The sequence below is a fragment of the Massilia sp. genome (assembly GCF_031995545.1).
Lineage (GTDB): Bacteria > Pseudomonadota > Gammaproteobacteria > Burkholderiales > Burkholderiaceae_D > Telluria.
This window is the reverse complement of record NZ_DAMAGA010000015.1, coordinates 1-54,548: the sequence shown is the minus strand read 5'-3', so window position 1 is coordinate 54,548 and position 54,548 is coordinate 1. Positions and strand designations below refer to the sequence as shown.

Annotated in this window: 64 protein-coding genes (1 of these 64 running past the window's edge); 27 read left to right on the top strand and 37 right to left on the bottom strand. The window is 62.9% G+C overall.

Annotated elements, in window-relative coordinates:
* The 17 genes from RTQ83_RS12945 to RTQ83_RS12865 form a co-directional block, all read right to left on the bottom strand.
* On the bottom strand, window positions 1-577 hold the 5' portion of the coding sequence (locus tag RTQ83_RS12945; RefSeq protein ID WP_312515025.1) for a phage tail tube protein. Its footprint begins 386 nt before the window's first position; 577 of the gene's 963 nt are visible here — the first part of the coding sequence; the start codon lies at window positions 575-577; the stop codon falls past the left edge of the window.
* Between the two features lie 3 nt (window positions 578-580).
* Window positions 581-733 carry a hypothetical protein gene (locus tag RTQ83_RS12940; protein WP_312515023.1) on the bottom strand — a complete coding sequence of 51 codons (153 nt, stop codon included), beginning with the start codon at window positions 731-733 and terminating at the stop codon, window positions 581-583.
* Window positions 730-1,173, bottom strand: a complete 444-nt coding sequence (locus RTQ83_RS12935) for a hypothetical protein (RefSeq protein ID WP_312515021.1) — start codon at window positions 1,171-1,173, stop codon at window positions 730-732. Before RTQ83_RS12935 ends, RTQ83_RS12940 begins: the two co-directional genes overlap by 4 nt.
* Window positions 1,173-1,469 carry a hypothetical protein gene (locus RTQ83_RS12930; protein ID WP_312515019.1) on the bottom strand — a complete coding sequence of 99 codons (297 nt, stop codon included), beginning with the start codon at window positions 1,467-1,469 and terminating at the stop codon, window positions 1,173-1,175. Before RTQ83_RS12930 ends, RTQ83_RS12935 begins: the two co-directional genes overlap by 1 nt.
* A 9-nt stretch (window positions 1,470-1,478) precedes the next feature.
* The gene (locus tag RTQ83_RS12925) at window positions 1,479-1,811 is read right to left on the bottom strand and encodes a DUF2190 family protein (RefSeq protein WP_290417517.1); all 333 of its coding nucleotides are present in this window, start codon (window positions 1,809-1,811) and stop codon (window positions 1,479-1,481) included.
* 39 nt (window positions 1,812-1,850) lie between these two features.
* Window positions 1,851-3,926 (bottom strand): prohead protease/major capsid protein fusion protein, encoded by a 2,076-nt coding sequence (locus RTQ83_RS12920; RefSeq protein ID WP_312515016.1) that lies wholly within the window; start codon window positions 3,924-3,926, stop codon window positions 1,851-1,853.
* 63 nt (window positions 3,927-3,989) lie between these two features.
* A complete protein-coding gene (locus RTQ83_RS12915; RefSeq protein WP_312515014.1) occupies window positions 3,990-4,148 on the bottom strand; it encodes a hypothetical protein in 159 nt (52 codons plus the stop codon).
* Window positions 4,148-7,210: a sialate O-acetylesterase gene (locus RTQ83_RS12910; protein WP_312515012.1), complete on the bottom strand. Its 3,063-nt coding sequence runs from the start codon at window positions 7,208-7,210 to the stop codon at window positions 4,148-4,150. Before RTQ83_RS12910 ends, RTQ83_RS12915 begins: the two co-directional genes overlap by 1 nt.
* The gene (locus RTQ83_RS12905; RefSeq protein ID WP_312515010.1) at window positions 7,210-8,691 is read right to left on the bottom strand and encodes a phage portal protein; all 1,482 of its coding nucleotides are present in this window, start codon (window positions 8,689-8,691) and stop codon (window positions 7,210-7,212) included. The genes RTQ83_RS12910 and RTQ83_RS12905 overlap by 1 nt, the downstream gene beginning before the upstream one ends.
* Complete coding sequence (locus tag RTQ83_RS12900) at window positions 8,691-8,903, bottom strand: phage head-tail joining protein (RefSeq protein WP_312515008.1); 213 nt, start codon at window positions 8,901-8,903, stop codon at window positions 8,691-8,693. The genes RTQ83_RS12905 and RTQ83_RS12900 overlap by 1 nt, the downstream gene beginning before the upstream one ends.
* A gap of 47 nt (window positions 8,904-8,950) precedes the next feature.
* Window positions 8,951-9,244 carry a Mor transcription activator family protein gene (locus tag RTQ83_RS12895; RefSeq protein ID WP_312515006.1) on the bottom strand — a complete coding sequence of 98 codons (294 nt, stop codon included), beginning with the start codon at window positions 9,242-9,244 and terminating at the stop codon, window positions 8,951-8,953.
* Complete coding sequence (locus tag RTQ83_RS12890; protein ID WP_312515004.1) at window positions 9,241-11,238, bottom strand: phage terminase large subunit family protein; 1,998 nt, start codon at window positions 11,236-11,238, stop codon at window positions 9,241-9,243. The genes RTQ83_RS12895 and RTQ83_RS12890 overlap by 4 nt, the downstream gene beginning before the upstream one ends.
* Window positions 11,235-11,804: a hypothetical protein gene (locus tag RTQ83_RS12885; protein ID WP_312515002.1), complete on the bottom strand. Its 570-nt coding sequence runs from the start codon at window positions 11,802-11,804 to the stop codon at window positions 11,235-11,237. The genes RTQ83_RS12890 and RTQ83_RS12885 overlap by 4 nt, the downstream gene beginning before the upstream one ends.
* A 134-nt stretch (window positions 11,805-11,938) precedes the next feature.
* Entirely contained in the window at window positions 11,939-12,685 is a 747-nt protein-coding gene (locus RTQ83_RS12880) for a hypothetical protein (RefSeq protein ID WP_312515000.1), read from the bottom strand.
* A 250-nt stretch (window positions 12,686-12,935) separates the two neighbouring features.
* Entirely contained in the window at window positions 12,936-15,686 is a 2,751-nt protein-coding gene (locus RTQ83_RS12875) for a DUF5906 domain-containing protein (protein WP_312514998.1), read from the bottom strand.
* On the bottom strand, window positions 15,673-15,837 hold the full coding sequence (locus RTQ83_RS12870) for a hypothetical protein (RefSeq protein ID WP_312514996.1): 165 nt from the start codon (window positions 15,835-15,837) through the stop codon (window positions 15,673-15,675). Before RTQ83_RS12870 ends, RTQ83_RS12875 begins: the two co-directional genes overlap by 14 nt.
* On the bottom strand, window positions 15,827-16,372 hold the full coding sequence (locus RTQ83_RS12865; RefSeq protein ID WP_312514994.1) for a YmfL family putative regulatory protein: 546 nt from the start codon (window positions 16,370-16,372) through the stop codon (window positions 15,827-15,829). Before RTQ83_RS12865 ends, RTQ83_RS12870 begins: the two co-directional genes overlap by 11 nt.
* A gap of 378 nt (window positions 16,373-16,750) precedes the next feature.
* Between RTQ83_RS12865 and RTQ83_RS12860 the strand changes: the two genes are divergently transcribed.
* The 17 genes from RTQ83_RS12860 to RTQ83_RS12780 all read left to right on the top strand — a co-directional run bounded on the left by RTQ83_RS12860 (window position 16,751) and on the right by RTQ83_RS12780 (window position 25,344).
* Entirely contained in the window at window positions 16,751-17,539 is a 789-nt protein-coding gene (locus RTQ83_RS12860) for an XRE family transcriptional regulator (protein ID WP_312514992.1), read from the top strand.
* Window positions 17,540-17,558: 19 nt separating this feature from the next.
* Window positions 17,559-18,080 carry a hypothetical protein gene (locus RTQ83_RS12855; RefSeq protein WP_312514990.1) on the top strand — a complete coding sequence of 174 codons (522 nt, stop codon included), beginning with the start codon at window positions 17,559-17,561 and terminating at the stop codon, window positions 18,078-18,080.
* Window positions 18,077-18,364, top strand: a complete 288-nt coding sequence (locus tag RTQ83_RS12850) for a hypothetical protein (RefSeq protein ID WP_312514988.1) — start codon at window positions 18,077-18,079, stop codon at window positions 18,362-18,364. The genes RTQ83_RS12855 and RTQ83_RS12850 overlap by 4 nt, the downstream gene beginning before the upstream one ends.
* Window positions 18,361-18,621 (top strand): hypothetical protein, encoded by a 261-nt coding sequence (locus RTQ83_RS12845; RefSeq protein ID WP_312514986.1) that lies wholly within the window; start codon window positions 18,361-18,363, stop codon window positions 18,619-18,621. The genes RTQ83_RS12850 and RTQ83_RS12845 overlap by 4 nt, the downstream gene beginning before the upstream one ends.
* Complete coding sequence (locus RTQ83_RS12840; protein WP_312514985.1) at window positions 18,618-18,851, top strand: hypothetical protein; 234 nt, start codon at window positions 18,618-18,620, stop codon at window positions 18,849-18,851. Before RTQ83_RS12845 ends, RTQ83_RS12840 begins: the two co-directional genes overlap by 4 nt.
* A 102-nt stretch (window positions 18,852-18,953) precedes the next feature.
* On the top strand, window positions 18,954-19,142 hold the full coding sequence (locus RTQ83_RS12835) for a hypothetical protein (protein WP_312514983.1): 189 nt from the start codon (window positions 18,954-18,956) through the stop codon (window positions 19,140-19,142).
* Between the two features lie 9 nt (window positions 19,143-19,151).
* On the top strand, window positions 19,152-19,541 hold the full coding sequence (locus RTQ83_RS12830; RefSeq protein WP_312514981.1) for a hypothetical protein: 390 nt from the start codon (window positions 19,152-19,154) through the stop codon (window positions 19,539-19,541).
* Window positions 19,542-19,590: 49 nt separating this feature from the next.
* A complete protein-coding gene (locus RTQ83_RS12825) occupies window positions 19,591-20,454 on the top strand; it encodes a ParB/RepB/Spo0J family partition protein (protein WP_312514979.1) in 864 nt (287 codons plus the stop codon).
* Between the two features lie 10 nt (window positions 20,455-20,464).
* On the top strand, window positions 20,465-20,662 hold the full coding sequence (locus tag RTQ83_RS12820; RefSeq protein WP_312514977.1) for a hypothetical protein: 198 nt from the start codon (window positions 20,465-20,467) through the stop codon (window positions 20,660-20,662).
* Window positions 20,659-21,003 carry a hypothetical protein gene (locus tag RTQ83_RS12815; protein ID WP_312514975.1) on the top strand — a complete coding sequence of 115 codons (345 nt, stop codon included), beginning with the start codon at window positions 20,659-20,661 and terminating at the stop codon, window positions 21,001-21,003. Before RTQ83_RS12820 ends, RTQ83_RS12815 begins: the two co-directional genes overlap by 4 nt.
* 2 nt (window positions 21,004-21,005) lie before the next feature.
* On the top strand, window positions 21,006-21,884 hold the full coding sequence (locus RTQ83_RS12810; RefSeq protein ID WP_312514973.1) for a DUF2303 family protein: 879 nt from the start codon (window positions 21,006-21,008) through the stop codon (window positions 21,882-21,884).
* Window positions 21,885-21,898: 14 nt separating this feature from the next.
* Window positions 21,899-22,306: a hypothetical protein gene (locus RTQ83_RS12805; RefSeq protein WP_312514971.1), complete on the top strand. Its 408-nt coding sequence runs from the start codon at window positions 21,899-21,901 to the stop codon at window positions 22,304-22,306.
* Between the two features lie 6 nt (window positions 22,307-22,312).
* A complete protein-coding gene (locus tag RTQ83_RS12800; protein WP_312514969.1) occupies window positions 22,313-24,073 on the top strand; it encodes a DNA cytosine methyltransferase in 1,761 nt (586 codons plus the stop codon).
* Complete coding sequence (locus tag RTQ83_RS12795; protein WP_312514967.1) at window positions 24,070-24,264, top strand: hypothetical protein; 195 nt, start codon at window positions 24,070-24,072, stop codon at window positions 24,262-24,264. The genes RTQ83_RS12800 and RTQ83_RS12795 overlap by 4 nt, the downstream gene beginning before the upstream one ends.
* Window positions 24,261-24,518, top strand: a complete 258-nt coding sequence (locus RTQ83_RS12790) for a hypothetical protein (protein WP_312514965.1) — start codon at window positions 24,261-24,263, stop codon at window positions 24,516-24,518. The genes RTQ83_RS12795 and RTQ83_RS12790 overlap by 4 nt, the downstream gene beginning before the upstream one ends.
* Window positions 24,515-25,126, top strand: coding sequence for a hypothetical protein (locus RTQ83_RS12785; protein ID WP_312514964.1), 612 nt, complete (start codon window positions 24,515-24,517; stop codon window positions 25,124-25,126). Before RTQ83_RS12790 ends, RTQ83_RS12785 begins: the two co-directional genes overlap by 4 nt.
* A complete protein-coding gene (locus RTQ83_RS12780; RefSeq protein WP_312514962.1) occupies window positions 25,123-25,344 on the top strand; it encodes an AlpA family phage regulatory protein in 222 nt (73 codons plus the stop codon). The genes RTQ83_RS12785 and RTQ83_RS12780 overlap by 4 nt, the downstream gene beginning before the upstream one ends.
* Before the next feature lie 12 nt (window positions 25,345-25,356).
* Here the strand turns inward: RTQ83_RS12780 and RTQ83_RS12775 are convergent, their stop codons facing one another.
* Both RTQ83_RS12775 and RTQ83_RS12770 read right to left on the bottom strand, forming a co-directional pair.
* Window positions 25,357-26,274, bottom strand: coding sequence for a hypothetical protein (locus RTQ83_RS12775; protein ID WP_312514960.1), 918 nt, complete (start codon window positions 26,272-26,274; stop codon window positions 25,357-25,359).
* Window positions 26,271-27,578 (bottom strand): integrase family protein, encoded by a 1,308-nt coding sequence (locus RTQ83_RS12770; protein ID WP_312514958.1) that lies wholly within the window; start codon window positions 27,576-27,578, stop codon window positions 26,271-26,273. Before RTQ83_RS12770 ends, RTQ83_RS12775 begins: the two co-directional genes overlap by 4 nt.
* Before the next feature lie 203 nt (window positions 27,579-27,781).
* Here RTQ83_RS12770 and mutS point away from each other — a divergent pair, with 203 nt between their 5' ends.
* Together mutS and RTQ83_RS12760 are read left to right on the top strand one after the other, a co-directional pair.
* Window positions 27,782-30,436, top strand: coding sequence for a DNA mismatch repair protein MutS (gene mutS, locus RTQ83_RS12765; protein ID WP_409456108.1), 2,655 nt, complete (start codon window positions 27,782-27,784; stop codon window positions 30,434-30,436).
* A complete protein-coding gene (locus RTQ83_RS12760; protein ID WP_312514953.1) occupies window positions 30,436-31,401 on the top strand; it encodes a hypothetical protein in 966 nt (321 codons plus the stop codon). Before mutS ends, RTQ83_RS12760 begins: the two co-directional genes overlap by 1 nt.
* 84 nt (window positions 31,402-31,485) lie before the next feature.
* Here RTQ83_RS12760 and RTQ83_RS12755 read toward each other — a convergent pair whose 3' ends face one another.
* Window positions 31,486-32,019 carry a peptidylprolyl isomerase gene (locus RTQ83_RS12755; protein WP_312514951.1) on the bottom strand — a complete coding sequence of 178 codons (534 nt, stop codon included), beginning with the start codon at window positions 32,017-32,019 and terminating at the stop codon, window positions 31,486-31,488.
* Window positions 32,020-32,097: 78 nt separating this feature from the next.
* Here RTQ83_RS12755 and RTQ83_RS12750 point away from each other — a divergent pair, with 78 nt between their 5' ends.
* The 3 genes from RTQ83_RS12750 (at window position 32,098) to RTQ83_RS12740 (ending at window position 34,286) form a co-directional block, all read left to right on the top strand.
* Window positions 32,098-33,219, top strand: a complete 1,122-nt coding sequence (locus RTQ83_RS12750) for a cupin domain-containing protein (protein ID WP_312514949.1) — start codon at window positions 32,098-32,100, stop codon at window positions 33,217-33,219.
* A 17-nt stretch (window positions 33,220-33,236) separates the two neighbouring features.
* Window positions 33,237-33,716, top strand: a complete 480-nt coding sequence (locus tag RTQ83_RS12745; protein WP_312514946.1) for a hypothetical protein — start codon at window positions 33,237-33,239, stop codon at window positions 33,714-33,716.
* Between the two features lie 291 nt (window positions 33,717-34,007).
* Window positions 34,008-34,286: a hypothetical protein gene (locus RTQ83_RS12740; protein ID WP_290420729.1), complete on the top strand. Its 279-nt coding sequence runs from the start codon at window positions 34,008-34,010 to the stop codon at window positions 34,284-34,286.
* A 178-nt stretch (window positions 34,287-34,464) separates the two neighbouring features.
* On the opposite strand, the gene bamC is transcribed toward RTQ83_RS12740, so the two are convergent.
* The 12 genes from bamC to RTQ83_RS12680 form a co-directional block, all read right to left on the bottom strand.
* Window positions 34,465-35,640 (bottom strand): outer membrane protein assembly factor BamC, encoded by a 1,176-nt coding sequence (bamC, locus tag RTQ83_RS12735; protein ID WP_312514941.1) that lies wholly within the window; start codon window positions 35,638-35,640, stop codon window positions 34,465-34,467.
* A 40-nt stretch (window positions 35,641-35,680) separates the two neighbouring features.
* On the bottom strand, window positions 35,681-36,565 hold the full coding sequence (dapA, locus tag RTQ83_RS12730) for a 4-hydroxy-tetrahydrodipicolinate synthase (RefSeq protein WP_312514939.1): 885 nt from the start codon (window positions 36,563-36,565) through the stop codon (window positions 35,681-35,683).
* Between the two features lie 54 nt (window positions 36,566-36,619).
* Window positions 36,620-37,213: a class I SAM-dependent methyltransferase gene (locus RTQ83_RS12725; protein ID WP_312514937.1), complete on the bottom strand. Its 594-nt coding sequence runs from the start codon at window positions 37,211-37,213 to the stop codon at window positions 36,620-36,622.
* Between the two features lie 7 nt (window positions 37,214-37,220).
* Window positions 37,221-37,874: a site-2 protease family protein gene (locus RTQ83_RS12720; RefSeq protein ID WP_312514935.1), complete on the bottom strand. Its 654-nt coding sequence runs from the start codon at window positions 37,872-37,874 to the stop codon at window positions 37,221-37,223.
* Between the two features lie 180 nt (window positions 37,875-38,054).
* Complete coding sequence (locus RTQ83_RS12715) at window positions 38,055-38,678, bottom strand: L-threonylcarbamoyladenylate synthase (RefSeq protein WP_312514933.1); 624 nt, start codon at window positions 38,676-38,678, stop codon at window positions 38,055-38,057.
* Between the two features lie 15 nt (window positions 38,679-38,693).
* Entirely contained in the window at window positions 38,694-39,569 is an 876-nt protein-coding gene (gene htpX / locus RTQ83_RS12710; RefSeq protein WP_312514931.1) for a protease HtpX, read from the bottom strand.
* Window positions 39,570-39,662: 93 nt separating this feature from the next.
* Window positions 39,663-40,802 (bottom strand): PHB depolymerase family esterase, encoded by a 1,140-nt coding sequence (locus RTQ83_RS12705; protein WP_312514929.1) that lies wholly within the window; start codon window positions 40,800-40,802, stop codon window positions 39,663-39,665.
* Between the two features lie 11 nt (window positions 40,803-40,813).
* A complete protein-coding gene (locus tag RTQ83_RS12700; protein ID WP_312514927.1) occupies window positions 40,814-41,230 on the bottom strand; it encodes a CopG family transcriptional regulator in 417 nt (138 codons plus the stop codon).
* A 182-nt stretch (window positions 41,231-41,412) separates the two neighbouring features.
* On the bottom strand, window positions 41,413-42,246 hold the full coding sequence (locus tag RTQ83_RS12695; protein WP_312514925.1) for a 3',5'-nucleoside bisphosphate phosphatase: 834 nt from the start codon (window positions 42,244-42,246) through the stop codon (window positions 41,413-41,415).
* A gap of 103 nt (window positions 42,247-42,349) precedes the next feature.
* Complete coding sequence (locus RTQ83_RS12690) at window positions 42,350-42,892, bottom strand: FlgO family outer membrane protein (RefSeq protein ID WP_312514923.1); 543 nt, start codon at window positions 42,890-42,892, stop codon at window positions 42,350-42,352.
* Window positions 42,893-42,899: 7 nt separating this feature from the next.
* The gene (locus tag RTQ83_RS12685; protein WP_312514921.1) at window positions 42,900-43,577 is read right to left on the bottom strand and encodes a hypothetical protein; all 678 of its coding nucleotides are present in this window, start codon (window positions 43,575-43,577) and stop codon (window positions 42,900-42,902) included.
* A gap of 135 nt (window positions 43,578-43,712) precedes the next feature.
* Window positions 43,713-44,594, bottom strand: a complete 882-nt coding sequence (locus RTQ83_RS12680; RefSeq protein ID WP_312514919.1) for an alpha/beta hydrolase — start codon at window positions 44,592-44,594, stop codon at window positions 43,713-43,715.
* 183 nt (window positions 44,595-44,777) lie between these two features.
* Between RTQ83_RS12680 and RTQ83_RS12675 the strand changes: the two genes are divergently transcribed.
* From RTQ83_RS12675 to RTQ83_RS12660, 4 genes are all read left to right on the top strand, one after another.
* Window positions 44,778-45,302, top strand: coding sequence for a gamma carbonic anhydrase family protein (locus tag RTQ83_RS12675; protein WP_312514917.1), 525 nt, complete (start codon window positions 44,778-44,780; stop codon window positions 45,300-45,302).
* 4 nt (window positions 45,303-45,306) lie between these two features.
* Entirely contained in the window at window positions 45,307-46,284 is a 978-nt protein-coding gene (gene hslO, locus RTQ83_RS12670; protein ID WP_312514915.1) for an Hsp33 family molecular chaperone HslO, read from the top strand.
* 300 nt (window positions 46,285-46,584) lie between these two features.
* A complete protein-coding gene (locus RTQ83_RS12665) occupies window positions 46,585-47,670 on the top strand; it encodes an OmpA family protein (protein WP_312514913.1) in 1,086 nt (361 codons plus the stop codon).
* Between the two features lie 182 nt (window positions 47,671-47,852).
* A complete protein-coding gene (locus RTQ83_RS12660) occupies window positions 47,853-48,359 on the top strand; it encodes a Dps family protein (RefSeq protein ID WP_290420872.1) in 507 nt (168 codons plus the stop codon).
* A gap of 130 nt (window positions 48,360-48,489) precedes the next feature.
* Here RTQ83_RS12660 and RTQ83_RS12655 read toward each other — a convergent pair whose 3' ends face one another.
* From RTQ83_RS12655 to RTQ83_RS12635, 5 genes are all read right to left on the bottom strand, one after another.
* Window positions 48,490-48,774, bottom strand: a complete 285-nt coding sequence (locus tag RTQ83_RS12655) for a hypothetical protein (protein ID WP_312514909.1) — start codon at window positions 48,772-48,774, stop codon at window positions 48,490-48,492.
* Between the two features lie 25 nt (window positions 48,775-48,799).
* Entirely contained in the window at window positions 48,800-49,144 is a 345-nt protein-coding gene (ftsB, locus tag RTQ83_RS12650; protein ID WP_312514907.1) for a cell division protein FtsB, read from the bottom strand.
* Window positions 49,145-49,225: 81 nt separating this feature from the next.
* Window positions 49,226-50,512, bottom strand: coding sequence for a phosphopyruvate hydratase (gene eno / locus RTQ83_RS12645; RefSeq protein ID WP_312514905.1), 1,287 nt, complete (start codon window positions 50,510-50,512; stop codon window positions 49,226-49,228).
* A 97-nt stretch (window positions 50,513-50,609) separates the two neighbouring features.
* Window positions 50,610-51,464: a 3-deoxy-8-phosphooctulonate synthase gene (gene kdsA / locus RTQ83_RS12640; RefSeq protein WP_109346818.1), complete on the bottom strand. Its 855-nt coding sequence runs from the start codon at window positions 51,462-51,464 to the stop codon at window positions 50,610-50,612.
* Window positions 51,461-53,152 (bottom strand): CTP synthase, encoded by a 1,692-nt coding sequence (locus RTQ83_RS12635; RefSeq protein WP_312514899.1) that lies wholly within the window; start codon window positions 53,150-53,152, stop codon window positions 51,461-51,463. Before RTQ83_RS12635 ends, kdsA begins: the two co-directional genes overlap by 4 nt.
* A gap of 264 nt (window positions 53,153-53,416) precedes the next feature.
* Here RTQ83_RS12635 and RTQ83_RS12630 point away from each other — a divergent pair.
* Window positions 53,417-54,548, top strand: a 1,132-nt coding sequence (locus tag RTQ83_RS12630; RefSeq protein WP_312514897.1) for an MCP four helix bundle domain-containing protein, incomplete at its 3' end; no start/stop codon positions are given.

The following is a 54,548-nucleotide window of genomic DNA, read 5'->3' as shown; positions in this document are numbered from 1 at the left end:
CGCCCAGCGTGATGTCGATCACGTTGGCCTTGGTCATCGCGACCGGTTTCTTCCAGGCGGTGAACGTGCCCGTCGGGTTCGGCGTCGCGACGATACCGCCGTCCAGGCCGGTCCATTCGAAGCGAAGCATCGGACGCTCGCCGACCTTGGCCGACAGCGTGCAGTTGCCCATCGAGGCCAGCAGCTTGTGCACCAGGCCGTCGTCGTAGTAGTACTGGGTGAGGGTCTTCAGGCCGGACGAGACCGGGGTGTATTCGACACGCGCCGGCGTGGTCAGCAGGCCTTCGGCCACGGCGCAACCCTGCAGCAGCGCGCCCCAGGCCGGAGGCGTAGCCGCTGCGCCCGATCCGGCCAGCTCGACGGAATAGGACAGCTTGACGCTGGCAGGGCCGACCAGCTGCTCGCTGCCGCCAAAGGAGCCGCGAATCAGCGCACGGTCGATCGACTGGGCGTCCAGCGGCGTGACCGTGGCGTCCGACACCAGTACGGCATTGGCCGCGCCGGTAGGTGCCGCGTCGGTGCCGACGGTCGTTTCGACCTTAGCGGTCACGATGGTGTTTTTGATACGACGAGGCATCGCTTACTCCTGGGTTTGTTTGTCGGCCGCTTCCGGCTTCGGGTTGTTGTCGATCCAATCCCAGATGTCTTCGTCGAAGATCCAGGAGCCGCCACCTGGTGGTGGCGGGATGTCGCGAGCTTCGGTCAGCTCACCAATGTTTTTTTCGATGTTCATGATCCGTTCAGGTTGTTGCCGTACGTGCGGTGGGAAGCGTCGTAGACGATTCGAACCCAGCCGGTCCGACCGCCGTCCACTGCGGTCTCGACCTGGATGCCGGCGACATTCAGGTCAAAGACGATGCCGCCAAGCGTTGCTTGCTCTGCCAGCCGCTCGTAGACACTGGCGAGCAGCGGATCCACCGCCTGGTCACCGTTGTCGTTCGGGTCAGTACTGCGTGCATAGCACTCGACGGACAGCCGTGTCGACCAGTCGATCGGCGCGCCCTGCAGCGTCCCAGCGGCCGGCATTGCTTGCTCCCACTGGACCACAATCGCTTGTTCGTCCTGGGCCGGGATCGTCGCTTGGCGCGCGCGGTAAATTGCTTTGCACACTGGAGGCTCGGCCGCCAATGCCGCGATGACCGCGCTGACTACTTTCGAAAACGAGGTTTTCATCACACTTTCTCCAGCGTCAGCACAGTCAGGCCGGTACCATCAGGATCGGCATCACCGATCACATACGTCGTAGCGCCGATCTCGATCCGCTTACCGACCGGTTCGGCCAACACTGCGTTCGATGCAACGCTGACCGTCGGTGCCGTGGACGCCGCGCCGATACCCAGTGGCGTCTCCGCAGCAGGCTTGCGGAAGATCCCGGGCACAACTGCGCCGGCGATCACCACCTGGACATTGGCCAGGTGGTTCAGCACGTGGCTGTTGACCACCGCTTCGAGATTGGCGAAAGGCAGCACGGCGATCGCTTAGCGGATGACGCCGTCGAGCAGCACGGTAGCCGCGCTGTCGGTACCGCTCTTCGCCGCGGTCAGCGCGCCGACCAACGTGTTGTTGGTGGCGGTCTTGGTGATACGGCGGGCGGTGTTGTCCCAGTACGCCTTGTCGCCAATCGCGCCGGTGTCGGCAGCAACCGCGGACAACGCGAAGACACCGGTACGGCAGATCTCGACCGGCGCGCCCTGCAGCGCATCGTTGGTGGCAACGCCGAACAGCGCGCCGACCAGTACGCCCTGGCCGCTGATCAGGTTCGCCGGGGCGATGACGGTCACGGTCTGACCGGGCTGAATGAAGTTCTTCATGCTCTTGTTCCTTGTGATGGATGGGTGGGGACGCGCGGCTTACTTGCCAGCGCCCTTGTACAGGCCGCGGTAGTCGACCGCCTTGGCCGCGAAGTCCAGGCGGCACTTCCAGGTGACGCCATCGACTTCGAAGCCGGTCTGGCTTTCGATCACAGGGCCTTCAGCGCCGTCCAGGTAGCAGTATTCGACGGTGTCGATCTGGCTGTTGCTGCTCGCGAGGAACCACGCGGCTTCATCGATGCCGTCCAGGATCGGCTCGACGATCGGCTCGACCGCAGTGCGGCCACCAGCGCGGAATTCGTTGACGTCGGCCTGCTTGGCCGGCGTGTAGTTCGAACTGGTCAGCTGATAGGCATCCTGCTCCAAGGAAGCCGGCACAATGAGGAAGTTCGGCGCCAGGTTCAGCTCTTCTTTCGCCAGGCCTTTCTGTTTGCGCATGGCGGTGCGGCCGGCTTTCAGCGATGCCAGAGCCAGCACCGAACCAGTGCCCTTGCCGATATTGGCATGGTCGTCATGGAACAGTTCCTTGCCATCACCCATCATTGGGTTGCCGGCGAGCTGCGCATACACCAGGCGGTTTTCCAGGCGGCTGGAGCTTGCGCCGAAAGCGGTGATCATGCGATCAAACACACGGAGATCGTCGTTGATGATGGCCTGCCGGCTCAGCGAGACCATGCGGCCGAAGGTGACGAGCTTGTACGAATCGCCGCCGTCCTGCATGGTGCCGTACTTGAATTCGCCGTGTTCGTTGGTCTGCAGCAGTTCCGGTGCACCAGACATCTGGACGAGACTCATAGCCTTGAAGTCCGGAGCATTCGGTGCACGGCGTGCCCACTGCGTGTAGGTGCCGGCACTCTCTTCGTAGCCGTCGCGCATACGCTTGTTTGCGACGTTGGCGAACAGCGCGCCGAAATCGCTGGTGCCATGCATTCCGGAGCGGAAGTTCAGCATCTCCGTGGCGAGGCGCATGCGGTCCATGCCGCGGGTTTGAACGCCACGCGATTCGAGGAACTCGCGGCCAATTTCAAGAATGCTCATGCCGCGATACTGCCGCCCGTTATCCGTCAGCTTCGTACCGGCATGAACGCGATGGGCGATCGCTTCTTCCATGCCAGCCATGCGGGTCTCGTGCTCGCTGCCGACCAGCTGGATGCGCACATTCTGGTGGCCGCCGCCTGCAGCATCGCGGCGCGCCAATTCTTCCAGCACCGAGCTGCGAGCCTGGTCGATGGAGTTGCCGCTGCGGATCAGTCCGGCAGCGAGGTTGCTCACGTTGTGACGGGTGCACAGGTCGGTGATATCAGCAGCGCGGGTAGCAGCTTCCTGCGCGGCACGTGCGGCTGCATCGTCAACGGCTGGTGCGGCCGCAGCCGGGGCTGGCGCCGGCGCTGGGACCGGTGCGGCTGCCGAACGAGCGGCATCGGTAGGCGCAGGGTTCTGGGCGCCCGGCTGGGTAACAGTGGTCATGTTGTCTTCCTGGTTGGGTGAAACGGAAAGGGCGGGCGCCCGAGTAAAGAATTCGCATGGGTAGCCGTCGGCTGGCGCACTGCGGGAGCTCGCGCCAGCATCGAACGGCACGGTTACGAAACTGATTTCGTATGGCTCCCACAAGACCGCGCGGTACAAAGGCACGTTGATGCCATCGGTGCGGTCGATCGCTCGAATAATTTCGTACTTGGCGACGCGGTAGGTAAAGCTGATCGACCGGATGATTCCAGCCTTGATGTCGGAGACGATACCGGCGAGCTCGGGCCTGGAGGACAGACGCAGCGTTGCCTTGCCCTCGCCGTTCTGGATGCTGCCGCGCGTGGCGATTCCAAGAATGGCACGGACACCACCGTGGATATCGTGGTTGTCGATCACCTGGACAACGCCTGCATCAAAGCGCGACATGTCGACCGCTTCCGGCGTAACGACGAGTTCTTCGTCATACGGGGTGTCGTTGTACCAGTCGTAGCGGCGACCCATCGCGCCGGTCGTCCAGACCACGTCGATAGTGTTGTCGGCTTCGTTGAACGTGGCCGGGACCAGCTCTGCCGCACGCGAGAGCGGCGGCATGTTCCGGGGATCGGTAGCGGAGCGGGTTACGTTCGGCTGAGTAGGTGCGGTCGTCATGCACGCAACTCTACGTATTGCACTGTCTCAATTCTCGGAAAACTGAGACAGATTTTGTTCAACCTATTTTTCTTTGCTCACCGCGTAATAGCGGCCTGCTTTCAGTTCCATCTTCTTTATTTGCTCTTGCGGAGCCTGGTGAACTGCCACCGGCGTGACAGGCTCACTTTCATCGGCCACTGTCTTTTTTGGCAGACGCGGCAATTGAGTTGCGTCGATCATCAGTTATCTACCTGAGTAAAGTGAATGGTCCGGTGGAAGACTTCACCGTTTGCACAGCCAAACCTCAACCTGCAGTGATTCAAAGGATCGGCTGACGTGTCCATCCCTCCAAGTTTGATCAACGCCAGACTTCCCTGCATCTGCGGCTTGATCAGCTCCACGACCCCAACGGCCGACGCAGTTACGTCGGTGACGGTGGTCAGGCTATCTGCCAGGTCATTACCGACGTCAGCCACGTAATAGCGCTTATCCTCGGGGTCTTTCTCCAAGAACCAACGCCCATCGACCTGGCTGAACCACAGCGTGCGGTCGATCTGTTCGCCGTTCGCGAGGGTCACCCGGAACGTGCAAAAGTTCAGCGCGCCGCGCAGCTCGTCGAAGCCGCCCAGCTTCACCGGGATCAGCGATCCCTGGATGACCGGTTGCTCGATCACCTCGACGCCGGCCACGAACGGTTCCACCTTTGTGGCCGTCGTGCCCATCTCAGCAAGATCAAGGGTGATATCGGCGACGTAGTAGCGCTCGTCCTGGGGGACCTTATCGACCCACCACTTCCCGTCTCGGTAGCTGGGAGCGTCGGGCACCACATAGTTCGGCCGCGTGCCGAACGGAACAACCCGCGTACCACCCGGGAACACGACCTTGCGGCTGGCCGGGATCTTGGTGGCGTCGATGACGATCTCCACCGGCGGTTCGTTGGCCTGGGTGGTGAAGCTCGCCGGCAGCGGCGCCGAACGGTTGCCGGCGGCGTCATAGGCGCGCACACGCACTTGGTACGTCGTGCCGGCGGTCAGGTTCGAAACAGCGAACGACCGCGACAGCCCAGCATTCACGTAGCTCGCGCCACCGTTGATGCTGTACTCATAGCCGGCCACCCCCACATTGTCGGTCGCGGCCTGGAAGCCCAGCGTCGCGCCGGAGGTGGTGACGTTGGTGATGCTGATCGCACCGCTCATCACCGGCGCGGTAGTGTCTGGCGCGGCCGTGGCCTGCGTCGCCACCATCTCGGTTTCCACGGTCATCGGCAGCGGCAGCGTGCCGTTGCTGTAGACAGAGCTGGTCATGCTCGGCGCCGACCCGGACAAGTATTTCACGATCGGCTCGACGAGTGCGACACCGCACTCGATCTCGATCAGATTTGCGTTGACCTGCTGCGCCGAGATGCCGCTCAGGGTCACATAGCTGCCGTCCGGCTGCTTGTTCTGCACGGTGAAGCCGCCCGGCGCCGCCGGGTTGAAGCTAGTGCCGTCTCGCGTGGCAACCACACAGCGCACCTTGGTACCGGTGTAGGTCATCGCCGCCAGTGCCGGGCCGCGCACCATCTTCGGGTCTTCCCCGAGGTAGAAGGCGCGACCGGCCTGGTGCATCGCCATCGTGCCGCACGCGGCGTAGCCGTCGAGGCTCGCCGCCAGGTGCACATTGTCCGACGCCGTTGCGAACTGCAGCGCCTGCACCTGCACCACGCCGGGATAGTTCCCGATCCTGCTTTCAGCCTGTCGCAGCCGATCAGCTTGCACAGAATTGAGCGATGGACGCGGCGGCGAGCCGACCCAGATGATCTTGAGGTCTGGGTTGCCCGTCAGCGTGCGCAGGACTTCAATCAGCGCCTGCATGTCGGCTTCGTGCTGTGCGCTCGACGTGATCCAACCGTTGTAGGCGTCGTTCGCCCCCACGGTGATGTACGCGCCGAAAATCTTGCCCTTGACGGCCGCCACTGCGCGCGCCAAGTCTTTGCGTTGCGTGCTGTTCGGGTCCAGCCACGTGCGCAGCGTGGTGCCGGCGACGCCGTAGTTGAGCCACGCGATCGGCTTGCCAGCCACGGTCGCCAGCTCGTTCGCCATGCGGGTTGCCGCACCGGTGCTGCTCATCGCCGACCAGGCCGGCGTGGTTCCGCTCATGACCGCAGTATCCGGCGCCACGGTGAAGCCGGTACCGCTCTTATCCGTGAAAAGGTAGTCGGAGCTGGACGAGCCGCAGTTGATCCACGCGTCACCGACGAGGATCTTGGCAGTCGAATACTGGCTTTCCGCCAGCACGACGCTGCCACTCTTCGTACGAGCCTGAAAGCGGTGCGGCCCGCCGTCTGGCACTGCACGCGTGCCGCTGTATGCAGTCGCGCCAATAGTCGCCGACTGCAGTGCCACCCAGCTGCCAAGCGCACCGTCGGGAGCGATCATGCGCACCTCGACTGAGGTCGCCTGCGTGCCGCTCAGCGCGCCGGTGAATGTCACCGTAGCGTCGGTGCCTGTAGACGGCACCACCAGCAGTGGCTCGGCATTACTGACGGTGACTGCGTCGGCCACCGCCGGCGGCTCGCTGACGCCCGCCCTGTAGGCAAACGTCGGCTCCGCGCTGGTGGTCGGCGAGCCGGCCAGCGTGAACGGGAGCGCATTCGGGCCGCGGTCCGCGATGTCGGCGACATCACTAGCGCGCACGTACACCACCGGCGTGTAGCCGAGGTCGAAGATTTCCTTGCCGGCCGCGAGCTGAGCGATCTCGAACTTCGTGATCGACAGATTGGCGCGTAGCATCCGCGAAAACGAGTGGTCACTCTTGCGGTCAGTCGTGTTGTCCACGCGCGACCCGAACATGAAGCCGCTGCCGTTCAGCTCTTTCAGGATCGCAGCGTTGGTCGTCGTCGCTTCCGTGATCACGGCGCTGTCGTCGATCGGCGCAGCGGCCAAGGTCGGGCAGGTGTACAGGGTCGCCACAGGCGATTGCGCCCCGCCGCTGCGCTGAACGACGACCAGATGACGCCCGCCAGAGAACTGCGTCGTGCTTAGGAGAGCCGGAGCATTGGCGTTGGCCAGCGTGTCGGCGTAGACGGCGATGCGCCCACGCAGCGTAGTGCCGGAGACGCCATCGGCGTAGAACACGACGTTAAGCGAACCAGCCGCCGCAAAAGCGCCAGACGAGAAAAGGTACTGCGTGATGTTCCCGGTGACAACACCATCAAACCCAACGATGAAGGCCAGGATCCAGTCGCCATTCGGAAACACGAGCAGCACGTGGTCAGACGTGCTGATGGACTGGTTGCCCGCCGAGCGGTCTAACTTTTGCATCAGGATTCCTTGCTTGAACCGGAACCCTCGGCGTTGCTGCCCGTCGGCATATTGCCGCGCTGCATGAACAACATCACGTCAAGTATGCCAAGCTCACGATACAGCTTGATGTCCTCAGCGAGTTCCTCGGCCACGACCTTCGGGTCATAGCCGCGTTGCCGCAGCTTTTCGCTGAAACTGGACAGGCCGCCGCTGATCTCGGCCAGGTCGGCTTTCACATCCTGCTCTGGGTTCACGTAGTCCCATTTCGGCACACTGAACTCCACCTCCATGTCCAGGGTCTTGATCAGGCCCGCCAACCAGGCGTGCTGGACAAATGCCTGGTAGAGCGGAATGAGCAGTTTCGGAATCAGCGTGACCCACTGCATCTGGCCGACCGCGCGGCGGAAGTCGAGGATCCGCACGCGCGCGCTGCTGTAGTTGACCGCACTCATGTCGCCGGTCAGCAAGTGATATGGCACACCCATGCCCGCCGCTATCAGGTGCAAAGCGAATTTGACGTACTCGACGTAGCCAGGTGCCGCCTTCGGCTCGACGACGGTGAAGTTCATACCGTTCGGCATGCCGAAGATGTTGCCGCCCCCGAGTTCTCCCAGATCGCGGACGCCGCCGCCCGGTGCTTCTCCGCCTCCGCCCATGGCCGCCGGATTTTCCATGGCATTCATGTCACCGCTCGCCAGCACCGACAGGCGGCTTTCCAGGTTCTTGCGCGCGATCTCGGCATCCTCGTACAGCTGCAGGTCACGCACGCGCGCGATCACAGGTGCCAACCGCGAGAAGCCGCGGCCCTGGCCAGGACGAGCGGGATTGAACAGGTGGATGATCTGATTGGCCGGCACGCGCTGGCTCTGCGAGCGACCACGAGCCACAGCGATGTCGCCCGGATGTTGGTCCCACAAGTAGTAAGCGGCAACCGCACCGAGCATGTCATACTCGATGCCGTTGACAATCTGGTTGCCGTTGAGCGTGCCCGAACGAGCACTGTCAAGCCAGTCGATTTCCAGCAGTTGCAGCTGCAGCGGAACCGGCAGTCCGTCGGTACCACGGCGGGTGCGCAAGCGCACCAGCACTTCGCCGTCCTGCTCCATGGCCCAGTACGCGGCCTTGGTCAGCCCGAAGAAATCGTACCTGCCGTCGGCATCGCAGACTTTCATCCAGCGCTTGAGCAGCTTGCTGAGCTTGTCCTTCTCCGAGCCGGTCGGACGTGGGAGGATACCTTCGCCTACCGTAGCCGCGACCAGTCCATCCAGGCCAGCCCAGATGTAGGGAACGTTCTGTACCAGAGCACGCGCCTTGTTGCGCAGGGTCTTCGCGTCGGCCTGGTGGTCAGCATTGGCACTTGCACCTGCACGCCGAGGGCGCCACGGATCACGTGGGCTCGCGGCCTCGTAGGCGCGCTGCAGCTGCTGACGGGCGAAATGCCGGGCGATGCCGGCATGCGGGTTGACGTAACCGATGATGCGGTCAATGAAGTTGCGCATCAGTCGCCCCGGCTCGTGGTGAAGCCAAACCTGAAGAGGCGCGGTCCGCGATTCTGCAGACTGCCGTTGAGCACTTGGAAAGTGTGCTGTCGCGCCTCCATGAGGGCCGCTGTGCTCTGGTAGTTCACGGTGCGACCTTCAAAGGTCACCGATGTCACGCCGGAAGCGATTGCCTGGTCGAGCGCGTCGAGGTCTGATTGGGAGATAGCCATCCCCCCACGGTAGCGGGATGGCTGTCTCATTTCTCGGAAAACTGAGATTACTTCTTGCCGCCTGGGGTCTTGATGATCCGGTAGACCGATGCCCTGCTGATGTTGAGCCGGCGCGCGACCTCGGTCGCGTTGCGGCCGTCGAACAGGCGCATGACTTCCTGCATGATCCGATCGCGCTCTGCTTTTGGTCGGCGCGGGATATAGGTCTCGATTCCCGCGAACTCTCGCCTTGCCATCTGCTTGAGTTCGGCCGCCCGATTTTTCATCTCGGGAAACTCGATTGCGATGAACGCGAAGATCGAATCGATCAGATCGGGGTCGTCGAGCAACTCGGTGGTCACCACTGTCTCCCGGCTGGCCGGCGCTGTTGGGGTGCTGGGGTCGATTGCGGTTTCGGTTTCCATGGTTCTTGTGGTTGTAGTGGTGCGATCGGTGTTGCGGGTGCAATCGAATTGCTGGAGACTGCCTTGTCGTCAGCGAGGCCTTCTGTTCCGGGCGACTCGCTGAAGAGGTCCGGCGTGATGGGTGCAACGATCTCGCGCACCAGCTGCCACTGGCTGGCCGTCTTCTTGTGCAGGCCGAGGTAGTACGCAGCAGCCAGGTTGTAGACCATCAGGTCGCCGGCCTCGTTGCGGTCGTTCTTTTTCTTTTCCCAGACGCGCACTTTGCGCCCGCGCTTCCAGACCGTGACGCTGTACTCGGCAGTCAGCTGATCGTAGTACTCGTCCGGGAGCCCTTCGGGGAAGTGCGTGGCGCCAGGGCCATCGGCCAAGTGGTAGCGGCTCGCCAGGTAGTCCTTCGCCGTGTCGGTACCGATCAGCCACATCTTGGCGCCGTGCGGCATGACCTTGCCCATCCAGTTCACATCAACCAGCGTCGGCTTGACGGCGAGGATCGGCTTGTTCGAAGTCGAGGCGCCCTTGACCGCATAGATGTTCCGATGCTGGCGGGTGCGCGTGAAGTTGTACACCTCGTTGGTATGGGCGCCACCGGAGTCGATGAATACTGCACCGATGGCTAGCTCTCGCCCGCGCGCGTGGCGGTACTTCGCCTTCAGCAGAAGGTCGAGCTTGTCCCACGTGGCCTGCTCGGTTGGCGATCCCCACACCACCTGGTAATCAACGATCCAGTCTTCCATACCCTCGCCCCAGGCGACAACCTTGAGCTCGAGGCGGTCATTTTGGGTATCGACCGCACCGGTGAGCACGAGGCCGCCCATCGGCACTATGCCCACCTTGTAGCCTCCGGCACGCTCCTTCAGTTCGGAGGCCTTGGTCTGTTCCTTCTTACGCTCCCAGCAGCGCGCTAGGCGCGTGTTGTAGAACGTGATCATCAGTTCGTCGCTGCCCTCATCGAGGCGGGCGCGGGCGGCGCGGTATTCGAGTAACAGTGTTTTCCACGGCACCCAGCCATACGGCGCGAACATCCCACTGATGACGAAGCTCTCGGTCTCACCATCCCCAGGCACACCGTCCGACCACGCGCCCCGCGCGTACATGCGGCCCTTATCGGTTTCGCGCATAAATGCACCGCATTCGCAGCACGGGTAAATGGCTTCGCCTGTATCATCTTCTTGGAGGCGCTCGAACACCATCGGCTGTGCGTGACCACAATGCACGCAATCGGCCAGCGCCTCGCGCATCGTGCCCCGCTTGAACAAGCCCTCGATGATCGACCGTCCGGTGACGGTCGGCGAGCTGGGAAAGTACGATTTACGATTGCGCTCGAACGTGGTCTGACGTGCCTTCGCAAGAGCCACTGGATCACCCTCGCCGTTGACGTTGTTGTCGGCCCTGTCTACCTCGTCAAACAATACCCGGCGCGCCGGGATCTCGGACAGGTTGGCAGCAGCGCCCGCAGTCACGATGTGCAGCGATCCCCCGACGTATTCCTTTGTGTCGAGTGTATTAACCGAATCACGCGCACGCGGAGCGGCCACGCGCTCACGGACTGGCGGCACTGCCGCGATCGTCTTGCTCACACGTGCGCTGGTACGCTTCGCAAGCTTACCGGTCGGCAGGATCCAAAGGAAGTTCGCCGGCGACTGGTGCACCGAGCAGCAGAACCAGTTCAAGCCGACCTGCGTCTTGAGCATCTGCGATGCGCCCATGAGCGCGACCACCTTGCACGGGTGATTGTCCGACAGCGCGCGCATCACCTCGCGGGCGTGCGGCGTACGGTCGGTGCGGTACTTCCCCGACTCGTTCGCGCCCGACTCCTTCGGGATGATCATGTGCTGGTCGGCCCATGCGTCGACCGTCATGTTCGGGTCGGGCTGCAGGCCTCGCGCGATCGCCGGGCGCAGCACGCTTGCTGCTGGCGTCAGGCCGATCATTCCGCGTGCTCCTCCAGCTGCACGCCCAGGCGTTCGCCGAACGTGTGCGCCATGCTTTCCAGCAGCGCCCGCATCTCGCGCTCGATCACGTCCTCGCACTCCTCGGCGGTACGCAACGGCGCCACGTCGGCGGCAATCCGGCGTGCACAGTTCATCAGCCCGTCGCGCAATGCACGCGCTGCCTCGAACACGGTCGAGTCGACGTCTGACTTGAGCAGAAACTGGCCGGCCATCTCGGCCAGCTTAATCTCGGCGGCGGTGGCCTCCGCTGCCTCCCGGCGTGCGCGGCTTGTATCGTAGCCTGGTACCTTGGGCGGCTTGGCCTCGGACTCCGCACCTCCCGCACCCGCCGGGGTGCTGGCGGGCGCCTCATTTGCCATGGGGGCAGGTCGTTGGCTGTTCGCGCGCGGCCGGGTGTGTTTCTGGTACAGGTGCGTCGCGTAGTCCGGGTCGAGCTTCCCGTCGACCACCGGGATCCCGCACCTGGTCACCGCGTCGTACGCGGACTGGCGCGAGATGCCTACCAGCTTGGCCCACTCGGCGATGGTTGTCAGGTTTTGCGTCATTTCGTTTCGTTGTCAGGTCAGTTGTCAGGAAATGTTTTTTTGTTCCGCTAGTGCGATGACGGGGCCTGAATTACCCTTGCTAGCCCCCTCCCAGGAAGGACCCAACCCCGGGGGGGAGGGGTTGCCCCGAGGCATCAGCTGCTCTGCCCGGGCCGGGGCCGGTTGAACTCGGCCTCGAAGTGGACAGGGAAGCGCGCTTCGACGGTGGCTTGGCCGACCTCGTGGAAGTTCAGGCGCTTCTTGTACTCGACCGCCTGCACGTAGATCAGCACCGGGCGGATCGCAGTGCCCAGGGCGAAGCGGCGCTTCGCGTACACGCCTGGCACCAGGCCCTTGTTCCCGTTCGGGAGCGCGAAGTACGTGACGCCCTGGCGCGCGATGGTGCGGTTCGAACGCTTGCTGCCGGTGGCGCGCGACTCGTGGCCGCTGCCCTGCTGCACCTTCAGCTGCGACAGCATCTGGCGGATCTGGCCGCGGCGCATGTTGCCGTTAGCGTCGATGTCGGCGCCCTCGCCCGGCACGGCGTACCAGCCTTGCGGCATCAGGCCATTCGCCTGCAGCATCCGCTCCATGCCCTTCAGGCCGCGCTGTCCACCGAAAATCTGCGGGCCGAGGAAGCGATCCGCCGGCGTGCCCTTGCCGAACGGGTTGTCCTTAACCCAGACGCGCGCCGCCAGACTGTCTTTGGTCGCAGACTTGAGGAACGTGCCGTTCAGGGCGTAAGTCGTCGGCCGGTCGAACACCGAGCTCATCTCCTGCTTGATCGCGCCCTGGACATCCCTCGCGGTACGCGTCAGGGCGATGGCGGCGACGATCGGGCCGCGACGGCCCAGTTCGACGATTCGCTCTGCAGCTGCTGGAAAATCGGTTCTCAAGTTCATTCGCATCGTGTCACCCTTGAATTGCTGGCTTTTCAGCCTGTCTTTAAAACCCTGCAAGTCTGAAACCCGCATGGATACTGCTTCTTGGCAGGGTGTGCAGGCATGCAGGGTTGTTCTTCATATGGCTAGAAAAAAAGAACGTCACTCATCCCACATCACTTCGCGCCTACATGCGCAAAACCCAGCAAACCCTGCCTATCCTGCTAGAACCCACTATCCATGCGGGTTTCCGGCTTGCAGGGTTTGATTGCTACTCTGCGTAACCCTGCAACGCGCGGTCCGCACGGACCTTGCCCAAGTCACGGAACTTGGCGATCTGCTCATCCAATGGGTGCGGGAAATCGGCGTTGTCGACCACGAACACCATCCGGGTCTTCTTGTGCTTGCTATCGACGGCCACGCTCTTCTTGGCCTTGTGCTCACGCCCTCCTATTAGGCCGGCGAACTTGCACAGCGTGAGCGGCTTCTCGCCCGCCTTGTCGCACCATCGCTTGTAGATGATGTACAGGTCCTCCGACAGGCAGGAGCAGTACGGCGCGTCCAGGTAGCCATCCTTCCAGGCACGGTGGAACGACATCCATCCGGCCAGGCCGAACTCGATCACGCGCTCCTTCGCCAGCGTCATCGGCGGCTTGGTGTGCTCGTTGAAGTCGTCCAGTGGCAAGTTCAACAGGAAGTGGTAGAACGCTTCGATGGCGCCAGCCGCGATTGCATCCTTGACCTGGTCATAGAAGGCTGGGTCCTGCTTGCGCCGTGCCTCGATGACCATGAAGCGCCGGTCCTCCAGCTCGATCGGGATCGGCTGCGGCTCGTTGGACAGGAACACCGAATTCATGTGGTTGCGCTCGTCGCGCGCCGGCAGGTTCTTCTCGTTGATGTTCATGGTCTTGCCGGTGATCATGTACTTGAGCGTGCCGTTGTGGCTGTACTTGTCATCGCGCGAGAGCACCTCCTCGAACAGCACGAACAGTTTCTTGCTGCGCCAGGACGTGAAGGTCGAGTCCAGCTGGTGTTGACTGGCGACCGTGCCGTAGTCGCCGAACATCGGCAGCATCACGCCTTCGAAGAACAGCGACTTGCCGGTACCCTGCTTCTCGCCGAACATCAGCAGCGCGGTCTGCATCTTGGCGCCCGGGTGCTGGAGCGGGTACGCAAGCCAGCGCAGGATCCACTCCATGTGTTCCTCGGGTCGGTCCTCGGCGTCGCACAGCGATGCAAGGAGCGCGAGGATCGGCTCGATCAGCTTCGGGTTGTGCTTTGGCTTGAGCGGCCAGCCCAGGAAGATGTTCACGCAGCTGACCGGGTCGGCGAGCTGCGTGGGATCGAATACCAGGTTGCGCGCCTCGATTGTCTTGCGCTGAGCGTGCTCCTGCCATTTCCCCGTCAGCTCGGCCGTATAGTCGGCCCGCACGGCGCCAAGCGACATGACCTGCTGGCCGATGGCATCCCATACCGTCTCGGTCCCGCGGAGGAGCGTGAGGTTATCGAGCATCTCGCCCAGCTTGCCGCCGCTGCCGCTGCCCTCGACTGCCTTGCCACCAACGAGGGTAGGCAGGGAGTCGCGCAGGATCACACGCCGCTTAGGGTCCTTCTCCCAGCTGGCCGCCAGTTCCTTCCCGACCCAAGCTGTGAACGCGGACTTCTTCAGGCGCTGCTTGCGCCGGCTGTCCCACACGTCCGTGGTCGGATAGATCAGCTGGAAGTGCGCCAGCAAAACGTCCAGCGTCGGCACGCGCATGCTGCCCTCGCCATCCTGCGGCTCGTCCGTTGGAGGCCCATCCGGCATCGGCGCGTCGTCGAGGTATGCCGGCGGTTCGTCGGCGGCCTGTTCCTGGTTAACGGCCTCGGTAACCGTGAGGGCGCGGGAGCGCGCCGCCAACACCTGCTCGCGTACGACGTCGAGCGATTCGGCCTGGTACAGGTCATTGAAGTCCGATTCCTTGCTATCGTCGGCGCGGGCCGCGAACACAGGGATCACCACCGACGCATTACCCACCGCACGCGCGGCGGCACGCGACCGCGACACGCCTGCGTTTTCGAACTTGGTCAACTGGACGCGCCGGCCCGAGCGGATATCGGCCTCGATGTATGGCGTCCCGGTCTGGTCTTCACGCCAGGTGGCGCGCACGCGCACGACGTCACCACCGGCAGACGTCAGCTCGACGTCATTGCCGTCGACGACTGGCACCCACTCGGTGTCGAATTCGTTAAGCAGGAATTCGCCCAGGCGCGCGACGAGACGCATGTCGTCGTCGGCCAGCAGGAGCAGATGGGTATCCGGGAAGTCGGCGCGCAGCTGCTTCGCCACGTGCAGCAAATTGCCGGCGTTGAAGGCCACCATGACGGGCATGTCGAACTCGGTCGCCATGCGTACCGTCTCGCACGTGGCGTAGCCCTCGCCGATTGCGATCAGCGTGGCGTCATTGGTGCGACCGAGTAGGCAAGCGCCTCCGACCATGTCGATGCCGCTGCTGAACCGCTTCTCTCCGTCCGGCTGGATGCGCTGCAGGCCTGCCAGATTGGCGGTTCCATTGGCGTACTTGCACACAGGGACCAGTAGCACGCCGTCGGCGTCGACACGCGTCTTCTCGCTACCGACCCGCTTGCGTGCCAGGTAGGCCGAAGGCTCATCACTATCTGCTGCCGCCGCCCAGGCTTGGCGCCCGCGGTTCGCCGCCATCTCGGCCTTGCGTTGCTTGCGCTCCGCCTCGGCGCGCTCGTATGCGGCTTGCTTGCGCTCTGCCTCGGCACGTTCCTCGGGTGAGACGCCGGCCCAATCCATCTTGACCGTGATCGAGTTCGGGTTCTGGCCTTGCCAGATGCCGAATGCCCCGGTGACCACTTCCCGTCCCGAGTCCAACTTCAATTCGCGGAGAAAGTACCACGCCTTCTTTTTCGGGCCGAAGCGGTGCGCTTTGCCGTCGAATACGGGATGGCCCTGCGGCAGCGCCGGCAGACCAGCTGCCGACATCTGCTCGATGACTTGTTCACGCGTCAGCATGCTTCACCTCCTGTGCTGCACGGATTTGTGCCAGCCCGATCTGCAGGCGTGTCAGAATCCGAGCTTTTTCCTCGCTGCTGCGTTCAACCGGTGATGGCTCGGCATCGAGCAGTGGCTGATCGAGCACGGTCTTTTGCGTATCAGGATTCATCGATCTTGCTTTGGGTGCGCGGCCCAGTGGTAGGCCGGCAGTAAATCTGAAACATCAGGGCCATAAGCTCCTGCATGGTCTTGTGCATTTCCTGAGCAATCTGCTCCAGGTCGGCTCGCTCACGGCGGTCGATCTCACCGTCCTTGGTCGCTTCGGTATAGGTCGCGGACAGACGGCCGAGTTCGGTGTACAGCTCATGGAATTTGCCATGCAGCTGCTCACCGCTGACGCCCTCGCCCTCCGGCAACTGGATGAAGACGCCGCCCGACTGTGCCGCGACCGCCTGTGCGAAATGCGTGGTGCCTGAGAGAGCTTGGATCAACAGCGCCGTCTCAACGCGCATGCCTTGGCCCTTGACCTCATACACCCGTGCCTCAAGACCGGTCCGGGTCAAGTTGATGGAAGCAGCTGTGCCGTTCCACCCGTGGACCTTGATCATTTCTTGATAAGCGGACAATAAATCCACAGTGTTTCCTTCCATTCCTTGGGTGTTACAAAGTGCGTAAGACAAGTAATCTTGTGCAACCTTGCCCACAAACTATTTCCTATGTGCAACTCAGAGACCGAACGAAAGTTTCATCGCCCTGCTGGGGATGACACCTTGGCTATGGAATTGACCGTGTACGTGCAGAGCGGCCCACTCTTGAAGCTACGGGCAAATTTCACCCCAACAGGGGTAACGTGGGCCTACGAACTGGGCTCAGTGCTCAACTCCGAGGCTGGCTCAGTTGCCACCCCGTGAAGCTGCGCGAGCTGTTGTAGACCGCTGACAACGGCATAGGACGGGCGCTTGATTCCGGCTTTGCCCGCTTCCATGTCGCTGATCGACGTTTGCTTGAGACCCACTGCGCTACCGATTTGCGTCTGGGTCAACCCGGCCTTACGAAGGCCCGAAATCGTATGAGGAATGTCCATGGAAGACATTATGGGAACACCGGTATTTTCTGTCAACCGGAATTCCGGTTTGATGCTGCGGGATAATATCGGTATGTCGATAGGAGCCAGAATCAAGCAGGCCCGCGCCGCAGCAAAGATCTCTCAAATTGAGTTGGCGGCGCGCAGTGGCCTCAAACAAAGTACGATTTCAGACCTTGAGGTCGGAAAATCGCAAGGGACAACTGCTGTTGCGTCTCTCGCAGCTGCATTGGGCGTCAGCCCGCTATGGCTGGAAGCAGGCAAGGGGCCGATGGTGCCCGAGCAAGGCGCGGTCCATGCAGACAAAAATCTCGATACACCATTTTTGAAAAGCCCTGCGACTATTAGGATCGGGGACGAGCCTCAAACTGTACCCATCCGCAAGGTCAAGCTTAAGCTCCGCGCAGGAGTTGGTGGATTCGAGACAGAGCCTGTGCTTGAGGACGGTGGGGTACTACATATGCCCCTTTCGCTCATCGAGCAGAACCAACTAACTCCACACATGCTTTTGGCCTTCGCAGTTAAAGGTTGCAGCATGGAACCAATGTTGTTTGAGGACGACTTGGTAGTCATCAATACGGCCGATCGAGAGCCACGTAGTCGTGAGCTATATGCTGTGAACTTCAACGGAGAGGCTTGCGTTAAGCAACTGCTGCTGGTGGGCGATCAGTGGTATCTCAACTCTTTGAATCCAGACGTTGGTCGAGTGAACGTACGTAGCGGCCAGTGCGACATCGTTGGTCGTGTTGTCTATCAACCTGGGCGCATGGTCACAGGCAGGCTATAGCAATTGGAAGGATAAGCTGGTGGCATTAAAACCCTGTGCTGAGTGCGGTGCGCGAATTAGCACCGAGGCAGAAGCATGCCCACATTGTGGCGCCAAGCCGCGCGCCACAATGGGGCCAATTCGACGGCTTATCTTAGGACTTATCGCCGTCAGTATCGCTGTCTCGGTCTTTTCTCCAAAAGGTAAAGACGAGCCTATTGAGAAACCTGGCCCAGCCGTTAAAACGGCGGAACAGATTGCTGAGGAAGCAGCCGCCAAAGCACGTTCGGAGCGCGCCATCTTCGTTGCAACTGCCCTCAAACACGGTTTGCGTGATCCGGACTCAGTGAAATGGGAGTCGGTTTACGTTAACGACGACGCAAGCGTGGTATGCGTTGAGTACAGGGCCAAAAACGGCTTCGGTGGCGTCAACTTCGAGCAGACCGTCTACGCAAAGGGCAAATTTAGCACTGCCGCTAAGCCTTGGAACTCTCACTGCGCAGGGAAGCGGTTGAATAACTTAAAACCAGTGGTTGAGCATGTCTTGAAACGATCTAGTTGACGCTGTCTAACAGCTCGCCCTACGCCAGCCCCGCCTTCGCGGGGTTTTTTTTCGACAAAAATATGGGAAAACCGGTTGACTGCCTTTACCGGAATCCCCATAATTGCCTCATCAACCTTGATGAGGCGCACATGAAAATCTACCGCGTAGTCGTCCGCACTGCCCACATCGACCACCCCATGGTCATCCCAGCGTTGTCCGCTGGCGAAGCTGCCGAGCGGGCTGCAACTGAGTTCGGCGACGTCCCTTGCGGCATTACCGTTAAAGGGGATCTCTGGGCATGACCACCGTCCCAACCGTATGGCCGAAGTCCGGCAACGACCTGGTCGATCGCCTCATGAAGAACGCGTTCGACCGCCCTCGCGATCCGCGAAGCTACCCCTACAAGCTCGGTGTATTCAGCCTGCTTGCTAGTCGCGCTACCAGCACCACACTTTCTCGCCCCTATGCGCCGGGCACGGTGGACTGCGACGCCTTCTACGCCGGCGTGGATGAAGGCAAGGTCATTTGGTCACAACACCAGGCAGAGGCCGCGCAATGATGGCCGCAGCCGCCTTCCGCGACGCGATCAAGCGCTGCGCCACCAATGCCACCAAGGACGCGCCGGCAGACGAAGAGCGCCGCCTGGCGAACTTCGTTGCGCGTCTCTCGGCTTCGATGGAATCCCTCGGCGACCACGAACTCGACGCGATGCTTTGGGGCCTGCTGGACTGCCCAGCGCCGTCCCGAATCGAGCCGGCATTCCCGCTGATGTCGATCCAGGCGGTGTGACATGAGCTTCCTCACCCTCTATCGCTACTACCGATTCATCGGCAAGCCGCGCCTCCAGGCGGTGCTTCTGGCACGGCATCACCGGATGCACCGGAGCTGACCATGCACCGCATCTCGCCAGACCGCGCCGCCCTCGAAGTCGCGCACCGCGCGCTCCGCACCGACGCCGGCCTGGACGAGATGCTCACCCACCCCGCCCTCAAGATCATCTTGGAGGCCGTCGCCCGCCGGCACATGCAGCGCCGAGCGCGGATCGATGTGAAGAAGCTGCAGGCCAACGACCACGATTGAAGGACCTATATGAGCTTTTCCTTGAACGCACCGCAGCTGCTCGCAGCTGGCGCCCTACTCACCCAGCAATGCCATGGTGCAGCCGTCGAGGGCGGCTGGTGGAACAACCCCAGCACCGGCGAACGGATCGTTCGCAACACAGGCGAGATGCTGATGCTGATCACCTCGGAAGTCGCTGAAGCCATGGAAGGTCACCGGAAGGACCTGATGGACGACAAGCTCCCTCATCGCAAGATGTTCGAAGTCGAGCTGGCAGACGCGGTGATCAGGATCTTCGATCTGGCTGGCAGCCAAGGCTTCGACCTGGGCGCGACGATTACCGAAAAAATCGCCTTCAACATGCAGCGCGCCGACCACAAGCCCGAGGCACGGCTGGCCGAAGGCGGCAAGAAGTACTGACTCCATCAATCACGGACAGGCGGCACAGCATGGCCGCCGATGACAACAAATGACCAAACCTGATTTCGTTTCCCTCAAGGTCGCCGCCGAGAAAAAGATTCACGGCGACGACGTGTCGAAGGTGACCTCGTTCGCCGTCGCCCCGCACCTCCTGGAGATCGAGGAAGGATTCAACGCCCGCCCCCTGAACCCGGACCATGTGGCCGAGATGTCGCTGGCGATGCGCAACGGCGCCACGTTCCCGCCGCTGGAGGTGCGCGTCGATGACGGTCACATCCTGATCGTTGACGGCCACCACCGTCACGCCGCTGCGCTCAAGGCGATCGCTGAAGGCTTCGAGATCAGAGCGCTGGACTGCCGCCACTTCCGTGGCAATGACGCCGATCGCGTGGCGCACATGCTCAATAGCGCGTCTGGCCTGGCGCTCACCCCGCTGCAGCTCGGCGTCCAGTACCGCAAGCTGATTGACTTCGGCTGGACCGAGCCGCAGATCGCGAACCGCCGTGGCAAGTCCGGCCAGCACGTTAAGGACATGATCCAGCTGGCCGAGGCAGACAGCGACGTACACCAGGCGGTCAACGCGGGCCTCATCTCCGGCACCGCAGCGCTCAAGATGGTCAAGCAGCACGGCAGCAAGGCCGGCGCGGTCATCCAGGAGGGCCTGGAGCAAGCGAAGGCCGAGGGCAAGGAAAAGGTCACGCCCAAGGCGCTGGCGCGCAGCAGCGGCCCGCGCAAGCCGGCGGACAAGTTCATCGTGGCCTGGCTCATTGCGAATGCGCAGCCGCAGGGATGGCCGTTTCCAGGCGAGACGCATCGCACCTACACGATGAAGTTCCAAGTACCAAACGAGGTCGCCCACAGCGACGACCTGCACACGCTGCTCGCGAACGCAGCTTCCTACACCACCACCTGAAAGGACCACCATGGATCGCAATCCAATTGGCCCCGGCTCGCCCGTCAAGTTCGACAGCGAAGCCGGCCCGCAGCACGGCACTGTCGCCGAAATCATGACCGACATCGGCAACGGCGCAAAAGTCGCCGTCGTGCGTGTCACGGGCACCCTGGACGGCGCGCCGTGGCGCGTCCCTGTCAACGAGCTGCAGCACGCGGAGGCAGCATGAGCGGCAAGGCATTCGCCGTCTTCCTGCAAGACCTGCGCGACGGCCGCGCGCACGCTGAGCTGTCGACCACGCTGGCCGAGCTGCTCGCCGCCGTGAAGGAAACCGGCAAGGCCGGCGAGATCACCCTGAAGCTGAAGGTGAAGCCCGCCAGCCGCGGCTCGGACGTCGACAAGGTGACGATCACCGACACCGTCGCGGTGAAGTTGCCGAAACCAGAGCGCGGCGAGGACTTCTACTGGCTCACCGACGACAACAACTTGTCGCGCAACCACCCGCGTCAGCACTCGCTCGAACTGCGCGAGGCCACCCCATCCCAACCACAGACCTTTAAGGAAGCCTGAACGTGAACGACGCCCCGAACAATACGACCGGCATCGCCGGCAACAGCATCGCGAGCACCATCGAGCAAACCCACTTCGACGCAAGCACGATCGAGAAGATCGGCGCTCTGTCGCTGGCCGCTAGCGCGATCCAGGAGATCAACGGCACCACGCACCTGGTGATTCCGGAAGGCTTCAAACACATCGATCTGTCGGCTTCGATGGAAAAGGCGGGCGAATACCCCAAGCGCAAGACCGGCACCGTGCAACTGGGCGACCTGTCGAGCTTCAACGTCTACGTGGCCGACCAGGGCGAGGCGTACGAAACCTACATCTACGCCGATCCAGACGCACGCACGCTGACGGCTGTCCTTAACGAGCACGACAAGGATGACGACCACGCCGGCTGGCGCGACTTCCGCGCCGTGTACAAGGCCGAGCTGAGCCGCGAGTTCACGAACTGGCTGCAGTTCAACAAGAAGCCGATGGAGCAGGAAGATTTCGCCATCTTCCTCGAAGACAACATCGCCGACGTAGTCGAACCTTCGGGCGAGACTCTGCTGCAGGTCGCCCTGACCCTCCAGGCCAAGACCGAAGTCAACTTCAGCAGCCACAAGCGCCTGGACAACGGCCAGGTCCAGTTCGCGTACAGCGAGACCGTCGACGCGCGCGCCGGCACCGGCATGATCGAGATCCCGCGCGAGTTCACCCTCGGCCTGCGCATCTTCAAGAATGGCGACGGCTACAAGGTCCGTGCGCGCCTCAAGTACCGCCTCGGTGGCGGCAAGCTCAAATTTTGGTACGAGCTCGATCGCGCCGACAACGCGATCGAGGACGCCTTCCAGGCATACGTCGACCAGGCTCGCGAGAACGGCTTCACCGTCCTCATCGGCAAGCCGTAAGCAGCGAGCCCGCCATGCCACGATTTCACCGCCGCCCCGAGTTTCAGGCCGGGGCCAACGTTCCAATGATGACGATGAGCCGTGATCGCCTCGCCTTGGAGATCCGCATGGCGGGAGAGTCGCTCGCCGCCCTACCAACTATCGACGCCTACAACACCCTGTCGAAGATGCTGGCTTCCCTCCCGCGCGCCGGCTTGCGCCCTGACCTTCTGGCGCCCGGCACGGTGTTGATGAACTCGATCTGCGATCGCTATGAGCAGTCGGGTGCGATCACCGTGGAGTGCGAGGAGGCCGCCGGCCTGCGCCAGGTCGTCGCGAACATCGACGCCGCGCTGCACCGCATCCCGCTGCAGCGCTTCAACCGCGCAGTGGCCGAGGTTGAAGCGTTCTTCGCCGTGGCCGATCCATCCACCAACCAATAATAGAACATGAAGCGTGACGCATTCACCCTGTCGATGGACTTCGGCCACGAGCGCATCGCCGACAATTTTGCCGGCGGCGGTGGCGCCAGCGAGGCAATCCGCCAGGCTTTCGGCCGCGATCCCGACATCGCCATCAACCACTGCGGCGAAGCCCTGTCCATGCATGCGGCGAACCATCCAACCTCGCGCCACATCCGCGAGGACGTCTTCCTGGTCGACCCGCTTCGCGAGATTGGCGACGGCCCGCTCGGCGCAGCCTGGTTCTCGCCGACTTGCACACACTTCTCCAGGGCGAAGGGCTTCAACATCCTCGACCAGACTACCCGAGGCCTTGCGTGGGTCGTCTTGAAGTGGGGCGTGCTGCTGGCACCTCGCTCCATTTACCTGGAAAACGTTGAAGAATTCTTGGGCTGGGGACCGCTGGACGAAAAGGGCCGGCCGATCAAGGAACACAAGGGCCGCACCTTCGCCGCGTTCGTGTTGGCGTTGACCACCGGGCTGCCGAAGGACCATCCCGACCTGGAAGAAATCCGGGCAACGCTGGGCGAGGACTTTCCGCTTGGCCGAATCTACCAGGGCCTGGGCTACAAGGTCGAGTGGCGCGTGCTGCGCGCCTGCGACTTCGGTGCCGGAACGATCCGCAAGCGTCTGTTCATGGTCATGCGCCGCGACGGCATCGCCATCAGCTGGCCAGAGCCGACGCACGGCGATCCAGGCTCGAAGGAGGTCAAGTCGGGCAAGCTGCTGCCGTTCGTGACGGCGGCCGACTGCATCGACTGGTCGATCCCGTGCCGCTCGATCTTCGGCCGCAAGAAGCCGCTGGCGGATGCCACGCTGCGGCGCGTTGGCCGCGGCTTTGAACGGTACGTCAAGGATGCGACACAGCCCTACATCGTGGGGTGCGGGGGAGCGGCATACGCCGGCAAGCCGGTCTCGACGAGCCAGCCGCTGGGCACGCTTACGACCGAGAACCATCGGGCGATCGTCGTGCCGTCGCTGGTCCAGTACTACAAGAGCGGCAGCCAGAACGTCGCAATCGACCGTCCAGCGCCGACCATTGTCACGAAGGACCGCGTGGGCGTCACCTGCGCGTACCTGGCGAAACACTACGGTGGCGTCGTGGGCGCGAGCGTCGAGCAGCCGGCACCGACTGTGACGACGACCGATCACACGTCGCTGGTCACGGCGCACCTGGTGGGCATCGACAACAAGAGCAATGGCGCCCGCGACGTATGGGACGTGACGCGCCCGCTTGGCACTATTGTGACCGAGAACCGCCACGCGGTCGTCACGAGCAACTTGGTCAAGTTGCGCGGCACCAGCACCGCAGCAGCGACCAACGAGCCACTGGCAACGGTCAGCGCGGGCGGAACGCATCATGCCGAGATGCGCACGACGCTGTCGCACCCCGGACAGGCGGACGACCGCCGCGAAATGATTCGCGCGTTCCTGCGTGAGTACTGCCCCAGCCTCAAGGACGCCACGCAGCCGGAACTGGTGACGATCAATGGCGAATTGATGGAGGTGGTCGACATCGGCCTGCGCATGCTCGTGCCACGCGAGCTCGCGAACGCCCAAGGCTTCCCGCCAGAATACAAGCTGGATCCGCTACATACCAAGGTCAACAAGCGCGGCCGCGTGGTAACGAAGCCGCTATCGACCTCGGCCCAGGTGCGGATGATCGGAAACAGCGTGTCGCCGCCGCCGGCGGTGGCCGTGCTGCGCGCCAACAACGCCCATGAGCAGTTGATGGCGAGGGCGGCATGAGCAGCTTCGGATCCACAAGCCGGCTCAGTTCGGACCTGTACCGCCAGCAGACCGCGGCCGAGCGCCCTATCACCCTGCGCCGCCGTCGCTGCGCATGCGGGAAGGTCGTCACGGCCAAGCAGCTCGTCCAGTACGGCGCGTGCGCGTCATGCATGCGAGACGCAGCCAACCAGGTCAAGGAGGCCGCGTGACCGGACCAGTAGCGACCAACCAGGACGAGCCGAACGACCCGGCCGCCTACCGCGCGCATCTGCTGCTGCTCAAGTCGATGCACTGCGCACGGCCGGTGGTCTACCGCGAGAAGAACCACTTCATCACTTGCCTGACCGCCAACCGCGACGGCGGGCACATCTCGATGACCGTGTACTTGGCCGGCATGGCGGGCGGCATCGACAGCAGCGAAATCGAAATACGACCAACGAATATGGAAGGAATCCCAGCATGACGAACTTGACCCTGCAGGCAGTGCGCCAGCTCATCGCCAACGACTCATATGCGGTCACGTTTCAATCAATCGAACAGTATCGCGCCACGCTGCTGCGCCACTTCGACAGCTTAGTCGACGGCGCCCCGCCCTTCGCTACCGGTGGTGTCGTGCCTGGCGCGCTTTACCTCGCCGGCGAAAGCTTGCAGCCACTACCCGCCCATGCGGAGACCGGGCCTCGGGGAGCAGCTGTAACATTGGACGAAGCGGTGTATGCATTGGACCTGGTGGTGAACAAAATGCATGTGCCCGGACTGTCCGGTCAGCGCGCATTCGCACTCGATGTCCTGAAACGGGCCGAAGCGCCGGCCGGCGTGCTGGCCAACGCTGCATGGGTGCACATGAGCGACCAGAGGGACTACAAGCTGGCCGAACTCCTGGCTACCGCCCCTAGCGCCCCCGGCACACCGGAAGCGCCGATACTGCCGCAGCAATCCGACATGGATGCCTACGCAAATTCTGGCTACCACCGCTTCATGACGTTCGATGCCTTCAAGGCGTTCCGCGCCGATTGCGCAGCGCGCGCCGCCCAGCTCGACGGCGGCCAGGGAGAGGGGAAGAAGTCGTGAAGCCGATTTATTTGGAACTGGACGCGGTCGCCAGAGCGGTCGCGCTGGCCGCGTCGACCGTGCAGCGGCTTGTGAGGGAGGGTGCATTTCCGAAACCTCGACAGCTATCCGGTCGGCGAGTGGCATGGCTTGTGCGCGAGATCGAAGAATGGGCGGAAGCAAGACCTATCTCTGATCTAGCCCCGCCACCAAATACCTCTCGCAGGATTGCGAACTAAACCGGCAATCAATTACGGTTCGACTTCGTCACTTTCGATTTCGCTGGAGATATAGCGATCCGACAAGCGCGTGAGCTTTCGATTCTTTCTAACCAAATACAGTCTTTGATCATTTGCATAGGTGGCTACGCTAACTCGTCGGCCATCGGGCGCGAACGCTACAAGTCCCAAATGGCTTTCATATGCAGAAACACTCAGGAAGCTATCAATGGCACTTTGAACATACTCCAGCGCCCACTCTAATCGGCCATTAACAAGCTCGCGATTTTTGTGATGCGCAGTGGAAAATCCTTCCATGAAATCTCGAATCAGAAACTTCAAATCAAGTTTTGGAATCATCTTGGCCAGGCGATCGCGTATGTCCAAGTTGAACTTCCCCTCGCTCAGTTCAATGGGGTCGATGTGCAGATCAACTGTGTATCGATTTCGATCCTTCCCTTCGAAATTCTTGCACCACCGGGAGCCGTAAGCAGATCCGTGCATTGGAAAACCCTGATGCTGCACGAAGTTACGAATCTTCGGAACCATCCAGTAACCTACCCGGCTATCGTACTCTTCCGAAAATGGTTTTTTCGCTGCCCGTAGTACGTCACGATCACGGTTGAACATTCGATTGATGTGCTGGCGGTAGGTATCATCGTAGGTCTTATACGCTGTCAGAAAATTCATAATCCGGCGATTGAAAAGCGCAGTTTCGACATTAATCGAAAGCCGATCTTGGTTATCGAGAATCATATACTTCAATCCACACTGAAGAATAGTCTCCTCGAATTCGAGATAGTTCTCGACAACAAAGTCATATTTCTGTTCTATATATAGCGCTTCGAGCTGCAACTGAACCGCACAGTTAAGCTCCTCAAACTGTTCCGGCGTTATCGTCAGCTTGAATGGCCAAGACAGCGCACTACGCTTTAGAAAATACTCGCTCATAGCTGACCTTTTTCGATTGTTGCCAATGATTCGTAATGCTCGCTCAACTTCGTTAGCCAGTGTCGACGCTCCCTATCATACCGATGGAGGTTGTAGACCCCTTCGATCCCTCGCGGCATGTGGCCGACAACCGCTTCAGCGATATCGGCATCGCAACCAATTGCGGCAAGCTGTGTGCGCCCTGTCCTTCTAAGATCGTGCACTGACCAGTGCGAAACTGGGAGCCGGGAACGCTGGTAGCCAGGTCTAGTCGTTGCATATGGCTGGCGCATCCATACCATAGCGCTAACTGTCTTTTGTTCCACGTGCCCGCTGCTTCCAGCCGAAGGGAAAAGGTATCCGTTCTCGGCTGTCTGTACCCTCCGCTGTACGATAGCAGCAGCGCGACCCACTAGCGGGACCCTCAAGTCAGTTGCGCCATCGCGCCAGGAGTTCTTAGTCTTAGCCTTGGGAATTGTCCACCAAAGCCCGTCCTTCTCCCGGGTAATCTCGCTCGCTTCCATTTCAAGAATTTCGCTTCCTCGAGTGCAGGTCCACATATACAGCGTGACCACATCTTCGACCAGCCGCGAGAAGTTCGGGAGCCATGGTATCAGCAGACCAATTTCCGCTGGACTCAGAACGCGTTTCCCGGTTCCGATTCGCTCTCCCTCGCGAACACGCCCTTTGCTCCTTAACTTACCCTTCATGATCTGACGCCACCAGTTGGGGACTTCGGAATCGAGCCGTCCCGCATCGTGTCCATACTCCCATGCCGCCCCAAGCTCCATCCGGATTCGCGCTGCCTGCACTGGCGTCGCGGTGTATGCCTGGAGGAGGTCAAATGCTATCGCGCGAGATACCTTCGCGGGGTCGAGGTCTGCGAAGTCCGGGTGCTCATTAAGCACCTTCTCTATGGTCCGTCGGGTCTCGTCAATGCCCTTCGGCTTCCTGTTCTTCTCGATGTGGCCTTCGAAGTAGATCTGCCATAGCTTTCGCACAGTGAACCTTTTTGCCGCTGCAGTCCGCGCCAACACAGTTGCCGCCTTCTCTTCTAAGCGGGAAGCCCTCCTTTCGACGGCAGGGTCCCGGCCTGCTGAGCGAGCGTCACGTAGCGACTCCCACTCAACCTCCGCGCGCGCTGGCGACATCTCTGGCCAACTCCCAATCTTCACCTGACGCATGCGCTGGTCTACCGGGCTTTTGTATCGATAAGTCCATGTCCGCCCCTTCGTTGACACCTCAAGGCGAAGTCCCTGGCAGTCGGAAATGGTAAAGTGTTGACCTGGCTGTAGCAGCTTGGCAGCGCGCGCATCGAATTGCATTTGTAGTCTCTGGCGTAGGGTTGGCGTAACTTTCGCCATCGTCGATGGCACAGGTAGAAATTGTAGCGTAGCTTGTCAGAAGTAATCAGTAAAAGTTACGCTAAACCGAAGAGTGTAGAGACTCGTTATGATGTGTAGTGACCACTCCCAGATTTTGACGCGCCACCTATAAGCCCAAACGAATCATGCACTTAGATATAAAAATGCCGCTGGATCAACGAGTTACAAAAGCCGCAAAGAGCGAACACACCCCCATGATGCAGCAGTACCTGAGCATCAAGGCCGACTACCCCACCATGCTGGTGTTCTACCGCATGGGCGACTTCTATGAGCTGTTCTTCGAGGACGCCGAAAAGGCGGCCCGCGTGCTCGGCATCACCCTGACCGCGCGCGGCAAGTCGGGCGACCAGCCGATCAAGATGGCCGGCGTGCCGTTCCACTCGCTGGACGGCTACCTGGCCAAGCTGGTCAAGCTGGGCGAGTCGTGCGCGATCTGCGAACAGATCGGCGACCCGGCCCTGTCCAAGGGCCCGGTCGAGCGCAAGGTGGTGCGCGTGGTCACGCCCGGCACCCTGACCGATTCCGACCTGCTGCCCGAAAAAGCCGAGCGCCCGCTGCTGGCACTGTGCCTGCTCAACCAGCGCAAGACCGTCACCGCCGGCCTGGCCTGGCTGTCGCTCGCCAGCGGCAACCTGCGCCTGATGGAATTCTCGGGCGAGGCGCGCGCGGTCGAGGCGCGATTGAACCATGAACTGGAACGCATCGCGCCGGCCGAGATCCTGCGCGCCGACTGCGCCGACATGTTCGAGAACGAGTCGCCGCACGCGCACACCCAGCGCGTGCCCGAATGGCACTTCGACGTGGTCAAGGGCCACGGCGCCCTGCTTGAGCAGCTGGGCGTGGCCACCCTCACCGGCTTCGGTGCCGATGGCATGGGCGCCGCGTTCGGCGCCGCCGGCGCGCTGCTCAAGTACGCGCAGTCGACCCAGGGCCGCGGCCTGCAGCACGTGCGCGGTTTGGCCTGCGAATCCGAAAGCGAATACATCGGCCTCGACGCCGCCACCCGCCGCAACCTGGAACTGACCGAGACCATCCGCGGCCAGGAATCGCCGACCCTGTTCTCGCTGCTGGACGGCTGCCGCACCGCGATGGGCTCGCGCCTGCTGCGTCACTGGCTGCACCACCCGCGCCGCGACCAGAACGTGGCGCGCAGCCGCCACCAGTCGATCGAGGCATTGCTGCAGGCCGATGCCAGCGCGACCCTGTCGTCGGCACTGGCCCAGGTGCCCGACATCGAACGCATCACCACGCGCGTGGCGCTCTTGACGGCGCGTCCGCGCGACCTGGCCGCCCTGCGCGACGGCATCAAGGTGCTGCCGACGGTGCGCGAGCAGGTGGCGCGCTGCTTCATCCCGGGCGACACCTCGCTGCTGCGCGAGATCCACGAAGATTTGACGACGCCGGGCGAATGCCTGGACCTGCTGGTGCGCGCCGTGGCCGAGGAACCGGCCACCATGGTGCGCGACGGCGGCGTGTTCGCGCGCGGCTTCGACGCCGAGCTGGATGAACTGCGCGCGCTGTCCGAGAACGCCGGCCAGTTCCTGGTCGACCTGGAAACGCGCGAGCGCGCCCGTACCGGCATCGCCAACCTGCGCGTCGAGTACAACAAGGTGCACGGCTTCTACATCGAAGTCACCAACGGCCAGGCCGACAAGGTGCCGGACGACTACCGCCGCCGCCAGACGCTGAAGAACTGCGAACGCTACATCACGCCTGAACTGAAAGCCTTCGAAGACAAGGCGCTATCGGCGCAGGACCGCGCGCTGGCGCGCGAGAAGATGCTGTACGACCAGCTGCTTGGCGACCTGGCGCCGCACATCGGCTGCCTGCAGACCATCGCGCGCGCCCTGTCCCAGATCGACACCCTGGTTGCACTGGCCAGCCACGCGCTGCGCCATAACTGGTGCGCGCCACAGCTGACCGATGCGCCATGCCTGACCATTGTTGAAGGCCGCCATCCGGTGGTCGAAAACCAGATCGAGCGCTTCATCGCCAACGATTGCCGCCTGTCGAACGACCGCCGCCTGCTGTTGATCACCGGCCCCAACATGGGCGGTAAGTCGACCTTCATGCGCCAGGTGGCGCTGATCACGCTCTTGGCCTACGTCGGCAGCTACGTGCCGGCGCAGAGCGCGAACATCGGCCCGATCGACCGCATCTTCACCCGCATCGGCGCCAGCGACGACCTGGCCAATGGCCGCTCGACCTTCATGGTCGAGATGACCGAATCGGCCGCGATCCTGAACGGCGCCACCGAGCATTCGCTGGTGCTGATGGACGAAGTGGGCCGCGGCACTTCCACCTTCGACGGCCTGGCGCTGGCATGGGCGATCGCGCGCCACCTGATCGAATCGAGCCGCAGCTTCACGCTGTTCGCGACCCACTACTTCGAGCTGACCCAGTTGCCGGAGTCGTATCCGAGCGCGGTCAATGTGCACCTGTCGGCGGTCGAGCACAAGGACAGCATCGTGTTCCTGCACGCGGTGCAGGACGGTCCGGCGTCGCAGAGCTACGGTCTGCAGGTGGCGCAGCTGGCCGGGGTACCGCCGGCGGTGATCAAGGCCGCGCGCAAGCACCTGGCGCGACTCGAAGCGCAGGCGCTGGATGCGACGCCGCAGCTGGACCTGTTCGCGGCGCCGTCGACCGACGTGGAAACCGAGGCCGAGGAAGCTGCGCCTTCGTTCGCCGCACCCCAGGACGACGGCCTGCGCGATGCGCTCGACGCCATCGACCCGGATGCGCTCACGCCACGTGAAGCGCTCGAGCGCCTTTACGAACTGAAGCGCCTGGCCTCCTGATGCCGCCAAGACGCCTGCCCTTCCTCGCTGCCGGCGCGCTCGCCGTCCTGCTTTCCCTGTCGCCGCTTGCCGGCGCCAGGGACAAGAAGGACGCAAAGGTCGAGAACGCGCACCGGTTCGCGGTGATCGGGCATGGCGTCACCGAAGATGGCGACGCGCGCCTGAAGGAGGCGCTGGCCGATTCGTCCGAGAAGTCGCTCGCCTTCGTGGTCCTGAACGGGATCAAGGGCGAAAAAGAGAGCTGCGGCGACCGGCTGTACCAGAAGCGGCGCGACATGATCGAGAAGGCCAAGCGGCCGGTGATCGTGTCGCTGGCCGGCAGCGACTGGACCGGCTGCCGCAATTCGCTCAATCGCACCAATGCCATCGAACGCCTGAACCGGCTGCGTGAGCTGCTGTACGGCGAGCCGGAGTCGCTCGGCCTCGAGAAGATCGGGGTGACGCGCCTGTCGGCCAGCCCGCGTTTTCGCAGCTATGCCGAGAATGCGCACTGGAAGATCGGCAAGGTGCTGTACGCCACCATCAACCTCCCGGCCGGGAACAACCATTACCTGCCGGCGGCAGGCCGCAACAGCGAATACGAAGACCGCACGGTGGCCAACCGCTTCTGGCTCAATCGCCTGTTCGCGATCGCGCGCAGCGACAAGGCGGAAGCGGTGGTGCTGTTTTCGGAAGGCGCGGTGCGGCCGCTGTACCTCGGCAATCCGGAAGGCTTGCGCGGCTTGCTGCGGCGTGCGCCGGAGGTGAAGGACGGGTTCGAGGCGACGCGCCAGCAAATCCAGGCGCGCGCCGTCAAATTCGACGGCAAGGTGCTGCTGATCGATAGCGGTGACGTGCCGGGCAAGAAGCCGCAGATCGAATGGAAAGGCAATATCGGGCAGCTCTCGGTGGGCGCGAAAGCGGTCGAGGTGGACGTGACGGTGGGGAAAAAAGCGGAGTTCGCGGTGGGAGACGCGAAGCAGTAAGCGGCGGTTGCGCTTACTGCCTGAATGGCCGGCCGGATTCACTCGCGCCATGCTCGACGCGAGTGAATCCGGTCCGATCCTCGATTACTGCAGCGGCTGGCTACGGAAGTGGTCGCCCTCTTCGCTGTCTTCCATCTCGTGATGGTGGCCGCCGGCTCCGTGCACGTGGCCGTGCTGGATTTCTTCGGCGGTTGCCGCGCGCACGTCGAGCACCGACAGTTCGAAGCGCAGTGCCATGCCGGCCAGCGGGTGGTTACCGTCCAGGACCACCTTGTCTTCGGCGATTTCGGTGACGGTGAAGATCACCGGCTCGTCGTCGCCGCCGTCGGCCACGCCTTCGAACTGCATGCCGACTTCGATCGGCTCTGGCAGGCGCGAACGGTCTTCGACTTTGACCAGTTCTGGCTCGTAGTCGCCGAAACCGTCTTCCGGTTCGATCTGGATCGTCGACGCATAGCCAGCTTCCTTGCCGTCGAGCTCTTCTTCGATCTTCGGCAGGGTGTTTTCGTAGCCGCCGTGCAGGTACACCATCGGTTGCGAACCTTCCTCGATGAGGTTGTTCTGCGCGTCCGACAGTTTGTAGTTGACCGTTACGACCGTATCTTTGGCAATCTTCATCGCACATCCTTTCGTTGTAAGGTCGGGATTATAACCTCGTTGGCGACCTGTCCTGATTCGCGCCCGCTATAATGTCGCATGAAAAAATTACAGCTTCTTGGTGATATTACTCCTGCTCAGTTTCTTCGCGATTACTGGCATAAGAAACCTTTATTGATCCGTGGCGCCATTCCCGGATTCAAGCCGCTGCTCGCATTCGAGAAGCTGGCCGAACTGGCGCGCCTGAACCATGTCGAATCGCGCCTCGTCACCCAGCGCGATGGCCAGTGGAATATGGATCACGGCCCGCTGACCGAACTGCCGCCGCGCACCGAACCGAACTGGACGATGCTGGTCCAGGGCGTCAACCTGCACGACGAGCGCGCCGACGCGCTGCTGCGCGAGTTCCGCTTCGTGCCGGACGCGCGCCTGGACGACCTGATGGTCAGCTTCGCCACCGACGGTGCCGGCGTCGGCCCCCACTACGATTCCTACGACGTGTTCCTGCTGCAGGCGCACGGCAAGCGACGCTGGAAGATCGGTTCGCAGCAAGACCTCACCCTGGTCGATGGCCTGCCGCTGAAGATCCTGGCCAACTTCGAGCCGGAAGAAGAATTCGTGCTGGAACCGGGCGACATGCTGTACCTGCCGCCGCACTACGCCCATGACGGCATCGCCGAAGGCGAATGCATGACCTATTCGATCGGCTTCCGTTCGCCGTCGTTCCAGGAACTGGGCGAATCGTTCCTGCAGTTCATGGCCGACTCGATCGACCTGCCGGGCCGCTATGCCGATCCGGAACTGACCCTGTCCAAGAACCCGGCCGAGATTCCGAAGGACATGCTGTCCACCGTCATCGAAGAGCTGAACAAGGTGCGCTGGGACGAGGAAGACGTCACCGTGTTCTTGGGCGAGCACCTGTCCGAGCCGAAGCACAACGTGTTCTTCACCCCGGTGGAAAATCCGCTGACCATGGGCCGCTTCATGGAAAAGGCCGCTCGCAAAGGGCTGAAGCTGTCGAGCAAGACCTTGATGCTGTACCGCGGCAAGCACGTGTTCATCAATGGCGAATCGTTTGCCGTCGGCCGCGCCGACAAGGCGGTACTGGATGTGCTGGCCAACGAACGCCGCCTGGATGGCGCCCTGCTCGACAAGGCCACAGACGACGTGCTGGAAGCCTTGTTCACCTGGTACCAGGACGGCTGGCTCGAACTGGGCTGAGCCGGAGGGACGCTTTCATGGCCGAGCCGCGCGTAGTGAAGTTCGATACCCGGCGCGAACTGGAAGTCCAGTTTCGCGCCTGCCTTGAGGCGGTGCGGCTCAAGCTCGACCTGTTCGATCCCGATTTCTCGGTCTATCCGCTCGGCACGCTTGAAGCCAATACCCTGCTGCGCGCCTTCTTGGCGCGCGGCGGACGCCTGCGCCTGGCGCTGCACGACCCGGCGCACATCGCGCGCCATGCTCCCCGCTTTTTACGCCTGCTGCGCGGCTACAGCCACCTGTGCGAATGCCGCCAGACGCCGCGCGGCTTGCGCCAGCTCACCGATTCGTTCTGTATTGCGGATGAGCGCGATATCGTGCGGCGCTTTCACAGCGACCATCTGCGTGGCGAAGCGTCGTTCGGCGATGCGACCGTGATCGAGCTGTCGCGCCATCGGTTCGAGGCGATCTGGGCCGAGTCGCGGATTGTGTTGCAACCCACTGTCGCCGGCTTATAAAAACTAGCAAATAATTGAAAATCGCGTCAACCGAGTTGATCGCAAGACCGTTTACTGCTCAGTTGCACCTTGTAACAATATAAAGCTTATTTAGTCGCAAAAATATTTCGCTACGGCATGTGCGCGCTATTGCGATTTAGTAAAATTGACTATAATATCAGCCCAGGAAGGTTCCGTTGCCTCCATGGCATTTATGCTATATAGGCAAGCACGAGAATTCCACTGAGAAATAATTACCGGTAATTATTATTCGCAACAAGTCTCACGATTTGTAAATATAAAGGAAAAATCATGAAAAAATCCCTGCTGATCGCTGGCCTGATGGCTCTGACCCTGGCTGCTTGCGCCAAGAAAGAAGAAACCACCGTTGCTCCAGCAACCACCGAGACCCCAGCTGCTGTCACCACCACCGACACCACCGTGGCTCCTGCTGCTGACGCAACCGCTCCAGCCGCTGCTGATGCTGCTGCTGCTGACGCTGCTGCTGCTGCCAACACCGCAACCGACGCAGCTGCTGCTGCTTCGGCTGCCGCTTCGGAAGCTGCTTCGGCCGCTGCTGAAACCAAGTAATCAGATTCTTCTGATTCAGAAAGACCGGCCTGCGGGCCGGTTTTTTTTCGTCTGTACGTTTGGTGCGTGGACCGATCGGGCTGCGTTGGTGACTACGATACGAACCTGGGTTCTCACAAGCACATAAAAAAACCGGCCACGAGGGCCGGTTTTTCATGGAACGTTGCGTTCTCTCAGATCACTTCAGCTCATCATTGAGCAGCTGCAGGATCTTGTTCGCCGTGGCCGACGTATCCGCCTTGCCGTCATTGCTCTGCACCGTGACTTCGCTGACGTTGGCACCCTGCGCCGACTTGACCAGCACGCGGTAGCGCTGCGCTTCCTTCGCATCGTCTTCCGACTTGCCGAAGGTGAACAGGCGCTTGAAGAAGCCATCCTTGTTCGCGCTGTCCGGATCGACGTAGCGCACGAAGTAGATGCCCTGCACGCGGTCGCGGTCTTCGACGGTGAAGCCGACGCGGTCCAGCGCCAGGCCGACACGGCGCCAGGCGCGGTCGTAGCCTTCGTCGACCTCGACCTTGTCACCCACCAGCTTGGCGTGCTGCGGCGCCACCGGAGCGTTCTCGACGGTGGCTTGCGCGGCCGGCACGTCCTTGGTGCCGGTCAGCATCGCCACGATGCGGCCCAGGAATTGCGATTCCAGGCCCGGGTCGTTCGGACGGCTCTTCCACACGAACGACTCGGTGTTGGTCGAGCCGACCTGCACTTCTTCGGCGCCGCGGTGGCTGACCCAGACTTCGGTCGAGCCATCCGGCAGGCGCTCGAGGCGGGTGCGGAACTTGTCACGCTCGCCGGTCGAATAGGCCTTGTCAAACACGCGGCCGATCACGTTGCGCAGGAAGTCTTGCGGGATCTTCGAACGGTTCTCGACCCAGGTGGTTTCCATGGTGCCGGTGGTGGCCGATTCGGTTTCGATGGCGAAGCCCTGGTCTTCCCAGAACTGGCGCAGCTGTGGCCACAGCTGTTCCGGGGTCTGCTTGACCACCAGCCAGCGCTGGTCGCCGTTGCGCTCGACGCGCACGGCGTCGGTCGAGATCGGGCCGATGGTCTGGGTCGAGACCGGACCGGCGACCTGGCCGGCGCCGGCGGCGGCTGCCTGGCCCTGCTGGAAGCTCGATGCGGTGGCGACGCCGCGGCCGTCCGGGATGGCGTAGCGGTTGTCGCGCTGCAGCGCGGTCAGGTCGGGCGGAACATCCAGCGGCGCGGCTTTTTTGGCGCCCTTGTAATCCACCTTGTTCGATTCGAACACGGTGGTGCATGCCGCCAGGCTGAATGCGATCGCGCCGAGTGTCAGCACGCGCGCGACGGCAGGGACGGGAGCGGATACCAGGGTCTTGTTCTTGCGATTAGTCATGTCGTTCGATGTCAGGTCAGGAGCCCGAACCCTCGCGGGTTCAGGATGGGGTATGGACGCCGGCTTCCACCAGGGCGGCGCGCACGGTCTCGTGGTAGGCGGCCGACAGCGGGGCCAGCGGCAGGCGCAGGCCGGCCGGCATCTTGCCCATTTCGGCCAGGGCCCACTTCACCGGCACCGGGTTCGGTTCGATGAACAGCTTGGCATGCAGGCCGAGCACGCGGTTGTTGATCTCGAGCGCACGCGCGATGTCGCCGGCCATCGCAGCCTGGCACAGCTCGTGCATGGCGCGCGGGGCGACGTTGGCGGTGACCGAGATATTGCCGGCGCCGCCGCAGAACATCAGCGTCATCGCGGTCGGATCGTCGCCCGAATACACGGCGAACGATTTGTCGACCATCTTGAGCAGCTCGATGCCGCGTCCGATGTTGCCGGTGGCGTCCTTGATGCCGACGATATTGTCGATCGGCGCCAGGCGCGCGACGGTCTCGTTGGCCATGTCGGCCACGGTACGGCCCGGCACGTTGTACAGGATGATCGGCAGGTCGACGGCTTCGGCAATGGTGCGGAAGTGGCGGACCATGCCTTCCTGGGTCGGACGGTTGTAGTACGGCACCACCTGCAGCGAGGCGTCGGCGCCGACTGCCTTGGCATGGCGGGTCAAGGCGATCGCTTCCGCGGTCGAATTGCCGCCGGTGCCGGCGATCACCGGGATGCGGCCGCCGACGTGGTCGACCGCCAGCTTGATCAGTTCGCCATGCTCTTCCGGCGACACGGTAGCCGATTCGCCGGTGGTGCCGACGATGACGATCGCGTCGGTGCCCTCGGCGATGTGCCAGTCGATCAGCTTGCGCAAGGAATCGCGGTCAACGCTGCCGTCTTCGAACATCGGCGTTACGAGTGCAACAATACTGCCCTTAATCATAATCTTTGGACCGTGCAATTCTATAAAAGTCTGATTGTAGCGGATCGTCCGCCCCTATGGTTCATTCCTGGCCACAATATGGTCGAGCCGGGCCTCGGTTTTGGCAAAGCCTGGACCCGCCGCGCATAGCCGCTGCACCTGCGCCGGATGCGGGCGCTCGACGTGACCGTCCTCATACGCCAGCACCTGCAGCCCGCCCTCCTGCGCCAGTCCCAGCAGTTCGCCAGGCGCCAGCAGGAAGTCGGGATTCGACGGCTTGCCGTAGATCTGGTTGCCCTGGGCGAAGGTTTCGTAGATCAGGATGCCGTCCGGCCGCAGGCTGCGCGCCAGCTGCGGGAACAGCGGCCGGTGCAGGTAATTGGTGACCACGATGACGCTGAAGCGCCCCGCTTCGAACGGCCACGGCGCGCCCTCGGCTTCGAGATCGTATTCCATCGTGGTGACGCCGGCACCGGCGGCGCTCGCCAACGACTCGCTCTTGCGGTCGAGCGCCAGCACGGCGTGGCCGCGCGCGGCCAGCAGGCGCGTGTGGCGGCCGCTGCCGCAGGCCAGGTCGAGCGCCTCACCGGGTCTGGCAAGGGAAGCGAAACGTTCGACCCACGGCGAGGCCGGCAGGTTCATCATGTTGATGTGACGCGCCTCAGTCATGCCATCCTCACAGCAGGAAGAAGGTGAACGGCGACGCCACCAGCCGCACCAGCGTTTCGCCGATGCTCATCACCGGGATCACCCAGAAGCCGACCACCTTCAGGAACACCAACGCCAGCACGATGAAGAAACCGTAGGGCTCGATGCGCGCGAACTTGTAGGCCAGCGAGTGCGGCAGCATGCTGGTGACCACGCGGCCGCCGTCGAGCGGCGGGATCGGCAGCAGGTTGAAGGCCATGATCAAGAGGTTGGTCACGATGCCGGCCTGGGCCACGCGGGTCGGGAATTCCTCGCCCACGTTCAGGAAGATCATCAGGGCGCCGAACACCAGCCACATCACCGCCATGATGAAGTTGGCGGCGGGGCCGGCCAGCGCCACCCAGGCCATGTCGCGCTTCGGATTACGCAGGCGGCCGAATTCGACCGGCACCGGCTTGGCATAGCCGAACACGAAGCCGGTGGTCAGGAACAGCACGATCGGGATCACGATGGTGCCCCACAGGTCGACGTGGACCAGCGGGTTCAGGCTCATGCGGCCCTGCGAATAAGCGGTGTTGTCGCCGAAATATTTCGCAGCGTAGGCGTGAGCGGCTTCGTGCAGGGTAATCGCAAAAAGGACAGGCAGCGCGTAGACGGCAATGGTGCGTATCGTTTCATCCATGGCGGCGATTCTATCAGAGCCCGGCAGTAGGCTGGCTGGGGGAATGGCGGGAACAAGAGGATGGCGGGCCTTGCCTAAGCGGAACTTAAGAATCGCGGCGCCGGATACGGCACTGCGCGGCGGTCCCGCTCACAGGACGGCCGCGCCGCTCGGATCGATGAGAATGATCGATGGAAAATATCAGAGGCCGAAAGCAGCCGGGTCGCCCCTGCCCTCGCGCACCAGTTCCGGCTCGGGACCGGTCAGGTCGATCACGGTGGTCGGCTCCAGCATGCCGGCGCCGCCGTCGATGATCAGTTCGATCTGCTTTTCCAGGCGCTCGCGCACCTCGTCCGGGTCGGACAGCATGTGGTCGTCGCCCGGCAGCTGCAGCGTGGTGCCGATCAGCGGCTCGCCCAGCTCTTCCAGCAGCGCCAGCGTGATCTTGTTTTCGGGCACGCGCAAACCGATGGTCTTGCGCGACGGGTGCGACAGGCGGCGCGGCAGTTCGCGCGTCGCTTCCAGGATCACCGTGTACGGCCCCGGCATGGTCGCCTTCAGCAGGCGGTATTGGGTGTTGTCGACGCGCGCGTACTGCGCCACCTCGGACAGGTCGCGCACCAAGAGGGTCAGGTGGTGCTTGTCGTCCACGCCGCGGATGCGGCGCAGTTTTTCGACCGCGGACTTGTCGTCCAGGCGGCACACCAGCGCATAGGCGGAATCGGTGGGCAAGGCCACGATGCCGCCCGCGCCGACGATCTGGGCCGCCTGCTTGATCAGGCGCGGTTGCGGGTTATCGGGGTGAATCTGAAAAAATTGGCCCATCTTGTTAGTTTCCTTTTAGCGGATGGCTTGCAGCGCGGCGATGCGTTCTTCCATCGGCGGGTGAGTCGAGAACAGGGCGCCCCAGCCGCCGCCGCTGCCCGAGATGCCCGAGGCGGACATCGATTTCGGCAGCGCGCCCGGCGCGAAGCCGCCCAGGCGAGCGAGCGCGTGCTGCATCGGCACGGGCGAGCCCATCAATTTTGCGGCGCCGGCGTCGGCGCGGAATTCGCGCTGGCGCGAGAACCAGGCGACGATGATCGAGGCGACCAGGCCGAACAGGATTTCGCAGACGAACACGGTGGCGTAGTAGCCGATGCCGGGCGCGCTGTCTTCCTTGCGGAACAGGAGCTTATCGACAAAGAAGCCGACCACGCGCGCCAGGAACACGACGAAGGTATTCACCACGCCCTGGATCAGGGTCAGCGTCACCATGTCGCCATTGGCGATGTGGGCGACTTCGTGGCCGAGCACGGCTTCGACTTCGTCCTGGTTCATGCTTTGCAGCAGGCCGGTGGAGACGGCTACCAGCGCCGAGTTTTTGAAGGCGCCGGTGGCGAAGGCGTTCGGTTCGCCCTCGTACACGGCGACTTCGGGCATGCCGATGCCAGCACGTTCCGACAGGCGGCGCACGGTTTCCACCAGCCACTGCTCGGTGGAATTGGCCGGTTGCTCGATGACGCGCGCGCCGGTCGACCATTTGGCCATCGGTTTGCTCATCAGGAGCGAGATGAAGGAACCGGTAAAGCCGACCACCAGCGAGAACACGGCCAGCGCCGGCAGGTTGATTCCTTCCGCCGAGACGACGCGGCCCAGGCCGAGCAGGTTCATCACCAACGACAGCACCACGACGACGGCGAGGTTAGTGGCAAGGAACAGGACGATACGCTTCATGGCGGAGGTCTCCCGAAAAAACTGATAACAGGATGCCAAGATAGGGCTGAGGTAGGGGAAATTCAAGGGCTCGGCCGTGCCGGGCCCCGGGCGTCAGCGCGCCTGCTCGAGGAAGAAGCGCAGCATCTCGCCGGATGCCGACGGTCCCGTCGCGTCGGTATGCGAGCCGCGCGGATTGCCGCCACTCCATGCATGCCCGGCCCCATGCACCACCCAGTGTTCCGCCACCGCCCTGCCCTCGCGGTTGCGCCAGGTGCTTTGTGTACAGCGCCGCTTGCCGCGCTGATGCTCGTCGTGCTGCACATGCAGCGGCGTCGCCTGCGCCTTGGCATGCACCGCCACGAACTGCTGCAGCACCGCGTCACCATTGTCCGCATGCACCAGATGGTCGCCATCGCCATGGAACACGATGATCGGTACCCCTTCGCGCAAAGCCCGCGCCCGGCCCGGCTTCTTCATCGCATTCAGGCCCGACATCAGGTCGCGCGCGCAGCCTGCCGCCAGGCCGGAGTGAACGCCCACCGCCGCGTACAGCTCGGGATATTCGGCGGCGAGAATGGCCGCCATCGCCCCGCCGGCTGACAGACCGGCGGCGAAGATGCGCGCGTTATCGGCGCCGTGCTCGGCCGCGACCTGGCGCGTCATCGCCGCCAGCAGCTCGGGCTCGCCGACACCGCGCACCTGGTGGCTGGCTTCGAACCAGTTCCAGCAGCGGTTGCGGTTGGCCTTGCCGTCCTGCTCCGGATACAGCACCAGGCAGCCATTCTTTTCGGCCAGCGCGTTCATGCCGGTGCCGACAGCGAAGTCGTCCGAGCCCTGAGTGCAGCCGTGCAGCATCACGATCAGGGGCCGCGCCGTGAACGTCGATTGCGACGGGATATACAGCTTGTAGCGGCGCGTGCCCGCTTCGCACGAGAAGCTGCCGCCGATGAATTTGCCGGGCAAATCTTCCGGCGGCGGCGACTTGGCCGGGCCGCGCGCCGGCCGGGCCGGGCGTGCGCGGGCCTGGGGTCGCGGCTGCGGCGTCTTGCTCCACGCCGGTGCCGGATTCAGGTCGACGAACGCCGCAGCATCGTCCTCGGCGGTAGCGGCCGGCGTCCTCGCCGGGTTCGGCGCCACCAGGCCGGCATCGGCCAGCGCCTTCTGGATCACGTCGGTTGCCGACGACACGTCGCGCGCCTGCACCAGCCGCGCCGATTCCATCATCTGGGCAATAAAGTTGTCGAGTTTCATACGATGTCCTCTCAGGAGTGAACGCGGTCGGCCAGCGCGGCGCGTACCGCCGGTGGCGCCACGAAAGCGCCCAGCACCTGCACCGAAGCGATCGCCTTCATGGCCAGCTCGGCCGGGACGTCGTCTTCGATCACGGCCAGGCCGAGCACGTGGATGTCGAGCTGTTGACCGTCCGCCACCACCTGCTCCAGCTCGCGCAGCGAATAGCGGTGCAGGCCCATCACGTAACGCTTGCGCACCACCGTCTGGCGGATCGTCTCGGCGTTCTGCTGCAACAGGTTGCGGATCGCGGTGCGGACGAAATCCGTGCGGTTCGAATAAAAGCCTTCCTCGACCAGCAAGTCCATCTGGGCCAGGTCGACCAGGCCGACATTGACGGTGACCTTGTCACTGTCGGGCAATTTCTGCTGCGACGCTACGATCTTCATTTCATGCTCCATACTCTTCCTATACTCCAATTGGAGTATAAATCGGGTTTTTCAAGTACGCGACCGTTTTCGCGTTGGGTATGGACGAAATGCGACAAGCCAGCGCACCGTCGGTACGCTGGCTTGCGGAGAGAAGTCTCAGGAGAACGCCCGCATGCGGGCAGGACGACGACCGGCTGCGATCAGAACCAGTCGTGCCACACCGGCGTCACGCTCGACGGCAGCGGCGGCAATTGCGCGAATTCGACCCGCGCCTCGCCCGGCGCATGGAAGTCGGTGCCGCGCGACGCCAGGAAGCCATAGCGGCGCGCAATTTCGGCATAGGTGCCGTACTGGTCCGGCGTATGGCTGCCGGTGACCACTTCGATGGTGTTGCCGCCCAGTTGGCGGAACTCGTCGAACAGCGCGCCTTCGGCGGTGGCGCTGAACTTGTAGCGCCCTGGATGTGCGATCACGGGAATCCCACCGGCGCCGCGAATCCAGCCCATGGCTTCGGGCAACGTGGCCCAGCGATGCGGCACATAACCAGGCTTGCCTTCGGTCAGGTACTTGCGGAACACCTCGGACGTCGTGCCGCAGACGCCGAGCTCGACCAGATAGCGTGCGAAGTGGGTGCGCGACACCAGGTCCGGATTGGCGACATAGCGCAGCGCGCCTTCGTAAGCGCCCGGAATGCCGGCCGCTGCCAACTGGGCCGAAATTTCGCGTGCCCGCTTTTCGCGTCCGGCGCGGGTCGCCGCCAGGCCGTCGATCAGCGCGCGGTTGTCTTCGTCCACCTGCAGGCCGACCACGTGCACCGTCTCATTGGCCCAGGTGACCGAGATCTCGACCCCGGCCACGAAGCGCATGCCGAGTTCGGTCGCCGTCTTGCGCGCCGCCTTGATGCCGCCGACTTCGTCGTGGTCAGTGAGCGCCCACACATCGACCCCACCCTTGCGGGCGTAGGCAGCCACGGCGCTCGGCGCGAGCACACCGTCGGAAACGTTGGAATGGCAGTGGAGGTCGACTTTCAGCATGGCGTAGTCAGGGATCGTGGACTGACCATTGTACGCGCATTGCAGCCGCGGCGACGGCGGCTGTTGTGTCATGAGACGCGCGGCCGCGCGTCCCGGGATAGCCTCAGTCCGGCACCAGCATCGAGCGGATCGTACCCTGCTTGGCCAGCACGTAATCGTGACCCGCCAGCACCAGGTTGGTATTCGGCTGGATGACCTTGATGTTGATGAAGATGGTGTCGCGCGTTTCGGCGTACGAGCCCACCACCACCGCCTGCGCCTTGTGGGTGCCGGCCACTTCGCCCAGTTCGCGGGTGAGCATCAGTTCGCCCTGGTTGCGCTTCAGGTAGACGCTGTTGCGCAGCTTCATTTCCAGCATCGGCAGGCCGGCCTGGGCCAGGCGGGTCGAGATCTGTTCCGACACCACGCGGCCCAGCATCGAGCTGTGTTCGAGTGCGTCGATGTTGACGATGGTAGCCATGATCAATGGCTTGTCGCCATCGAGCTTGCCGCGCAGCTGGGTTTGCAGCGCATCGGCGGCGCGGTAGTTGGCGGACACGAAATCGTTGCCGGCCACGGCGGTGTAGTCGACGTTGTTGCCGAACGTGGCGCAGCCGCTCAACGCGAGCGACAGGCCGACTGCCGCGATGGTTTTCAGTGTGAACATGCGCGCCTCAATGATCCTTGACCACGAAGGTCTTCGACGGCTGCAGCGCCGCGTCGTACAGGGCGCGGTCTTCGTCGCTGGTGTAATACACCGAGGTGGTGCGCGCGTAGTAGCGCGCTTCGTCGGCCACCGACAGGGTGACGATGGCTTCGGTCTTCGGCGTCGCGCCCGGTGCGAACTGGGCGGTGAACCACCGGTAGGCGTCGTAGGTATAGATTGCCGCCGTGCCCAGCCATTCGGCACTGTGGTCGATGCCGGTCAGCACCCAGGCGCCACTGGCCAGCGTGCTCGGCAGGCCGACGTAGCGGTATTGCGGACGGTCTTTCGAGAACGCTACCACTTGCGTGTCGAGTTCGATCTTCAGCGAGCCGGCTTCAGGCGTCTTGAGCACCACGAAGCCGTCGTTGACCAGCGCCGTCACCAGATGGGTGGCGACGCCCTTGCTGAAGGCCGACGCCTGCAGCGGCATCACGTACAGCGGGCGCTTGGGCGCGCTCTGCAAGGTCGGACGCAGTTCGTTTGCCATGTGGCGCGCGATCACGCCCCAGTGTGCGGCGGCCTGGAGCTTGGCCTGCTGGGTGCTGGCGAAGTTGGTGGCCACCGGGACCGGGCTGTAGGGAATGGCGCAGCCGGCCAGGAGCAGGCCGCTCGCCAGCGCGGTCAGCGGTCGGGCAGTGAAACCCATCGTCAATCCTGTTGGTCAGTGGTGCAACCGGACTGGCGCACGCTCGGGGGCGACTGTAGCACAGCCATTTCCTTGCGGCAATTTTTCAGTCACCCATCAAGGGCGACTGAGGTGTGGATACAACGACAACCAGGCTCAGGCAGCGTCCAGGAATTCCTCCACCATCCGCGCAAGCAGTTCCGGCTGATCATGGTGCAGCATGTGTCCCGCCTGCGGCATCATGCGTGGAGTCACTTGCTTCAGGTGACTCATGCGGCGGTCGATCTCGGCGCGTGCCTGCTCCTTCGGCCCCATCCAGCGCCACATGTCGGTCTCTTCCGCCTCGACCCACAGCACCGGCGCCGTGATCGCTTCCCAGGCGGCCATGATCTCGTCCACCCGGTACGGCAGCGGCCCGGTCATCTTGTGCGCCGGGTCGCCCAGGATCTTCCATTCGCCGTCGCGGTCCTGCTCGGCCCAGTGCGAGGCCAGGAAGGCGGCGCGCTCGAACGACAGGCGCGGGTTGGTCTTGCGCAGGCGCGCCGCCACCTCGTCCAGGCTGGCATAGCCGCGCATGGACGGCGGTTCGCGCAGTTCGTCGAGCCACTTTGCGACCCGGACGGGATACTGGCTCGGCCGTGCCGACGGCAGGCCGAAGCCTTCCAGGTTGATCAGCTTGCCGACCCGCTGCGGACGCACGCCGGCGTACAGGCCGGCGATATTGCCGCCCATGCTGTGGCCGAGCAGGTTGATGGCCTGGTTCGGCGCGTAATGGTCGAGCAGCGCGTCGAGATCGGCCAGGTAGTCCGGGAACCAATAAGTATCATGGCCAGAGCGGTCGCTCAGGCCGAAGCCGCGCCAGTCGGGCGCGATCACGTGCCACTGTCCCTGCAGGCAATCGACCACGAACTGGAACGACGCCGACATATCCATCCAGCCATGCAGCATGAACAGTTTCGGCGCGCCCTCCTCGCCCCAGTGGCGCACATGCAGGCGCAGGCCGCGCACGGTGAGGAATTCGGAACGGGACGGTTTCATGGCACTCCAGGAAATAGAACGGTCGTGCTGACGATTATAGAGGCGAACTGTTGATTTCGTGCGACCCGGCCCCATCTGCCGGTGCTTGGGAAGATGCAGCCTGGGCGAAACGGCATGGCGGCGACCGGCGCCAGCGGCAGGAGCGGTAAAATAGCGGCATTTCCACCTCCTGCGAGCACCACCATGGCGATTTACCAGCTGGGCGAACACGCACCCGAGATCGATCCGTCGGCGTTCGTCGCCGACACGGCCACCGTGCTGGGCAAGGTGGCCCTGGAAGCAAACAGTTCGGTCTGGTTCGGCGCGACGCTGCGCGGCGACAACGAACGGATCACGATCGGCGCCGGCAGTAACGTCCAGGAAGGCACGGTGATGCATACCGATCCCGGCTACCCGCTGGAGATCGGCAACAACGTGACGATCGGCCACCAGGCGATGCTGCATGGCTGTACGGTGGGTGACGGGTCGCTGATCGGGATCCAGGCCGTGATCCTGAACGGCGCGCGGATCGGCAAGGGTTGCCTGGTCGGCGCCGGCGCCCTGGTTACCGAAGGCAAGGAATTCCCGGACGGCTCGCTGATCCTGGGCTCGCCCGCGAAGGTGGTGCGACAACTGACACAAGAAGACCTGCTGCGTCTCGAAGGCACGGCCGCCGGCTACGTCGCGCGCGGCCAGCTGTACAAGACGCAGCTCAAGAAAATCGGATAAAAGAATGACGACTGAAACTAGCTCGCCCTTGGGCACCACTGCTGGGGATACCCTGCAAAAATTCATCTTCGACAACGCCGCCGTGCGCGGCGAGCTGGTCGAGATTTCCGACACCTGGCGCGAGATCCAGGCCCGTCACGGCTACCCGAAAGCGGTGCGCGCGGTGCTGGGCGAAATGGTCGCCGCCGGCGCCCTGCTCTCGGCCAACCTCAAGTTCAACGGCTCGATCGTGATGCAGATCCACGGCGACGGTCCGGTGCGCCTGCTGGTGGTCGAATGCGACGCCAACCTGCGCCTGCGCGCTACCGCGAAGCTGGCGCCCGGCGTCGAGATCGGTGACGAAGCTTCGCTGACCGAACTGTTCAACGTGAACGGCAACGGCCGCTTCGTGATCACGCTCGACCCGGCCGACAAGATCCCGGGCCAGCAGCCCTACCAAGGCGTGGTGCCGCTCGACGGCGACAGCATGGCGATCGTGATCGAAAACTACATGCTGCGCTCGGAGCAGATGGACACGCGCCTGTGGCTGGCGGCCGACGACGGCGTCGCCCGCGGCCTGCTGCTGCAGAAGCTGCCGCGCCACAGCGGCAAGGAAGACCAGACCAAGCAGGCCACCGAGGCCGAAGACCTGGAAACCTGGAACCGCGCCGCGATGCTGGGCCAGACCCTCAAGCGCGAAGAACTGCTGTCGACCGACATCGCGACCCTGATGCGGCGCCTGTTCTGGGAAGAGACGATCCGGGTGTTCGACCCGCTGCAGCCGACCTTCCACTGCAGCTGCAACCGCGAAAAAGTCGGCAACATGCTCAAGATGCTGGGCCAGGAAGAAGTCGAATCGGCGCTGGCCGAGCTGGGCGAACTGGGCATCAACTGCGACTTCTGCGGCAAGCACTATGCCTTCGACAAGGTCGATTGCGCGCAGCTGTTCGCCAGCGAAACCACGGCGCAGGCCGTGATGCCGCCGGGCGGCAGCACGCACTAAGTCTGTATCCGCGCCGGCCGTGTGCCGGCACTCGCTTGAATCAGGGCGCTGCGGCGCCCTGTTCTTTTGGTGCCGGCACAAATTCTTCATCAGGGCTCGCGACACCTCGCACTCGCGGTGCATCGACCGGGTTCAACCGGCGAGTGCAGCCTGTGATTCTGTGGCGAAAAATCACACAGCTTCACCGTATTTACCCATCCCGAATGAAACTGCGCAATTGGGTCTCGCGGGTGATTTTCGGTAACTCGACTCTGCTATTCTGGCGTTCCTGTCAACTTTCCACGTCAGCGAATAGCCACCATGCGTCTTTCCACCTTTGTCTTGCCTTTGCTGATTGCAGCAAGCCTGTCGGCTTGCAAGCGCGATCAATCCGCTGCCCAGGATGCACCGAAGGACGCGCCCGCCGCCGCGGCCGAAGCGCCGGCGACGCCGGCCGCCTCGGCGGATGCCGCTCCTGCTACCGCACCGGCTGCTGCAGCGCCAGCTGCCGCGGCGACAGTCAAGGCGTTCGACCTGCAATCGGTGCCGGTGACCGACAAGGCGCTTCCGGCGTTTCCCTATCTGGCAACGCCCTCCGGACTGGACCCGCGCAGGGTGAACGTCGGCCTGGAGGTCGAGTTCGACCGGATCAGCGTGATTGCCGGCGAAGAGTTGCGCCGGGTCGAGGGGAAAATCCTGCGTCGCAATTTCCCGATGGACGAGCTGAAATGGTCGTCACTGGCAGCGCACCGCAATTATGAAAACGCCTTGAAAGCCATGGGCGCGACGCGGGTCGATGCGGTCCATCCAATGGACGAGCAATTTGTTGTTCGCAATGGTGGCAGCGAACGCGAAATCCTGAAAAAGATGTCGATCAATGACCTGGGCGCACGCGAAGACGCGGAGGTGCCGGGATTCGAGCAATGGCTACTGCGCACGCCCACCACGAATATCTGGATGTCGTTCTATGTGTATGGCAGCTATGTCCACCTGCTGACCGTAGAAGAAAAAGCCCTTCAACAAGTGGTGCAAACCCTTCCTGCTGCCGAACTGTCCAGCGCCCTGCGTAAGGATGGCCACGTGGCGCTCTATCTCAACTTCGACACCGACAGCCAGATCATCCGCCAGGACAGCCGTCCGGCAGTGGAGGAAGTGGTCAAGCTGATGCAGGGCGAGCCCGGCCTGAAACTGCGCGTCGAAGGCCATACCGACGTCACCGGCGACGCGGCCCATAACCGCAAGCTGTCGCTGGCACGCGCCCAGTCGGTGGTGCAAGCCATTGTCGACAAGCAGATCGCCGCGGAGCGCTTGACTGCCGTGGGCAAGGGTCCGGACCAGCCGCTGGCGGACAACAGCAGCGAAGCAGGCAAGGCCAAGAACCGCCGTGTGGAACTGGTCCGCGTCTGATCGGGCCGGCGCTACGCAACCATCAGGGCGCCGCGGCGCCCTGTTCTTTTGGTGCGCGTACCCGCACCTGCCAGCCGTCCTGCGGCTTTTTCACCAAAGTGATAAGCTCATGCATCTTAGACACTATTGCATTTCTGGATAGCATCCCTATCTGATTTTCACTGAACAACCGGAGAAAACACATGAACATGGATATTGGCATCAGCACCGAAGACCGCGCAAAAATCGTCGAATCCCTGTCGACCGTCCTGGCCGACAGCTACATGCTGTACCTGAAGACCCACAACTTCCACTGGAACGTGACCGGTCCGATGTTCCAGACCCTGCACGTGATGTTCCAGGAGCAGTACACCGAGCTGTGGAACGCACTGGACGACATCGCCGAGCGCATCCGCGCCCTGGGCCACTTCGCACCAGGCACCTACAAGCGCTACGTCGAACTGTCGACCATCACCGAAGAAGTCGACGTGCCGTCGGCCAAAGAGATGATCCGCCAGCTGGTGGAAGGCCAGGAAGCCGTGATCCGCACCGCGCGCGCCGCCGTGCGCATCGCCGATGAGATCGACGATTTCCCGACTGCCGACATGCTGTCGACCCGTATGGAAGTGCACGAGAAAAATGCGTGGATGCTGCGCGCGTTCCTGGAACAGGGCGCCGGCCACGTGCAGGGCGAAGCGTCGTCGACGTAATTCGCGATTGATGTGACATCGCGGTCCGCATGGGCCGCTTGAACGCGTCGGCGGCGAAGCCGCCAACCCTACGGTTGGTGGTTTCGCCGCTGACGCGTTCAACGAACGTTGATGTAGACGAGCGAGCGATTCAATTCGCCCCGCGTCCCCCGCTCATATGCAGATCGACCACCTTCATGATCTCCAGCGTGAGATCCAAGTCGAACTCACCCGACGCCAACGCCGCCGCCAATTGCTCCTTCGGCACGCCAACCGCCGCCGCCAGTGCCGGCAGTCCAGGCGCCTGCGCCACCGCATTCAACGCCGCGGCAACCACATCGCCGTCGCCATCTTCAAACGCATCGGCCAGGCAATCGGCGATCGCGTCGAGCGAATCGAGGCTGGCGGGATCGATCGGGGAATTCGGTTGGGTCATGGGATAACTCTTTCAAAACACGCGCTCAATGATGCGCGGCGCCTTCTTTCTTTGGCGTCTTCACCGGCGGCACGGTCATCGATTCGACCGGCTGCTCGTCCTTGCGCAGCACTTGCACGAAGATTTCATTCTGCTTGATCATGCCCAGCTCGTAGCGCGCACGTTCCTCGACCGCGCCGGTACCTTCCTTGAGGTCGCGCACTTCGGATTCGAGCTTGCCGTTGCGGGCGGTGAGCTGTTCGGTCTTGAGGCGCGTGGCCTCGACCTGGTCCTGCATGTCGGCCACGTTCAGCCAGCCGCCTTTGCCGAGCCAGAGCGGATACTGGATCAGGACGAGCAATACGGCGAGGGCGATCGTGATGAGGCGCATGACAGGAACGGATAACGTCGACAGGCCGGCGCACGGAAACGGGCGGCCGCGCCGCCCTTCCCGATTCGCCGGCCAGGTGGATTACTTCAGGTTGTAGAACGCGTCGCGGCCCGGGTAGCTGGCGATGTCGCCCAGATCTTCCTCGATGCGCAGCAGCTGGTTGTACTTGGCCATGCGGTCCGAACGCGACATCGAGCCGGTCTTGATCTGCAGGGCGTTCAGGCCAACCGCGATGTCGGCGATGGTCGAGTCCTCGGTCTCGCCCGAACGGTGCGAGATGACGGCGGTGTAGCCGGCGCGCTTGGCCATTTCGATGGCGGCGAAGGTCTCGGTCAGGGTGCCGATCTGGTTAATCTTGATCAGGATCGAGTTGGCGATGTCCTTCTGGATGCCCTCTTTCAGGATCTTGGTGTTGGTGACGAACAGGTCGTCGCCGACCAGCTGCACCTTCTTGCCCAGCACCGAAGTCAGGTGCGCCCAGCCGGCCCAGTCACCTTCGTGCATCGCGTCTTCGATCGAGATGATCGGGTACTTGTCGCACCAGGTGGCCAGCATGTTGGTGAAGTCTTCGGCGGACAGACGCATGCCGCCTTCGCCTTCCAGCACATAGGCGCCTTCCTTGTAGAACTCGCTCGCGGCGCAGTCCAGGCCGAGGGCGATGTCGTGGCCCGGCACGTAGCCGGCCTGCTCGATCGCCTGCATGATCAGCTTGATCGCTTCTTCATGGTTGGCAACCGACGGGGCGAAGCCGCCTTCGTCGCCGACGGCGGTGTTCAGGCCTTTCGAGTGCAGGATTTTCTTGAGGGTGTGGAACACCTCGGCGCCGTAGCGCATCGCTTCCTTGAACGATGGAGCGCCGATCGGGATGATCATGAATTCCTGGATGTCCAGGTTGTTGTCGGCGTGGGCGCCGCCGTTGATGACGTTCATCATCGGCACCGGCATCTGCATCGCGCCCGAACCGCCGAAGTAGCGGTACAGCGGCAGGCCGGCTTCTTCGGCCGCGGCTTTTGCAACCGCCATCGAGACTGCCAGCATGGCGTTGGCGCCCAGGCGGCTCTTGTTTTCGGTGCCGTCGAGATCGATCAGGGTGCGGTCGAGGAAGGCCTGCTCATTGGCGTCCAGGCCCATGATCGCTTCGGAGATCTCGGTGTTGATATTTTCGCAGGCTTGCAGCACGCCCTTGCCGAAGTAACGCTTCGGGTCGCCGTCGCGCAGCTCGATCGCTTCGCGCGAACCGGTGGAGGCGCCCGACGGCACTGCGGCGCGGCCCATCACGCCCGATTCCAGCAGCACGTCGCATTCGACGGTCGGGTTACCGCGCGAATCAATGATTTCGCGGCCGATAATATCAACGATAGCACTCATGTTTCTCAGTCTCCAGAAGGTGGGAAATCTTAAGCAGTTACGCTTATTTACGTGCGACGGGAGCGCCCAGCCGCAGGGCTGCTCCCGAAAATACTCATTACTTGAACTTGGTTTCCATGAAACCGGTCTTCTTGACGATGCGGTCGATCTCGACCAGCGTCGTCAGGAGTTCCTTCATGTGGCCCAGCGGCACCGCATTCGGGCCGTCCGACATCGCATTCGCCGGATCCGGGTGGGTTTCCATGAACAGGCCGGCGATACCGGCGGCGACCGCCGCGCGCGACAGCACCGGCACGTGTTCGCGCTGGCCGCCCGACGAGGTGCCCTGGCCGCCCGGCAGCTGTACCGAGTGGGTGGCGTCGAACACCACCGGGCAATTCGATTCGCGCATGATGGCCAGGCCACGCATGTCCGACACCAGGTTGTTGTAGCCGAACGAGGCGCCGCGTTCGCAGGCCATGAAGTTGTCTTCGTTCAGGCCCGCTTCGCGCGCGGCGGCGCGTGCCTTGTCGATCACGTTCTTCATGTCGCCCGGGGCCAGGAACTGGCCCTTCTTGATGTTGACCGGTTTACCCGAACGCGCGCACGCGTTGATGAAGTCGGTCTGGCGGCACAGGAAGGCCGGGGTCTGCAGCACGTCGACCACGCTGGCGACTTCCGGGATCATCTCTTCGTCATGCACGTCGGTCAGGACCGGCACGCCGATTTCGCGGCGCACGTCGGCCAGGATCTCCAGACCCTTCTCGCGGCCGGGGCCACGGAACGACTTGCCCGACGAGCGATTGGCCTTGTCGAACGACGATTTGTAGATGAACGGAATGCCCAGCGCGCTCGTGATTTCCTTGAGCGTACCGGCGGTATCCATCGCCATCTGGCGCGATTCGATCACGCAGGTGCCGGCGATCAGGAAGATCGGGTGCTCGAGGCCGACGTCGAATCCGGCGAGTTTCATGCTGCGTCTCCTTGAACGGCGGCATTGGCTGCATTGGCCGCGGTGTTGGTGTTCGATGCCTGGTGCGCCAGCGCTGCCTGGATGAACGAAGTGAACAGCGGGTGGCCGTTGCGCGGCGTCGACTTGAATTCCGGGTGGAACTGCACGCCCATGTACCACGGGTGCGAGTTTTCACCCGTGCGTGGCAGCTCCATGATTTCGCACAGGTCTTCGTTCGGGGTGCGCGCCGACACGGTCAGGCCTGCTGCTTCGACCTTCGGCAGGTAGTAATTGTTGCCTTCGTAGCGATGGCGATGGCGCTCGGTCACGACGTTGCCGTAGATCTCGGCCGCCAGTGTGCCCGGATTCACCGCGCAGGTCTGGGCGCCCAGGCGCATGGTGCCGCCCAGGTCCGAGCTGACGTCGCGCTTCTCGACCTTGCCGTCGTGGTTCTGCCACTCGGTGATCAAGGCCACCACCGGCTGGTCGGTTTCCGGATCGAATTCGGTCGAATTCGCGTTCGGCAGGCCGGCCATATTGCGCGCGTATTCGATCAGCGCCACCTGCATGCCCAGGCAGATGCCCAGGTAAGGAATCTTGTTTTCGCGGGCATAGCGTGCCGCCTGGATCTTGCCTTCCACGCCGCGCTTGCCGAAGCCGCCCGGCACCAGGATCGCGTCGTACTTGGCCAGGTGATCGCAGCCTTTGGTTTCGATCTCTTCCGAATCCAGGTACTCGATGTTGACGCGGCTCTCAGTGTGGATGCCGGCGTGGCGCAGCGCCTCGGTCAGCGATTTATAGGATTCGATCAGGTCGACGTACTTGCCGACCATGCCGATGGTCACTTCGCGCTTCGGGTTTTCCAGGGTGTGGATCAGCTTGGTCCACATCGACAGGTCGGCTTTCGGCGCTTCCAGGCCCAGGGCTTCCAGGATGATGTCGTCCAGGCCCTGGTCGCACAGCACTTGCGGCACCTTGTAGATGGTGTCCACGTCCCACACCGAGATCACGGCCTGCTCTTCGATATTGGCGAACAGCGAGATCTTGGCGCGTTCGTCGTCCGGGATGCGGCGGTCGGCGCGGCACAGCAGCGCGTTCGGCGAGATGCCGATCTCGCGCAGCTTCTGCACGCTGTGCTGGGTCGGCTTGGTTTTCAGTTCGCCGGCCGACGAGATGTAGGGCACCAGGGTCAGGTGCACGAACGCGGCGCCCTTGCGGCCCGAGCGCAGCGACAGCTGGCGCGCGGCTTCCAGGAACGGCAGCGATTCGATGTCGCCCACGGTACCGCCGATCTCCACCAGCGCCACGTCGACGCCTTCGGCGCCGCGGCGGATGTAGTCCTGGATTTCGTTGGTGATGTGCGGAATCACCTGCACGGTCTTGCCCAGGTACTCGCCGCGGCGTTCCTTGCGGATCACCGATTCGTAGATCTGGCCGGTGGTGAAGTTGTTCACCTTCTTCATGCGGGTGCTGATGAAGCGCTCGTAGTGGCCCAGGTCGAGGTCGGTCTCGGCGCCGTCGTCGGTGACGAACACTTCGCCATGCTGGGTCGGGCTCATGGTGCCCGGGTCGACGTTGATGTACGGGTCGAGCTTGAGCATGGTGACTTTGAGACCGCGGCTCTCGAGGATCGCGGCGAGGGAAGCGGCCGCGATCCCTTTGCCAAGGGAAGACACGACGCCGCCAGTGACGAATACGAATTTGGTCATTGTGCTGATGGTGCCGAACGGCACGCGCGGGAAATAGAAATTATACCTTAAAAGGCTCATCACCGCCTCATGTCAAGCTGCCAACAGAGGAAGAGCGTCTGTCTCCGTGCGTACACAAATTCACTATTTCAGGTGCTTTTTCGTTTCACCTAGGCAATAATTGTGACTATTCGCGTTTTTTCTTGATTGACTGTTAACTACGGCAGAGACATTCGGTATGCGTTACGCATGCCCACGCCTCCCCTCACCTTTTACTGATAAATAATGGGCAACTTCATCAAACTGAATATCGGAACGCGGCTGGCCGCCGGCTTTGCATTGACCCTCCTGATGACAGTCATCATCGCCGCCGTCGGCACCTGGCGCCTGAACCAGGTGGCACAAGAAACGCGCGACATCCTGGCCACGCCGCTGGCCAAGGAACGCATGATCGCCGAGTGGTACACCCAGATCTTCGCCGCCGTGCGCCGCACCGCCGCCATCGTCAAGAGCAGCGACGGTTCGCTGACCGCCTACTTCAAGGAAGACTCGGCCGCCACCGGCAAGCTGTCGGCCGACCTGCTCAAGCAGATCGAGCCCTTGATCAGCGGCGCCGATGAAGAAGCCGTGTTCAAGTCGGTGATGGAACACCGCAAGGCCTACAGCGCCGGTCGAGACAACGCGGTCAAGGCCAAGTCCGAAGGCAATGCCGAGCTGGCCGACGAGATCCTGGAAAAACAGTTCACCCCGGCCGCCAAGGCCTACCAGGAACGCGTCAAGGACCTGCTCGACCTGCAGCACCAGCGCATCGGCGCCAGCGCCGCCCTGATCGACGCTTCCGCCAAGCGCGGCAACCTGGTGATCGGCCTGCTGGCCGGCGGCGCCCTGCTGCTGGGCGCGGCCTTCGCCTGGCTGCTGACCCGCTCGATCACCCATCCGCTGCGCCAGGCCGTGCAGGCCGCCGAGCAGGTCGCCGCCGGCGACCTGACCACCCGCGTCGACAGCAATGCCAAGGACGAGACCGGCGCCCTGCTGCGCGCACTCGGCAACATGAACGACAGCCTGGCCCGTATCGTCAATGAAGTGCGCGGCGGCACCCAGACCATCACCGGCGCGTCCGGCGAGATCGCGGCCGGCAGCTTCGACCTGTCGAGCCGTACCGAGCAGCAGGCAGCGGCGCTGGAAGAAACCGCGGCCTCGATGGAAGAACTGACCGGCACCGTGCGCCAGAACGCGGATAACGCGCGCCAGGCCAACCAGCTCGCCATCGCCGCCTCGACCGTCGCCAGCCAGGCCGGCAGCGCGGTCGACCAGGTGGTCGCCACCATGGGCTCGATCAACGAATCGTCGCGCAAGATCGTCGACATCATCAGCGTGATCGACGGCATCGCCTTCCAGACCAACATCCTGGCGCTGA

Coding starts and splice junctions, on each gene's coding strand:
- RTQ83_RS12690 (WP_312514923.1), bottom strand. CDS start 42,892: ATGTTCACACTGAAAACCATCGCGGCAGTCGGCCTGTCGCTCGCGTTG.
- ftsB (WP_312514907.1), bottom strand. CDS start 49,144: ATGCGCCTCATCACGATCGCCCTCGCCGTATTGCTCGTCCTGATCCAG.
- RTQ83_RS12685 (WP_312514921.1), bottom strand. CDS start 43,577: ATGGGTTTCACTGCCCGACCGCTGACCGCGCTGGCGAGCGGCCTGCTC.
- RTQ83_RS12665 (WP_312514913.1), top strand. CDS start 46,585: ATGCGTCTTTCCACCTTTGTCTTGCCTTTGCTGATTGCAGCAAGCCTG.
- RTQ83_RS12805 (WP_312514971.1), top strand. CDS start 21,899: ATGCCACGATTTCACCGCCGCCCCGAGTTTCAGGCCGGGGCCAACGTT.
- RTQ83_RS12915 (WP_312515014.1), bottom strand. CDS start 4,148: ATGATCGACGCAACTCAATTGCCGCGTCTGCCAAAAAAGACAGTGGCC.
- RTQ83_RS12815 (WP_312514975.1), top strand. CDS start 20,659: ATGAGCGGCAAGGCATTCGCCGTCTTCCTGCAAGACCTGCGCGACGGC.
- RTQ83_RS12925 (WP_290417517.1), bottom strand. CDS start 1,811: ATGAAGAACTTCATTCAGCCCGGTCAGACCGTGACCGTCATCGCCCCG.
- RTQ83_RS12680 (WP_312514919.1), bottom strand. CDS start 44,594: ATGAAACCGTCCCGTTCCGAATTCCTCACCGTGCGCGGCCTGCGCCTG.
- mutS (WP_409456108.1), top strand. CDS start 27,782: ATGCCGCTGGATCAACGAGTTACAAAAGCCGCAAAGAGCGAACACACC.
- bamC (WP_312514941.1), bottom strand. CDS start 35,640: ATGACTAATCGCAAGAACAAGACCCTGGTATCCGCTCCCGTCCCTGCC.
- htpX (WP_312514931.1), bottom strand. CDS start 39,569: ATGAAGCGTATCGTCCTGTTCCTTGCCACTAACCTCGCCGTCGTCGTG.
- RTQ83_RS12920 (WP_312515016.1), bottom strand. CDS start 3,926: ATGACGACCGCACCTACTCAGCCGAACGTAACCCGCTCCGCTACCGAT.
- RTQ83_RS12935 (WP_312515021.1), bottom strand. CDS start 1,173: ATGAAAACCTCGTTTTCGAAAGTAGTCAGCGCGGTCATCGCGGCATTG.
- RTQ83_RS12675 (WP_312514917.1), top strand. CDS start 44,778: ATGGCGATTTACCAGCTGGGCGAACACGCACCCGAGATCGATCCGTCG.
- RTQ83_RS12750 (WP_312514949.1), top strand. CDS start 32,098: ATGAAAAAATTACAGCTTCTTGGTGATATTACTCCTGCTCAGTTTCTT.
- RTQ83_RS12720 (WP_312514935.1), bottom strand. CDS start 37,874: ATGGATGAAACGATACGCACCATTGCCGTCTACGCGCTGCCTGTCCTT.
- RTQ83_RS12740 (WP_290420729.1), top strand. CDS start 34,008: ATGAAAAAATCCCTGCTGATCGCTGGCCTGATGGCTCTGACCCTGGCT.
- RTQ83_RS12715 (WP_312514933.1), bottom strand. CDS start 38,678: ATGGGCCAATTTTTTCAGATTCACCCCGATAACCCGCAACCGCGCCTG.
- RTQ83_RS12755 (WP_312514951.1), bottom strand. CDS start 32,019: ATGAAGATTGCCAAAGATACGGTCGTAACGGTCAACTACAAACTGTCG.
- RTQ83_RS12940 (WP_312515023.1), bottom strand. CDS start 733: ATGAACATCGAAAAAAACATTGGTGAGCTGACCGAAGCTCGCGACATC.
- RTQ83_RS12775 (WP_312514960.1), bottom strand. CDS start 26,274: ATGAGCGAGTATTTTCTAAAGCGTAGTGCGCTGTCTTGGCCATTCAAG.
- RTQ83_RS12835 (WP_312514983.1), top strand. CDS start 18,954: ATGCACCGCATCTCGCCAGACCGCGCCGCCCTCGAAGTCGCGCACCGC.
- RTQ83_RS12825 (WP_312514979.1), top strand. CDS start 19,591: ATGACCAAACCTGATTTCGTTTCCCTCAAGGTCGCCGCCGAGAAAAAG.
- RTQ83_RS12660 (WP_290420872.1), top strand. CDS start 47,853: ATGAACATGGATATTGGCATCAGCACCGAAGACCGCGCAAAAATCGTC.
- RTQ83_RS12880 (WP_312515000.1), bottom strand. CDS start 12,685: ATGAACTTGAGAACCGATTTTCCAGCAGCTGCAGAGCGAATCGTCGAA.
- RTQ83_RS12875 (WP_312514998.1), bottom strand. CDS start 15,686: ATGCTGACGCGTGAACAAGTCATCGAGCAGATGTCGGCAGCTGGTCTG.
- RTQ83_RS12900 (WP_312515008.1), bottom strand. CDS start 8,903: ATGGCTATCTCCCAATCAGACCTCGACGCGCTCGACCAGGCAATCGCT.
- RTQ83_RS12890 (WP_312515004.1), bottom strand. CDS start 11,238: ATGATCGGCCTGACGCCAGCAGCAAGCGTGCTGCGCCCGGCGATCGCG.
- RTQ83_RS12845 (WP_312514986.1), top strand. CDS start 18,361: ATGACCACCGTCCCAACCGTATGGCCGAAGTCCGGCAACGACCTGGTC.
- RTQ83_RS12795 (WP_312514967.1), top strand. CDS start 24,070: ATGAGCAGCTTCGGATCCACAAGCCGGCTCAGTTCGGACCTGTACCGC.
- RTQ83_RS12800 (WP_312514969.1), top strand. CDS start 22,313: ATGAAGCGTGACGCATTCACCCTGTCGATGGACTTCGGCCACGAGCGC.
- RTQ83_RS12655 (WP_312514909.1), bottom strand. CDS start 48,774: ATGACCCAACCGAATTCCCCGATCGATCCCGCCAGCCTCGATTCGCTC.
- hslO (WP_312514915.1), top strand. CDS start 45,307: ATGACGACTGAAACTAGCTCGCCCTTGGGCACCACTGCTGGGGATACC.
- RTQ83_RS12760 (WP_312514953.1), top strand. CDS start 30,436: ATGCCGCCAAGACGCCTGCCCTTCCTCGCTGCCGGCGCGCTCGCCGTC.
- RTQ83_RS12745 (WP_312514946.1), top strand. CDS start 33,237: ATGGCCGAGCCGCGCGTAGTGAAGTTCGATACCCGGCGCGAACTGGAA.
- RTQ83_RS12785 (WP_312514964.1), top strand. CDS start 24,515: ATGACGAACTTGACCCTGCAGGCAGTGCGCCAGCTCATCGCCAACGAC.
- RTQ83_RS12885 (WP_312515002.1), bottom strand. CDS start 11,804: ATGACGCAAAACCTGACAACCATCGCCGAGTGGGCCAAGCTGGTAGGC.
- RTQ83_RS12700 (WP_312514927.1), bottom strand. CDS start 41,230: ATGAAGATCGTAGCGTCGCAGCAGAAATTGCCCGACAGTGACAAGGTC.
- RTQ83_RS12770 (WP_312514958.1), bottom strand. CDS start 27,578: ATGCAATTCGATGCGCGCGCTGCCAAGCTGCTACAGCCAGGTCAACAC.
- RTQ83_RS12905 (WP_312515010.1), bottom strand. CDS start 8,691: ATGCGCAACTTCATTGACCGCATCATCGGTTACGTCAACCCGCATGCC.
- RTQ83_RS12830 (WP_312514981.1), top strand. CDS start 19,152: ATGAGCTTTTCCTTGAACGCACCGCAGCTGCTCGCAGCTGGCGCCCTA.
- RTQ83_RS12725 (WP_312514937.1), bottom strand. CDS start 37,213: ATGACTGAGGCGCGTCACATCAACATGATGAACCTGCCGGCCTCGCCG.
- RTQ83_RS12635 (WP_312514899.1), bottom strand. CDS start 53,152: ATGACCAAATTCGTATTCGTCACTGGCGGCGTCGTGTCTTCCCTTGGC.
- RTQ83_RS12705 (WP_312514929.1), bottom strand. CDS start 40,802: ATGAAACTCGACAACTTTATTGCCCAGATGATGGAATCGGCGCGGCTG.
- RTQ83_RS12820 (WP_312514977.1), top strand. CDS start 20,465: ATGGATCGCAATCCAATTGGCCCCGGCTCGCCCGTCAAGTTCGACAGC.
- RTQ83_RS12860 (WP_312514992.1), top strand. CDS start 16,751: ATGGAAGACATTATGGGAACACCGGTATTTTCTGTCAACCGGAATTCC.
- RTQ83_RS12870 (WP_312514996.1), bottom strand. CDS start 15,837: ATGAATCCTGATACGCAAAAGACCGTGCTCGATCAGCCACTGCTCGAT.
- RTQ83_RS12840 (WP_312514985.1), top strand. CDS start 18,618: ATGATGGCCGCAGCCGCCTTCCGCGACGCGATCAAGCGCTGCGCCACC.
- RTQ83_RS12695 (WP_312514925.1), bottom strand. CDS start 42,246: ATGCTGAAAGTCGACCTCCACTGCCATTCCAACGTTTCCGACGGTGTG.
- kdsA (WP_109346818.1), bottom strand. CDS start 51,464: ATGAAACTCGCCGGATTCGACGTCGGCCTCGAGCACCCGATCTTCCTG.
- RTQ83_RS12910 (WP_312515012.1), bottom strand. CDS start 7,210: ATGCAAAAGTTAGACCGCTCGGCGGGCAACCAGTCCATCAGCACGTCT.
- eno (WP_312514905.1), bottom strand. CDS start 50,512: ATGAGTGCTATCGTTGATATTATCGGCCGCGAAATCATTGATTCGCGC.
- dapA (WP_312514939.1), bottom strand. CDS start 36,565: ATGATTAAGGGCAGTATTGTTGCACTCGTAACGCCGATGTTCGAAGAC.